Below are 57,671 nucleotides of genomic sequence, written 5' to 3'. Positions count from 1 at the left end.
GACCCAGCGCATGAGCATTTCCCCGTATGACCGCGACCTTTACCGTGCCTTCACCGAGCTTGCCTGTGAGCCAGGCGCCGTCGGCGACGGCTTCGCCCGCTGGCTGGGCGCCCTGCCCGAGCAACTGGCCAATGGCCTGGACCGCAAGCGTCATGCCGACCTCAAGGCCTGGCATGGCGCGCTGGAAAAGCTGCCCGCCCTGCCCGACGCGCGCGATGTACAGCTGGATGCCGACCGGGTCGGTGCACGCTTCCCGACTGGCCTGACTAGCGGCCAGCTGCGCCAGAGCGAGAACCTGCTGCGTGCGATGATGCCGTGGCGCAAGGGCCCCTATCAGCTCGACGAGATCCATATCGACACCGAATGGCGCTCCGACTGGAAGTGGCAGCGTCTCGCGCCGCACCTGTCGGATCTCACCCATCGCCGCGTGCTGGATGTCGGCGGCGGCAATGGCTACCACGGCTGGCGCATGGTCGGTGCAGGCGCGGCCTTCACGCTGGTGATCGACCCTTCACCGCGCTTCTACTGCCAGTTCCATGCCGTGCGCCACTTCATCGGCGCGGACCACCCCCGGGGCCGCAATCTGCACTTCCTGCCGGTGGGCATCGAGGATGTGCCAGCGAAGATGGGCGCCTTCGATAGCGTATTCTCGATGGGCGTGCTCTATCATCGCCCCTCGCCGATGGACCACCTCTTCCAGCTGCGTGACACCCTGCGTCCTGGCGGCGAGCTGGTGCTGGAAACCCTGGTGGTGGAAGGTGACGTGACGACGGTGCTGATGCCCGGCGAGCGCTACGCCGCGATGCCCAATGTCTACTTCCTGCCCTCCTCACAGGCGCTGGCCCACTGGTGCGAGCGCGCCGGCTTCAAGGACGTGCGCATCGTCGATGAAGCCGTGACCACCCTGGACGAGCAGCGTGCCACCGACTGGATGACCTACCACTCGCTGAGCGACTTCCTCGATCCCGCTGACCCGAGCCTGACCCGCGAAGGCCACCCGGCGCCGCGGCGTGCGGTGCTGATCGCCACTCGCGCCTGAGCTGGCGTCTGCACGCGCGTTCGAGACACGAACTTCTCGTCGCGCCAGGGCCGGCGGCGGCAGAGATACAACAACGGCGATGCTCCATGAGCATCGCCGTTTTCTTTTCTCTCCTCAGACAATTCCCAGACGCTGCGCCTGCCGGTACAGGTTGCCGCGATCGACCTTGAGTCTGCGCGCCGCCTCCGCCCAGTTGCGATCACTCGCCTGCCAGACCCGCGAGATGTGCTCACGCTGAAATGCCTCGGTGGCATCGCGTAGCCCCAGCGTCTCGTCGCCGTCCTGCCAGGCGGTGCGCGGTGCAGAGCTTCCTTCCCCTGTCTGACTCGCTCCTGCCATCTGACTCGCTCTTCCTGTCTGATCCACCCTCCCCACCTGCGCGCCCTGAACCTCCTGCGCCACGCTGGCGGCCCGTTCAAGCGACACCTCGGCGTTGACCTCCAACCCCAGCAGTTCCGGCGTGATCACCACCAGCTGGCGCCCATCGGCGCGCAGGCGAGTCGGGTGAGCACCATGCGCGAGCCGGGCATGCAGGGCCGCGCGGCTCAGGCAGTGCTCCAGCTCACGCACGTTGCCGGGCCAGGGGTAGTCGCACAGCAGGCGCTCCGCCGCTGGCGTCAGGCGCAGATTGCCCAGCCCGAGGCGCGTACGGTTGTGCTCAAGAAAGGTGCCGGCCAACGCCAGCAGGTCCGCACGCCCGCGTTCACGCAGCGGCGGCACCCTGAGCGGATAGACGCTCAGGCGGTGATAGAGGTCTTCACGGAAATGCCCGGCGGCGACCTCCGCCTCGAGATCGCGATTGGTGGCCGCGATGACGCGCACATCGACTTTGACCACGCGATCGCTGCCCAGCGGCTGCAGCTCGCCTTCCTGAAGTACCCGCAACAGCTTGGGCTGCAGCGCCAGCGGCAGCTCGCCGATCTCATCCAGCAGCAGGGTGCCGCCATCCGCCATCACGAAGTGGCCACGGTGATCATGGGTCGCGCCCGAGAAGGCGCCACGCCGATGCCCGAACAGCGCGCTTTCGACCAAGTCCGGCGACAAGGCGGCGCAGTTGATGCGTACCAGCGGCCGCGCAGCCCGCCGCGAAGCGTCGTGCAGACGCTGGACCACGCCCTCCTTGCCCACGCCGGTCTCGCCCTGCACCAGCACCGTCATCTCGGTATCGGCGACCGCCTCCAGCTGGGCCTCGAGCCTGGCCATCGCCGGGCCACGCTGCGGGCAGGCCATGGCACTCTGTGACGCCATGCCTGTCGGTGAGACCACCATCGGTGCCGAAAGCCCTGACCTGCCGACCGCGGCCCACTCCTGTCGTAGTGACAGCGACAGACAGTGTGCGGGGAGTGACAACCAGGCCTGCAACTCCTGAAGCGGAAGTGCCAGTTCGTCCGTACTCGCAGAGGCGCACAACGATTCCAGCGGGGCCAGCACTCCCGGTGTCAGCGCATCGAAGGTCATCACCCCCAGCAGTGTATCGCCCTCGCGCAGCGCGATACCGGCGCAGTCATGCACCAGCAGATCCGGCCCATGCACGTCCCCCAGCAGGCCATCGAAGGGGTCCGGCAGGTCGCTGTCCAGCGCGAAACGATGCACTCCCGTGTGCTCGGCGATCGCCTTGAGCCGCGGGTGCTCCGCCAGCGCGAAGCGTCGCCCACGCACCTCGGCAGGCAGGCCGTAGGTGGCCAGTGGCAACAGCTCGTCACGCTCGGGCAGGTAGCGCATCAGGGTCGCCGCCTCACCGGGCAGCTGCTGCATGATCGCGGCCAGCAGACGCGTCCATGGCAGCGCTCGCCGCTCGCCGCCCTCCTCGCGGGACAACCAGGCGGCGAGCCAGGCGTTCACGGCCGCGACCGGCGTATCGTTCAGGGGCAAGAGGGCATCGGGCATGCGGTCATCCTTGCGGATATCGGGAGTGAGAGGGCTGAAGATTGATGTCATCATGACACGCTTGATGTCATTAGAACACGCCACATGACCATGTCATTTTGACATCATAGACCTGCAGAGTGCATGACGACTGGCCTCGAGAGTTGGCACGCCCCTTGCCATAGAGGGAGGGACATCAATCAGAGGTATCGTCATGCTGACCAACGCCCAGGAAGACCTGATCGCCGCCACCGCTCCCGTCGTCGCCGAGCATCTCAATGCCATCACGGCGCGCTTCTATCCGCTGATGTTCGAGCGCTATCCCGAGGTGAAGCCGCTGTTCAACCAGACCCACCAGGCCAGCGGCGGCCAGGCCCGTGCGCTGGCCGGCGCCGTACTCGCCTATGTCGGCGCACGCCACTCGCGTGAGGCGGTGGACCGCCTGCTGGCGCCCGTGGTCAGCAAGCATGTCTCGCTCAATATCCTGCCGGAACACTATCCCATCGTCGGCGAGTGCCTGATGACCGCCATCGGCGAGGTGCTGGGGGACGCCGTCACGCCGGAGATCGCCGATGCCTGGGGCGCCCTCTACGGGGAACTGGCCGCTGTGCTGATCGCCGCCGAGCAGGGCCGCTACGACAGCTTCGCCGCTACCCGCGGCGGCTGGCAGGGGCTGCGCCGCTTCCGCATCGTGCGCACACAGGACGAGAGCCGCGAGATTCGCTCGCTGTACCTGGCGCCGGTGGAAGGCCCGATGTTCTCCTTCCTGCCGGGCCAGTACATCGGCATGCGCCTGACGACACCGCAGGGCGTGATCCATCGCCATTACAGCCTGTCCCACGCGCCGGACGAGCGCTTCTGCCGCATCTCGGTCAAGCGTGAGGCCCATGGCCAGTCCAGCCAGTACCTGCATGCGCTGAAGGCAGGTGACGAGATCGAACTGCTGCCGCCAGCCGGCGAGCTGACCTTCGAGCATGCTGCCCCGCAGAGCGCCGATGCCCCGGTGCTGTTGCTGTCGGCGGGTGTCGGCCAGACGCCTATGCTGCCGCTGCTGACGGCGGCGCTGGCAGCAGGCCGCCAGGTGATCTATCTGCATGCGGCGCGCAATCCCGAGGTGCATGCCTTCGACGCCACCCTCAAGGCGCTGGTCGCGCAGTATCCAAGGCAGCTGCATTATCAGGTCTGCTACGAACAGGCCGAGACGCTGCCGCCCCATGCGCAATTGGGCATCATCGAGCGCGACTGGCTGGCGCAGCAGATCGCCGCGACCGGTGCCAGCGCCGAGTCGCTGCAGGCCTTCGTGATCGGCCCGCATGGCTTCATGCAAAGCATGATCCAGCACCTCAGCCGTATCGGCGTACCGCTCACCCAGTGTCACCACGAGCATTTCGGCCCCTCCGCCCCACTCGCCATCGACACTGCTGTCGCCTGATGCGCCAGGTGTGAGCCGCACCATGCAAAAAGCCCCCATCGCCTTGCGGCCATGGGGGCTTTTGCGTTCTCCGGCTTCATTCCAGCAGGCCGTGTTGTTATTGCGTGTCCAGCGTTGTTGTTGGTATTTCGCTGACTTCCATTCTGCTGTCGCTACAGGACGGAATCAGTTGGTGCGGCCGAGCAGCTCGCGCACATCGCGGGCTTCCCAGTGCGGGAAGTGCTTGCGCACCAGCGCGTTGAGGTCGGCTTCAAACGCGGCCCAGTCGGTCTGCTGGGTGGTGGCCTGGGTGCCGGAGCGACCCACGCCGCGAATCATGCCCGCGCCGACGGTCACGTTGCTCAGACGATCGATGACGATGAAGCTGCCGGTCCCCGGGCTTGAGCGATAGTCGTCCACCGGCACCGCCTGGGTCAGCTCGAGCTGGACGCGGCCGATGGCGTTCAGCGCCAGACTGTCGCCCTCGTGATGCTCCAGCGTGTTGACGTCGTAGAGGTAGTCGATGGCGCTGACCTGGCCGGTCAGGTCACGGGTCGCCAGCTTGATATCGTACTGACGGCCCGGCTGCAGCGGCTTCTCGTGCATCCAGACGACATCCGCTTCCAGTGCATTGGAGAGCGGCAGTTCGGCATCCGCCGCCACCAGCCAGTCGCCACGCGAGATGTCGATCTCGTCGTCGAGCGTCAGGGTGATGGCCTGACCCGGGTAGGCGATCTCGAGATCACCATCGAAGGTGACGATGCGTTCGATGGTCGAGGTCTTGCCGGACGGCAGCACCTTGACGCTGTCTCCCGGACGCACGACACCGGCCGCCAGGGTGCCGCAGTAACCGCGGAAATCGAGGTTGGGACGATTGACGTACTGCACCGGGAAGCGCAGATCGCTGAGGTTCTGGTCGTGGGTCAGTTCGACGGTTTCCAGCACCTCCAGCAGTGACGGGCCCGCTTCGCCATCGACGGTGTACCAGTCCAGTGCCGGGCTGCGATTGACGACGTTGTCGCCCTTGAGCGCGGACATCGGCACGAAGCGGATGTCCGGCGCATTCAGCTTGTTGGCGAATTCCTGATACTCGGCGACGATCTCGTTGAAGCGCGTCTCGGAATAATCGACCAGGTCCATCTTGTTGACCGCGATCACCAGGTGCTGGATGCCCAGCAGGTCGGCGATGAAGCTGTGGCGACGGGTCTGGGTCTGCACGCCGTAGCGCGCGTCGATCAGGATGATCGCCAGGCTCGCGGACGAGGCGCCAGTGGCCATGTTGCGGGTGTACTGCTCGTGCCCCGGCGTGTCGGCGATGATGAACTTGCGCTTGTCGGTCGAGAAGAAGCGATAGGCGACATCGATGGTGATGCCCTGCTCACGCTCGGACTGCAGGCCATCGACCAGCAGGGCCAGATCGACCTCGTCACCGGTGGTGCCGCTGGTCTTGGAGGCCTGGGTGATGGAGGCCAGTTGATCTTCATAGATCAGCTTGGAATCGAACAGCAGACGACCGATCAGGGTCGACTTGCCATCATCGACGCTACCGCAGGTGATGAAGCGCAGCAGGTCCTTGCGCTCGTGTTCTTGCAGGTAAGCTTCGATATCCGCGGAAATCTTGTCTGACGCGTGGGACACACTCTTCTCCTTGCCGCTGTCATGGGCCTGATGAGGTGGCGAGCCAGTGTCGCGAACCAGTGTCTCGTGAGGCTGCGAGCCGTCTCATCAGGCGAATTGTTCGTTCGGGTCATCAAGCGCCGCGTGGCGGCGCCTGCAGGCAATGTGCTGGGGCGACCTTAGAAGTAACCTTCGCGCTTCTTCTTCTCCATCGAGCCTGCCTGGTCGTGATCGATGGCACGACCGGAGCGCTCACTGGTCCGCGTCAGCAGCATTTCCTGGATGATTTCCGGCAGGGTCGCGGCGGTGGATTCCACGGCGCCGGTCAGCGGGTAGCAACCCAGGGTACGGAAGCGCACGGACTTCATTTCCGGCACTTCGCCTTCCTTGAGCGGCAGACGGTCGTCGTCGACCATGATGTCGAGGCCGTCACGCTTCACCACCGGACGCACGGCGGAGTAGTACAGCGGCACGATCTTGATGGATTCGAGATAGATGTACTGCCAGATGTCCAGCTCGGTCCAGTTGGAGAGCGGGAAGACGCGGATGGACTCGCCCTTGTTGATCTTGGAGTTGTAGATGTTCCACAGCTCCGGACGCTGATTCTTGGGGTCCCAGCGATGGTACTGATCGCGGAAGGAGTAGACGCGCTCCTTGGCCCGCGAGGCTTCCTCATCACGACGTGCGCCACCGAAGGCGGCATCGAAGCCGTGCTTGTCGAGTGCCTGCTTGAGACCGGCGGTCTTCATGATGTCGGTGTACTTGGCGCTGCCGTGATCGAACGGGTTGATGCCCGCCTCGACGCCTTCCTGGTTGATGTGCTCGATCAACTCCATGCCGACTTCCGCGGCCATCTCGTCGCGGAACTTGATCATTTCCTGGAATTTCCAGGTGGTGTTGACGTGCATCAGCGGGAACGGCGGCACGCCCGGCGCAAAGGCCTTGCGCGCCAGGTGCAGCATGACGGCGGAATCCTTGCCGATGGAGTACAGCATGACCGGATTGGCAAATTCCGCTGCCACTTCACGGATGATGTGAATGGATTCGGCCTCAAGCTGCTTGAGGTGGGTCTGACGTTCGGGGGTAAGCATCGCGTGCGGCAACCTCGTGAGCGTTGGGACACGCCCCGAGAGGCGGCCCGTGAAGTCAGTGGCGCGCTCTGTCAGCGACAGATGGATGCCCCGAGGGAGCACGCCGAATGGTTACACGGTACTCGCCCCGCCTTGATAACGTCAAAGAATCAGAAACTATCTTTTAAGACCAAAAAGGCATACCTGATACCTGTGGGTCTTGCGCCACATTCAGGAAGACCGAGGACATTCACGCTGACACCCAGAACTTTCATGCTGACGCCCAGAACATTCATGCTGACGCCGAGGCAGCGCCAGCGCATGGGGCGAGCTTGCCCGCCCTTCCTTGCGAGACTGGCTAGAGCGTGACCCGCTCCACCCAGGTCTCGAGATGCTCGCCATCGAGATCCACCACGCGCAGCCCGGGGCGCGCCGCCTCATCCACGGCGAAATCATGGCTCAGCGGAGCGAACTGATCGGAGGTGGAGGGAACGCCATAGACGGCCACACTGCCCTGCCCACACGGCATGAGTTGCGTGAAGGCCTGATGGATATGCCCACACAGCACGGCCCGCACCTGCGGGTATGGACGCAACGTTTCCCACAGCGCATCGCGGTCGGCAAGGCCCAGCGCATCCATCCAGTCCGAACCGATCGGCAGCGGATGATGATGCATGGCCAGCAGGATCGGACGCGGGTCCAGCTCGACGGACAGCGCCAGTGACTGCGCAAGCTCGCTCAACTGCTCCTCGCCAAGTTCTCCCCCGGCCTGCCCGGTGACGCGCGAATCCAGACACAGCAGTCGCCAGTCGCCCAGATCCAGCTCGTGATGGAAGGGACGCAGCTCCTGCATGAATTCAGGGTGATCGTGGTTGCCCGCGAACCAGAACCAGGGGCAGCCAAGGCCATCGAACAGCTCTGCCGCCATGCGATAGGAGGCAGGGCTCTCATCCTGGCTGACATCACCGGTCACCAGCAGGATATCGGGGCGCAGGCGCGAGGCATGCGCCATCACCGCCTCCAGCTGACGCCAGGGGAAGCCCAGCCGTGAACGCGCGTCAGGGTCAGCGCGCAGATGGCAATCACTTATCTGAATCAGTCGCATCGGTCTCTCGAGCAGCAGGGAAATGAACAGAACCGCGACGGCCGGACCATCGCGGTTCTGTCAATCAAGACGGGAAATCCATCGGGTGTCAGCGCCTGTGCGCCATGCCAGCCTTGAGCGTCACGGCAACTCCGGCACATCCGCCTGGCCGAAGGCGCGGGCATGGGTCAGCCATTCGCCGAGAAAGCGATTGAGCTGAAGCTTTTCGTCCGGCTGGTGCATGCGCGGATTCGGGTAACGGTTGCGCCCTGAGAAGTGACGCTGACGCTGAAAGTCGGTGACCTCCGCCATGCGCACGTCGTGGTACAGATGCACGCTCATGCGCGGCGAATCGATGATGTGGTCCAGCACGCCGGTCTGGGCGACCGTGACCATGGTGGTATAGGGCGCGCATTCGACCACCTCGAGCAGCAGCGTGCCGAAGTGGCCCTGATTGCCCGCCAGCGGGAAGGCGAAGCTGTCACCGGCCTCGGCCTTGCCGAGGATGCGCGTGAGGCGCAGATAATTGGACCCGCACTCGGCATGGAGTGCTTTTAGGTCAGCCACATAGGCTTTCTTGACCTGCATGGGCGATCTCCTTGCGAATCTCAGAACATTGGCATGTTGTCTGTCAAAGCACGCCCGCTATCGTGCGTGGCAAGATGCGGGCGACGTGCGATAAATCAAGCGCTGCGCCAGCGCTCAGGCTGTCGGCGTTCGGCGTTCGGCGTTCGGCGTTCGGCGTTCGGCTATCAACTCTCGGCTACCGACTCTCGCTTCCAGCTCTCGGGACTGAAGCTGAGACGAAAACCGAGACTGATACGGACACTGGCGCAGACAGTGATCATTGCTGGCTGCCGGTTTTCAGCAAGCCTCTAGAATAGCAGCTCTGACGCGCAGGTTGAGGAACCCTGCGTGAGACGCGGGGGATTGCCAAGCTTCGCCTTCACTGCCTCAGGCATGCATGACGCGCAACGAGGCACGTTCACGCAGCAGCCATTGCATGGCCATGATGGCCATCGCATTACCCAACCGCCCTTGTTCCAGCAGCGTGAGGGCCGCCTGGAAATCGAGCACATGCACACGGATGTCTTCATTCTCCTCGGCCAGACCATGCACGCCGCCCAGCCCACTGCTGTCACACAGACCGATGAACAGCGTGACCTCCTCGGTACAGGCGCCGGGGCTCGGGTAGTAGCGGTACAGTTCGATCAGGTCGGTCAGCTCACATCCGGCCTCCTCGATCGCCTCACGGCGCGCGACCTCATAGGCCTGTTCGTCCTTGTCCACCAGCCCTGCAATCGGCTCAAGGCTCCAGGGCGTGCGTGCGTCTTCCAGCATGCCGGCACGAATCTGTTCGACGAAGACCACGCGGTCGTTGACCGGGTCATAAGGCAATACGCCTACCGCATCGTGACGGACATGCACCTCGCGATGGATCACATCGCTCCAGCCACCGTTGAAACGCTGGTGGCGGAATTCGCGCTGCTCGAGGCGAAAGAAGCCGTCCTGCAACACCCTGGCCTCGATCAGTTCGACATCATCATGTGCGAAGGCCTGTTGCCCTGCGACGTGCTCTTGTTGCTCGCTCATGCATCCTCCTTGGCTGAGCAGACATTATCCTGTCCTGCCGCGAGACTGGCCAGCCCGTCACCTGCAAACTTGCTTACCGCGCCGTACTGAGTCAGTCATCAGCGCCATTCAAGGCGCCATCTGAAGGCATCTGGGCGACTTCTCATCCACAGAGTGGCAAATGACACGGCCCGAGCGGGATCTCCGCTCGGGCCGTGGGGCTCAAGGACTCAGTAATTCAGGGAATCGGGAATTCATTCGAGGCGGTTAGAACAGCGCCTGACGCCAGCGCTGCCGTTCACTTGTATGGCTCACTGATGTCGCTCCAGCCAGTCTCAGCTTCTGGTAGCCATGCAAGCGATACGGGCGGCGGAGACTCACTGCAGGCGCTTGATCAGCGCGGTGATCTCTTTCTGCAATTCCTGATCGGCCAGCTCACGGTTGGGACGCGGCGGCCCGTCCTGGGCGAGACGCGCATGCTTGAGCGCTTCCTCATCACGGCCTTCGGAGGCCAGATAATCGGCGTAATAATAATTGGTATCCATGCCCGTCGGGTTGACCTCAAGCCCCTTGCGCAGCACTTCTCCCGCCTTCTCATCGTCCCCGAAGCCCACCGGCCAGCCGGGCGCCTTGTCATAGAGCGCGCCAAGCGTCACATAGGCTGAGGCATTGTCGCCCTCGGGGTCGAGCGTGATCGCCTTCTCGAGCGTGGCCTTGGCTTCCTTGGCCAGATCCAGTGCTCCCAGGCCACCGCGCGCCTTGGCCCATGAGGCCAGGATGATGCCTTCCCAGGTCAGCACATGGGCGTTGTCCGGATACTGATCCGCCAGCGCGCGTACCTCCTTGCCCAGGGCCTCCATGCCCTTTTCCTGAGCATCACCGGAGACCTGATAATTGATCTGCGCCCAGCGCTTGGAGAGCGGGAAGACGTCATCATCGCCCGGGGCAGCATGGACTCCGGTCATGCCGGCCAGCGTGATGCCCAGCGCCATGCCCCCGGAGAGCAATACGCGACAGCAACGGGATATGACACGGCAAGACGGGTGTGAAGATGGCAGCGTGGGCATGGACAGCTCCCTGATTTTCGTTATTGTTGGCAGATTCAGCATGGGTGACGCGCAAGTGCTCCGGCGAGCACACTCTGACTGTAACGAACGTTTGAATCGGCCGCCAATCACCCTTGGTCGCAGGTCTCAACGCTAGCGAACATCGCACACGACGCCTTGAGCCTTACCCACAGAACCAGCGGAGCAGACCATGCAAGGTCGCAACATGACACGCTGGCGCGACCCCAAGACGGACCCGCGCCAGGAAAAGAAGAGCAACGTGATTACCCCGCAGGGCCACGCGAAGATGAAGGGCTTGGCCGACCACCTGAGGCGCGTGAGGCGCCCGGAGCTTTCACGCAAGACGGGCGAGGCCGCCGCCATGGGGGATCGCAGCGAGAATGCGGATTACACCTACAACAAGAAGGCGCTCAATCAGACCATCGCCAAGATTGCCTATCTGGAGAAACGCCTGGATGAGCTGACGGTGGTCGATCGCCTGCCCGCAGATCTGGAGCGCGTCTATTTCGCGGCCTTCGTGACGCTGGAGGACGAGCAGGGAGAGGAGATGGAGATCCGCATCGTCGGCCCTGATGAGACCGACAATCCGCGCCGCTGGATCAGCGTCGATGCGCCCCTCGCTCAGGCATTGCTGGGCAAGGGGCTGGATGACGAAGTGAGCGTGGCCGCACCGGGTGGCGAGACGACCTACATCATCACGGCCATCCGCTATCAGTCGCCGGAGGCGTAAGCGGCGAGCTGGGCATCAGGCCGCGGGGAATCAGGCCGCAGGGGCTCAGGTCGCAGGGAATCAGCGCGCCTTGCGTGCACGATAGACCTTGAACTGGCGCGTTTCCGCGAGCACTTCAAACTCGCCGAAGGCCGCCTGCAGCAGATCGGGATACGGCAGGAAGGCGTTGGCGACCAGCGTCAGGGTGCCGCCGGGCATCAGGTGATCCGGTGCCTGGCTGATCAGGCGCGCCGCCGGTCCATAATCGATATCGCGCTCATGATGGAACGGCGGATTGGCCACGATGGCCTCGAACCGCTCCCCCTCGAACGCCGCGAAGACATCACTCAGGCGTACGTCCGCCTCAAGCCCGTTGAGCGCCAGACTGCGACGGGTCGCCTCCACCGCGAAGGCACTGACGTCGCCTGCCATCACGCGCGCACCGTGACGCGCCAGCCAGCAGCTGATGATGCCATCACCCGCCCCGATATCCAGCGCACGCTTGTAACCACGGGTCGGCAGGTTTTCCAGCAGCAGCGCGGTCCCCGGGTCCAGCTTGGCATTGCCATACAGTCCCGGATGGCTGGTCAGTCGCATCTCCAGCGCCTCGAATTCGCCCCAGCCTTCTGTCCATTGTCCAGCCACTGCCAGTGGCGATTCACTGCTGGCGGCCTGTTCGGCCGTCAACTCACGCGTGGCGGATGACCACAGCTGGCAACGGCGCGCGGTATCGTCCTTGCGCGCCGTCATTCCCAGTGCCTTGAGGATGCGCTCAGCGCGCTTGATGCCGCCATTGACCTCGCCCACCACCTTAATCGGCGTACCGGCCGGCAACACCTGGCACAGCGCCACCAGCCACCACTCGCCCAGCGCGTGCGCCTTGGGCCAGAACACGATGGCGCCCGCGGCTTGCGCGATGGTGTCGTCAGCTCGCGCATCGGCGAAGGACACCGCATGGCTGACCCGGTGCCCGGCTTCCCGCGCGGCATTCACGATGCCTGTGTCATGCCCCCAGACACGCCGCTGGCGGTCCGATGACAGCCACCAGTCATCACGCGGCGCAGCGACCCACAGCCAATCACGGAAATCACTGTCCTGACGCTCGAGCAGCTGACAGGCGGGGGTTTGAGCAGACATGAAGACTCCAACAGGGTAGGAAGATACGGACAACGGCGAGAGCGCCGGATATCGAAACAATGCGGTTGTGCAGGTGCCGCCTCAGGCCGGGCGCACCAGCTCATAGTGCAGATAGCGGCCCAGATAGACGAAGGGGGGCGTGCGCCAGTGCTGGCACTCGAGCGCCAGCAATTTCTGCATGTCAGCCTCGCTCAGCGGGTCGCGTGAGCGCAGGTAGTCATGGAAGACGCGCAGCCCGGTCAGCTCACGTACCTCAAGCCCCGCCTCCGCGGCCCACTGACGTATCTCGCCATCGCGTAGCGGTGAGATGGGCGTCAAGCGCTTGCCGGTACCCCAGCCTGCCAGGCGCCCTTCCAGCACCTTGTCGAAATTGCCCTTGCTGACATTGGAAAACGCCAGCGCATCACGATTGAAGACACTCAGCGACATGACGCCACCGGGCGCCAGCAACTCCGCGAGCAATGCAAAACCCTCCCGGGGATCGACCAGCCACTCCAGCACGGCGTGGCACACCACCACCGGCCACCGCTGATCAGTCGCGGCGGCGAAGCCCTGCAGATCACGCCCCTCCCAGACCAGTCGCCCAGCGAACGGCTCATCATTCGACAGCGCGTCGGTTTGACCTGGCACTTGCGGATCTGACGCCGCCTGAGCCGTCCGGGAGGGATCAGCAGTCGAACCAGCGGGCAGCCCCTGGCCTTGCGGCGCGGCAGTGCTCAGGAAGCGTTTCGCACGCTCACGCATCTCGCCAGAGGGTTCGACCAGCGTGAGGTGGTGCCCACGCGTGAGCCACCAATGAGCGGTCTGCCCGAGCCCTGCACCGATCTCCAATACCGGGGAAGGCGGCAAATGCGAGAAACGCTCATCCATCAGGCGCTGGGTGAGCGCAAGACGAACACGACCGCGCTCCGTGGTGTAGAAACCACGTTCGAACTTGTCGGCCAGACCGTCGAAATGACGATCAGCGGTGGCACGGCGAACGCGAGAAGCGCCAGCGCGGGACGAGGTTTTCGGCTCAGGCATGAAGAATATCTTGGCGAAGGAGAAAGAACTGACGAAGCAATGGTGCAGATAATGCCTCACTCACTCGCCAAAGGCACTTCTCGGTGCGGATGAACTGCGCACTGATGCCGCTGACGGCCCGCCGCCACGCATTTCCTCCGCCAAATGGATCGGCGTAGAATGGCGCCTGCATCGAGGGGCCAAGGAACGGCACATGGCGAGGAAAGAGGTCATGGGGCAGAGAAAGACCGACACTTGATCGACTTGAGCAGCCAAGGCTTCAACGTGACTGACTTGTGCACATCGACTCCACTTCCGACATAGACCTCAGCCATGAAACAACGCGTCCTGCTAATCGTCCGCAAGCTCAACATCGGCGGTATCCAACGCAATACCGTCAATCTCGCCAATGTCTTGCACCGCGAAGGCCATGAGGTCCATGTACTGGTACTGAAAGGCGAACTGGAACTCGTCCCGGATGCCGGCGTGCACCTTCATCAGGTCGACTTCGACAAGGCATTTCGCAAGACGGGCATCGGCCTGTTCTACGACCTGTTCACTCGCCTGCTGCTGGCTCCGTGGATCAAGGGCTCAGGATATGTCTGGCGGGGCTATTACGGCGGCCACTATCTGCGCCGTTTCGTCGCACGACTGGAAAAGGAACACGGCCCGATCGATCGGGTCATCACGCGCGGCCAGGGCGCCTTCGAGACCTTCTGGTCGTGGCGGGACCCTCGCCTGTGGCAGGTGGCGGTGTCATGGCCCGGCGACCTGAAAGAGGGCTGGCAACAACGCTTCCTGCTGAGTCGCCTGTATAGCGGCAAACAGGTCGTGTGCAACACCGACAATGTGCGCCAGCAACTGGAAAGCCTGCTGGACCATCACGGGATCAAGGCGGCGAGACTCGCGACCATCGGCAATGTCTGTGATCTGGATGCCATCGCCGCCATGGCAGAGGAAGTGGTGGAACTGCCCTCCCGCCCTTACGTGGTACAGGTATGTCGCCTCTCGGACGTCAAGCGTCAGGATGTGCTGATCAAGGCATACCTCGCCTCAGGCATCGAGGAAGACCTCGTCATCGTCGGCGATGGCCCCAAGCGGGAAGCCACCGAAGCGCTGATCCGCGAGCTGGGCGTCGGCGACAGGGTCCACCTGATCGGTAGCCGCCTGAACCCCTACCCGTGGATGAAGCACGCCCGTCTGTTCGTGCTCAGTTCACGTAGTGAGGCCTTCGGCATCGTGCTGGTGGAGAGCATGTGCTGTGGCACGCCGTGCGTGGCACCGGATGTCCCCGGCGGCATTCGCAATGTCTTGATCCATGATCAAGCGCGCCTGATCTCCGAAGACTCCATCGAGGCGCTGGCAGCCAAGATTCGTGAAGGCCTCGCCAACCCGCCGGCACTCGACTCGGATCCGGAGCTGATCGAACGCTTCCGCGATACCCGCATCATGCAGGAGTTTCTGACCCTGCCCACTGATGCCGTGACATCAGACTCCCGCTGACACCCAAAGCCCTGCATTTATCGAGAGACTCTCTTGCAGGGCTTGTTCTTGCGCCTTCCTACGACGCTGAACTGGCAGGACGATTGGCTGGCAAGACGATTGGCTGACAATCCGGTTGAGTGACAAAGCGATCGACAGACACGACGGTGCGATGTCCAGACCAAGAGTCAGGGCATTGTTGATCGAGTATCGGATAGGGTAATCAAGTGCGGAAGCCAAGCTCGGGAGTCGGGCCTGAAGCCAGGACAGACGCTGTTCACAGAGCAAGGTCCGAGCACACAACGAACGGTACTGAAAAGACGATGACGCAGAAGGCTGGACAGACGACGTCGTCCAGAAGGTGGGATTGCTGGCGCCCCCTGCAGGAGTCGAACCTGCGACCTGCCCCTTAGGAGGGGGCCGCTCTATCCAGCTGAGCTAAGGGGGCGTAGCGAGCGGAAGTATAAGCCATTGAAGTGGCGAGATAAACCCGACAATTGCTGCACCGCCAGCTTCGCGCCCCTTCGTCGGCATCCATATGCTGGAGGCGCTGGATCAATAACCTGAAGGCATGCTCCACGCCTGATTTCGGTGTCATGCCCCCAGGCTGGCTGAGACAGCCTCATGAACATGCCTCCTCTATCCTTTCGACAACCGGGCCTCCGCATCGCCAATCACCTCTGCCATCGGGCGCGGGCGCCCCAGCAGGTAGCCCTGGACTCGCGAGCAACCCATGCGCCGCAAGACTTCGAGTTGCTCCGTCTCTTCCACGCCTTCCGCCACGACATCAAGTGACAGGGCGCTCGCCATCATCAGCATGGCACGCACGATCTCATTGCCCGTGGTATGCGTGTCTGGCGCATCCTCAAGACACAGGTCATTGATGAAGCTGCGATCTATCTTCAGCTCCTTGAGCGGCATACGACGCAAACGCGACAGATTCGAGTAGCCGATGCCGAAATCATCAATCGAGAAGCTCAGGCCCAAGGCTGCCAACTGGTCAATCTTCTCGAGCATTGCCGCTTCATCATCCGTCGCCAGGCTCTCGGTGATTTCCATACGCAAGAGCTCAGGCGCGAAGTCATGTTGCGCCAACAGCCTGGTGACCTGCGGCACGAACTCGCTGCTACGGAACTGTACCTGACTGACATTGACCGCCATCGGTAGCGCATAGCCTCGGGCGGTCATGGCAGCAAGCTCGCGACAGACCTGCTCCAGCACCCAATGCCCCAGCTCGAGAATCAGTCCGGACTCCTCCGCGATGGGGATGAAGGTCGCTGGCGAGACCATCCCCAGCTGCGGGTCATGCCAACGCAGCAATGCCTCGGCGCCACACAATTGCGGCTCACCACTTTCGGGCAGGGAAAATTGCGGCTGGAGGTGGACACTCAACTGCTGGCGAGACACGGCCTCACGCAGCGCGTGTTCCATCCGGGCGGCATCGATGATGCGCTGGCGCATCTCGGGCGCGAAGAAACACAGCCGTGCACGCCCGGCCCCCTTGCTCTCATAGAGTGCGATATCCGCTTGATGCAGGAGGTGACTCCAGGCATCACCCTCTTCTCTATCGATCTCGGTGTGCTCCGCCTTGCCGGCCGGCAACACTTGCTGAGAGCAGGCGCCATAGCCTTCCTCGTGACGCGGATAGAGCGTGATGCCCAACGAGCCGGTCAACTGATGCGTTCGCCCTTCAAGCTCCAGCGGCTCCTGCAGTCGCTCCAGCATCTCCTCCGCTACCTGGCGCGCTCGGCTAGCCGCTTCGCGCGGCCCACCGGCTCTCGGCGCCAGCAGCACGATGAACTCGTCTCCCCCATGGCGCGCGAGGAAGTCCTGCGGGCCCAGCATCTCTGCCAGACGCGAGGCGACCTGCTTGAGCGCCAGGTCACCGGCATCGTGTCCGAGGATATCGTTGAGACGCTTGAAGTGATCGAGATCCAGGAACATCAGCGCGCCCATCTCGCCGGGCTGGGCCTGCTCCGCCAGCTCACAGAGATGACGACGCACGAGACGCCGATTGGGCAAGCCGGTCAACGAGTCGTGCAAGGCCTGATGCGTCAGTTGCTGGTCACGTCGATAGCGTTCGATCGCCAGTCTGGCCACCTTGACCGCCACTTCGAGCAAGCCATGGTGAGTCGCATCGAAGACCTCGCCTGTCTCGGCATAGAAGGCAAAGCTGCCCAGCGGATTATCCTCGCCATCGAGAATCGGCATCGACAGGCAGGCATCCAGCCCCAACGCATGCGGATGCTCACGGAAGCCCTCCCAGGCAGGTTCCTGCGCGATGGAAGGCGTCATGACCGGCTTGCGCCGCCACATCGCCGTCCCACAGGTGCCCACGCCTTCCCCGATCTTCAAGCCACGAGTGAACAGCATGAAGCTTGCCGGCAGACTGGGGCCCTGCCCTGCCACGATGGTGCGGCCCACATCATCCAGCAGCAGCAACGAGGAGCGCACCTGAACCGCGGCGCCTTCGATGGTCAGGCACAGGTCTCGCAATGTCTTGTCCAGAGACTGACCTGCCGCCACGGCTTCCAGCAGCTCAAGCTGGGAGTGGCTCAACATCAAGGCTCGGTGCATCTGGGTAATGTCCGTCTGCAACCCCAGATACCCTTCCACCCGCCCCCTGGAATCCTTGAGCGGAATGCAGCGCAGCCGCAATCGCAGTGGTTGGCCATTGCTGTCGTAATGCACCAGCTCCTCATCGCTGGGTTCGCCGCGGCGGCGTTGTTCACGCAATCGGGTGATGACCAGCAGATCGGATGCCGGCCCCATCAGGAATTCACTGGGCACCTTGCCGACCACCTGCTGCTCTCGATAGCCGAGAAGCTGCTCAAAGGCGGGGTTGACCCAGCGAATGCGCCCTTCGAGGTCGTAGCAACAGACGCCGTTGCTGGTGTGATCCAGCAGCTGATTCAGCAAGCCTTCGGCTTCCTGGCCATTGGCGGGCCGGGAAGTGCTCGGCATGGTGCCAAACGATGTGGTGTCACTCACTGGCGTATCCTCAGCAGACTCCTCTGCGATCTTGGCTGGATGACATGCCGAGCCTTGTGCAGGACTCGGAGAATTACCAGCACCAGCGTGCCGGATCCTCGGCACCAGTATGCGGCCTATGTATCAGTAATATTAACCCACTGCGATGCGTTGAATATGAGTCCAGCGTCATTCGATCGGCACTGGCGTCGATCATCATTCGACTCTCGAGCGCCGCTCAGGCTTTGAATCGAGCGCGTTCACTCCCACAACACTGACAGCGCTCACATTTCAGATGCCCTGACAGCATGATCCACTCGGCAGCGTCGGGCGTAGTACACACATCACGCCATTCGCCACGGAGAGCCACTCCTTGAACGCTCTGCTGCCCTTTGTGTCAGTCACACTCTGCATGCTGCTCTCGGGATGCGGGCCGCACTACCTTGCGGCCAATGACATCCACCGGGCCCCTTACCTTGATGAATCCTCCGCCTCACCCCATCTCGTGACCCGCGACGCCACGTCGCTGACATGGGAGTCCTGGCAACCTGCGCAGGCAACCCCTCAACGCGCCATGCTGCTTGGCCTGCACAGCTACGGCGACTTCCGCCTGGCATATGCCGATCTGGGCCCGTGGCTGGCCGGACAAGGCATCGTGACCTACGCCTATGACCAACGTGGTTTCGGGGAGTCCAGCCAGCAAGGGCGATGGCCGGAGACCCCGTTGCTGGTCGAGGACCTGGTGGACGCCATCACGGTACTGCGCCAGCGCCACCCGGACCTCCCCTTGATCGTGGCGGGCGAAAGCATGGGCGGCTCGGTGATACTCAATGCCCTCGCCCAGCACCCGGCGCTGTCGATCGATGGCAGCCTGCTCGCCGCCCCGGGCGTCCGCGGCGGTATCCGCTGGCGCTATCTGTACAACGCAGGGCTCTGGACGGCGGCGCACCTGATCCCCGCGACCAGCGTGGAGGTACCACGCAGGTACCCCGAAGGAGAACTCAAGCCCGCGGCCGCCAGACGATTGGCCGAGGATTCCCGCGTCGTGCATTCCGTGCGCCTTGATGCCTATTACGGCCTGATCCGCTTCACGGATCACGCCAGCGATGACATCGCAGCACTTTCTGCTGATACACGACTGCCGCCCACTCTGCTGTTGCACGGTGATCGCGATGAGACCGTGCCCAGGGTGGCCATTGAGCAACTGGTCAGCGACTGGCCGAGCGCCTCACGCGATACGCTCGAGATTCATTACCTGCCCGAGGCACCCCACCTGCTGCTGCAATGGCACGACAGTGAGCAGGTACGTGGGCGGATAGCACACTGGTTGGCCGAGATCCTGCCAGCGCGCGCTTCACAAGAATGAAAGCAAGAGCGAGAGCGAGAGTAAGAACGAGGCGATGGACGTGACACGCCGCGTCGTGCCGATAGCGCGCGCCCCACAAACAGCAACGCCCCGAACAAGGTTCGAGGCGTTGCTGTCTATCTATCTATCTAACTATCGCCCCTGCGAGGGGCATGCTGGCCGCTAGCCAATGATCACTGACGCGCGGTCTTCAGGGCATCAGCCAGTTCACGGGTCAGGGCGTGCACGGCCTGAGTACCCTGCTCCGGCGTCTCGGCATTGGCCTGCAGGTCGATCAAGGCAGAGCCGATCACCACACCGTCGGAGAAACGCCCGATCCGCGCCGCCTGTTCAGCGGTACGGATACCGAAGCCGACCGCGACCGGAATATCGGTATGTTCACGAATGCGACCGACCTCGGCCTCGACCTTCTCGGCAGTCGGTGCCGCGCCGCCGGTCACGCCATTGCTGGAGACGTAGTAGAGGAAGCCCGAGGTGTTGGCCAGCACACCCGGCAGACGCTCGCTGTCGGTGGTCGGCGTAGCGAGGCGAATGAAGCTGATGCCCGCTTCGCTGGCCGGGACGCACAGCTCGTCATCGTGCTCCGGCGGCAGATCGACGACGATCAGGCCGTCGACGCCGGCCTCGCTCGCCTGCTCGAGAAAACGGCTCACGCCACGACGATAGATCGGGTTGTAGTAGCCCATCAGCACGATGGGGGTGTCCTGATCGCGCTTGCGGAACTCGCTGACCATCGCCAGGGTGCGGTCCATGGTCTGGCCGGCCTTCAGGGCACGCTGGGTAGCATGCTGAATGGCCAGACCATCGGCCATCGGGTCCGTGAACGGCATGCCCAGCTCGATGACATCGGCGCCGGCGTGCGCCATGCCGAGGAAGGTCGCGAGGCTGGCATCGTAGCCGGGGTCGCCCGCAGTGATGTAGGTCACCAGCGCGGCACGATTCTCGGCGCGCACGGCAGCGAAGCGACGGTCAAGACGGCTGCTGGCAGTAGTGTCGATAGCGGAAGTGCTCATCAATAGACTCCGAATTTGCTGGCCTGCAGGCATCGATGACAGCTGCAGGTGAAGAAGGCATGGGGCGCTCAGATTCGATCAGCGACTGACGACTCTGACGCCGGGCAACACGTGACAGACCCGGGCTTACTCGCCGTCAGGGTTCAGGCCCAGTTCGTCGGCCAGGTGATGAGTCACGGTGGCCATGTCCTTGTCACCACGGCCGCTCAGGTTGACCACCATCAGGTGGTCCTTCGGCAGGCCCGGTGCACGCTTGATGACTTCCGCCAGCGCATGGGAGGACTCCAGCGCCGGAATGATGCCTTCCAGACGGCACAGCATCTTGAAGGCGTCCAGCGCTTCCTGGTCGGTCGCGGCGACATATTCGGCACGCTTGATGTCATGCAACCATGCGTGTTCCGGACCGATACCCGGATAGTCGAGACCGGCGGAGATGGAGTGCGCATCGCCGATCTGTCCCTCTTCATCCTGCAGCAGGAAGGTACGGTTGCCATGCAGAACGCCCGGCAGGCCGCCCTTGAGGCTGGCGGCATGACGCGGAGTTTCCAGGCCTTCACCAGCGGCTTCGACACCGATGATCTCGACGCTTTCCTCATCGAGGAACGGGTGGAACAGGCCCATGGCATTGGAACCGCCGCCGATGCAGGCGACCAGCGAATCTGGCAGACGCCCTTCCTTCTCCTGCAGCTGCACGCGGGTTTCCTGACCGATGATGGACTGGAAGTCACGCACCAGCTGCGGGTACGGGTGCGGCCCGGCCACGGTACCGATGATGTAGAAGGTGTCATCGACGTTGGTGACCCAGTCACGCAGCGCCTCGTTCATGGCGTCCTTCAGCGTGCCATCACCGGCGGTGACAGGCACGACCTTGGCGCCCAGCAGCTGCATGCGCTGCACATTGGGCTGCTGACGATGGATATCGGTGGAGCCCATGTAGATCACGCAGTCCAGCCCGAAACGCGCCGCCACGGTGGCAGTCGCCACACCGTGCATGCCGGCACCGGTCTCGGCGATGATGCGCTGCTTGCCCATGCGGCGAGCGAGCAGTACCTGGCCCAGCGCATTGTTGATCTTGTGAGCCCCGGTATGCATCAGGTCTTCACGCTTGAGATAGATCTTGGCGCCGCCCAGCTGCTCGGTCAGGCGCTCGGCGAAATACAGCGGGCTCTGGCGGCCGACATAGTCCGCGGACAGGCCAGCCAGCTCCTCGGCGAATGCCGGGTCCTGCTTGGCGGCTTCATACTCGCGCTGCAGGTGCAGGATCAACGGCATCAGCGTCTCGGCAACGAAGCGGCCGCCGAAATCACCGAAGAAACCCTTGGCATCAGGCCCTTGGCGCAGGCTGGGGGTAGCAGTCGTCTGGCTCATGCTGAACTCCTCGAATCGTGTCAGTGGCTGGTCTCACATACTGCGCAAGGCATCTGCGGGGCCAGCGATATGGTGATCATCCTAGCGCTGCAGGCACTGGAAGAAAAACGATAAATTCGCCAAGATGTGTGAGAAAATCTCACAGATGGTCGAGACGGTCATTTCCGCGCAGCCACCCTTTCCATGCCAATGACACGTCCAGCACTCGCCCAGCACTTGCTCAGGAGACACACCATGGAGCGCACCGAGCTACTGCCTCCCCTCAATGCCCTGCGCACCTTCGATGTGGCGGCTCGCCATGAGAGCGCCTCGCGCGCCGCAGAGGAGCTGCATGTGACCCACGGCGCCGTCAGCCGTCAGATCCGCCAGCTGGAAGACGCACTCGGCACACGCCTGTTCGATCGTGCCGGGCGTGGCCTGACGCTGACACAGGCCGGCCGTGAGCTGGCGACCGCGACCCGTCATCACCTTGGCGGCCTGGCACGCGTGTGCGGAGCACTGGCACGCAGTGATGCGCGGGCGCCCTTCGTGCTGAGCTGCCCGGGGTCGTTTCTGGCACGCTGGTTCATTCCGCGACTGGGAGCACTCAAGGACGCCCTGCCGGAACTCGAGCTGCACCTGACCGCCAGTGATGACAACGAAGGGCTGCGCAATGGCGTGGACGGTGTCCTGCGCTTCCAGACGCCGCCCTTTGATGACGCCGAGCATCAGGAGACGCGCGTGCTGGGCACCGAGCGCATCGGGCCCGTACTGCGGCCCGACAGTGAGTGGCTGAACGAGGCATCCAGCCCCCCTTCCCCCGAGGTTCTGCTGGGCCTGCCCCTGCTGCATACCCGATCACGCCCGCAAGCCTGGCCGGATTGGTGCTCACGCCAGGGGCTATCCAGTGAGGGGCTTGATTACGCGCAAGGTTTCGAGCACCTCAACTACCTGCTCGAGGCGACACTGGTCGGGCTGGGCGTCGGCATCGCGCCGGACTATCTGGTGGAGGAAGACCTGCGCAGCAAGCGTCTCGTGGCCCCCTGGGGGTTCGTCGAGACCGAGGCATGCCTGACGCTGACCTTGCCGCAGGTCGGCCGCGCTCGTGCTCGCCACCCACATGCCGAGGCGCTGGGCGAATGGCTCGCCCGGGAACTGGCGACGGCTCCGCCCCACTAGCCGCCACACTTTGTGACAGGCATAAAAAAAGCCAGTCACAAGGACTGGCTTGCCCGGACATGTATCCAGAGGATAGCGCCGGAAAGATCGTGAATCCGCTCAAGGAACCATCGCAACCTGCAACGCAGGCTGGAAGCGAGGATGGGCGAACAACCCTGCGCATTGAACGACGCAGCCACCCTCGGCAGAAATGATCGAGGAGCCATGGCTGGCTCGACTCGAAGACTTCACGTCAGGTGGTCAATCCTTATCCGAGATGGAGGACTCGAGATGAAGGGTGACGGCCTGACGCGTTTCAACTGTCAGCATCATATCTTTTAGTCCGCGAACAAAAAAGGGCCCAAACAGCAACAGACCTTTGCTGGAGGAGCACCATCATTCGCTCGCATGGCCGACCGGCATCAGTGACAGCCAGGGGCTGCAGCGCCCTTGTCCGAGGCGAGGGCCCCCGAGGCGCGATTCGGCGGATTGTTGCCACCGAGTAACAGGCGCTGAATATCCGTGGCCGCCATCGGCTTGTAGAAGTAATAGCCCTGGATCAGGTCACAACGCATCTCGCGCAGCAACTCCAGCTGCTGTTCGTTCTCCACCCCTTCCGCGACCACCTCCAGCCCGAGGCGATGCCCAAGGAAGACCGTGGCCTCCATGATGGCGCGATCCTTGGGTTCCTGGGCACACTCGATCACGAAGGAGCGATCTATCTTGAGCGCCGTCACGGGCAACAACTTGAGATAGCTCATCGAGGAATAGCCGGTGCCGAAGTCATCGATGGCGATCTTGTAGCCACGATCGTAGAGCGCCCGCAGGCTGTCGCGCACCTTGATATCGGCATCGATCAACACGTTCTCGGTCAGCTCGATACCGATGTCCCGCGGTGTCAGCCCGTATTCCTCGACATAGGCCTCAAGGCGGGTGAAGACATCCGAACTGATGGCCTGGCGCCCGGAGATGTTGATGTCGATCCGGTAGCCCTTCAGCCCCATGGCGCGCCATTCGGCCTGCTGACGACACGCCTGGCGGATGACCCAGTCTCCCAGACGCTCGATCAGGTTGGTGCGCTCGGCGACCTTCACGAAATCGGAGGGCGGAATATAGCCCTCGGGAGAATGCCAGCGCAGCAGCGCCTCGAAGGATTCGATGCGCTCACTGCGCGCCGCCACCTGCGGCTGATAATGCAGCGACAATTCCCCACCGCCATCCTGATTCAACAGCGCCTGCAGGCGTCCGGCCAGATGGTGCTGATGCAGCATCTCGTTGCGGACTTCCTGATTGAAGAACTGATAGCCATCGCGCCCGGCCAGCTTGGCACGATGCTTGGCGACATCGGCATTGCGCACCAGCTCGGCCGCCTCGCTCCCATTCTCGGGATACAGGCTGATGCCGATACTCAGACGCAGCAACAGCTGGCGCCCTTCGATCTCGAAGGGTCGCTGGAAGTCCTGACGAATGCGCTCGACCACCGACAGGGCATCACTCTCGTAATCCAGACGTGGCATCGCCAGCACGAATTCATCGCCACCAAAGCGCGAGAGCAGATCCTGATTGCGCTGGAAGCCCTGCAGACGCTTGGCCACGCTACGGATGACGCGGTCACCCATCTCGTAACCGAGGGTGTCATTGATCTCGGTGAAATGATCGATATCGAGAAACAGCACCATCAGGGTGTCGTCATGACGCTGGCATTCACTGAGCGCCTCGCCGAGTTCGCTCTCGAAGGTCTGGCGATTGGGCAGCTCCGTCAGGGGGTCGAAACGCGTCATGTAATCCAGATCACGCTGGACCTTGCGCTCACCCGCCAGATCGATGTCGATACAGAACATCAGCGGGTTGTCAGTGCGCTCTCCCAACATCACATGGTGGGAAAAGACAGGCACGGGAGCGCCTGACTTGTGCTTGAGCTCAAGTTCACTGGAGGGGATCTCGATACCCTGAGAGACCCAGGCATGGTGTGCGTCCACCACGACATCTGCCATCGTCTCCGGGATCACCAGAGTTTCCAGGCATCGCCCACGAGCTTCCTGCTCGCTATAGCCGTATAGCCGCTCGCTGGCCTCGTTCCAGTAGATGACGCGGCGCTGGCTGTCATAGCCCTGAACGGCGACGCGCGGCAGACTTTCCAACAGCTCTCGAAAGCGCTGATCACTGACGGGAAGTCCCTTGCTGGTCGAGAGGCCAACCATACTCGTCTGCATGACCGCCTCCTGCGTATGCTGATGATGTGACACCTGACGCTTGCGAGATAGCATGATGCCCGCAGTTGCGCCAAGAATCACCATCAGTAACGCGGTTGGCCATCGACCCAGCATGCTCTGGCCCCACATCACCACCGCCATCAACGTCAGTACCACGGCAATGATGACGGGACGAGAGCACAATATTCCGGCGGCCCTGCTGGCCTGGCGGAACCCTTTAGCCATGTTGAAGGATACCTCCGCTGCCGTCCTTCGCCTGTTCGCCGGACTTCGGCGGGGCAGATCAACTCGTGACGGAATGTCACTTCGAACGAGTTCTCTCACACGCAGAACGAGTTCTTGTCGTCATGAGAAAAGTCTAAGGGTCTGCTGCGCGTAAACCCAGCGTCTTGCAGCGCCTCTCGATAACTATCCTCAACGCTTCATGCAGTGCCAGGCGGCCTGAACCTGCGTTGCGCTGCTCGTCTGCAAAGGGCGAAGAATAGCGTCAATGACTTACATAATACCAGTCGATTAGATTACTCATACCTCGATATTGGCCATGTACCCATATTGATGATACTTGCGCGAGATTAGCGTGTTACCGCCATGGTACGGGTTTGACTATCTCGTGCGCACCTTCCCATTCTCCTCGACGTTGCCAACGCAACACCTTCCATTTGCGCCCAAGCGCACAAAACGTCGAGGAATTTCATATGAACATCGCAAATCGTGGCGTACGTCAACTGGCCGACTCTTCCCGCAAGATCACCCTGGAACAGGGCGGCCTGGTGGAGCACTACCCGACCCCCAAGACGGACACCACCCCCTTGCGCCTGCCGCTTGCCTCGCAGTACTGGCCGGAGGCAGTCCACGAGGAGCTGGCACGCCAGCATTGGAGCAAGGCATCCATCACCTCCCAGATCGACCTCGAGGCCTGGCAGGGCTTCCTGAAGGACCTGCCGCGTGACCCCTATGTCAACACCCGCTGGAAGCGCATGTCCTGGCTGCACCTGAACGACCAGCATGAAGTCGAGACGCTGGGCGAATGTCCGATGGCGCAGGGCGGCAAGTTCAATGACGCCGCCAGCATGGCTGACCGTCTGCGCTATTACGCACCGCTGGAAGAGAGCTTCACCGAGCGCGAGGATGTGCGCGCCTTCGTGAAGGCCTGGGCCGACATGTGGGGTATCGGCCCGCGTGAACCGATCCTGATGCAGATCACCGGCGTACGCGGTGATGGCACCATCGATCCTCTCCAGGGTCAGGGCATCCACGCCGATGGCTGCAAGTACCTGAGCATCCTGGTGCTCAACCGCGAGAATGTCAGCGGCGCCATCAACACCCTCTATCAGGACAAGGCAGGCAAAGAGCTGCTGACCACTACGGAGCTGGCACCGGGCGAGGTCCTGCATATCCATGATGACCAGCTGTTCCACAGTGTCAGCTCCATCACCCAGGAGAACGCCGGCGAGCACTTCGAGCGCTTCATCATCATCATCAACTGCTCGTTCATCGACGAGTTCCAGAACCGCATGCTGCGTCGTCATTTCCCGGACGCCGTCCTCAACGACTGCGAGTGAGCAACGGATTGCTCGCGAGCCATCGCAGCGAGACGCATCGCAACTTGCGGCGTCGTCTCATCTGAAGCCCCGCCGCGCAGAAGCCACGATGCCGATGCCCCCCGATACGTGAAACCCTGTTCTGAGCGCCTGAATCCCTGAGCGCCCAAGCGCCTGAACACCTGAGCACCTGAGTATCTAAGTACCCAAGTGCCTGAGTACCTGAGCGCCCGAGCCTCATGGCGTCAGATGCAGGAAAGAAGAAGGAGAACCTGCCATCAGGTGACGCACTGTCACAAGATGCGCGCCGACGAAAACGTGCATGTGCAGCACCCAGCGCCAGCCGGGCCACCGGCTGGCGCTTTTATATGCCACAGAGCGCCCGCTTCGTTCGCGCTTGCCTTGAATCATGCATCTGCCCTGTTACACGATTCTTCCTTCTTCTCTCTTCTCTCTTCTCTCTTCTCTCTTCTCCCTTCTCTCTTCTCTCTTCTTCATTCTGATCTCTTCAGCCTTTCCTTGTTCTCGCTTTTTCCTCCTTCACCCCCTCCTCTTGTTCTGCTCTCCCGCACCGCCGCGCTTTGCATTACTCTGGGGTCTTGCGCTTGGCACTCTCGCCTGTCGTCGAGACGCGCTTGATTGCATCGTCGCTTTGGCGGCGCTGCCCTCCCCTCTATGCATCAGGGACCTCTCATGACCTTTGAAAGCGGGCTGACCTTCTTCATTGCCATCTTCCTGTTTGGCATCACCCCCGGGCCTGGCATCCTGGCACTGCTGGCGCGCGGCATGAGCCAGGGAGGCAATGCCTGCGTGCCGATGGCCGTGGGCATGAGTCTCAGTGATGTCTGCTACATGCTGGCGGCGGTGTTCGGCCTGTCGGCACTGGCCACGCATTGGGGCGAAGTCTTCGTGGTCATCCGTATCCTGGGCGCCGCCTACCTGCTCTATCTCGGCTACAAGTTATGGACGAGCTCACCGACGCTGGAGGAAGCTGAGGTGCCCAGGCTACGCGGCAACTGGTGGAAAGGGTTTCTGCAGGGCTTTCTCATCTCGGCCTCTAACCCCAAGGTCATCCTGTTCTATATCGCCTTCCTGCCCACCTTCATGGATATCACCCGGCTGTCCGGCAGCGATATCGTGATCGCCGCCGGACTCAACCTGAGCGCATTGCTGCTGGGTGTGGTGCCGGTGGGCTATCTCGCCGGGCGTGTCCGCCGCTATCTACGCTCGGCGAAGGCAGTCAAACGCCTCAATCGCAGCGCCGGCGGCCTGATGATCGGGGCAGGCGGCTATCTGGCATTGCGCGGCTGACGCCTGAACGACGCCCCATGTGACGCGAGCGCCTTGCACAAACACAAACGCCCCTGCCGATTGGCAGGGGCGTTTGTGTCGAGAGGCATGGGGTGGGGTTGCAGAGCGCTTGCGCTCAATCCACGGCGTCAGTGCACGCTGTCGGTGCTGAAATCAGCACCAGTGCCCTGCGCTTGCCGTCCTTACTGGCGGATGCCTTCGATGACCAGATACAGATCGACGGTGGCCGCATTCGGGCCAAGCTTGGATGTATCGATGCCGTAATCGGCGAGCTTCAGCGTGGTGGTGCCTTCAAAGCCCTGACGGTAGCCGCCCCACGGGTCTTCACCGCCGCCGATATGATCCACATCCAGGGTCACGGGCTGCGTCTGGCCGTGTAGCGTCAGGTCGCCCTTCAGCTTGCCGGAACCATCGCCAGTGGACTCGAAGCCGGTCGAGGTGAAGGTCGCCGTCGGATATTGGGAGACATCCAGGAAGTCGGCCGACTTGATGTGCTTGTCGCGTTCGGCGTGGGCGCTGTCCAGGCTATCGACATTGACTTCTACCGACACCTTGGCATCTTCCGGCTTGCCCTGGTCATAGGAGAAATCACCACTGAACTCCTTGAACTGCCCCAGCACGTAGGAATAGCCCAGATGACTGATCTTGAACTGGATGAAGGCGTGCTGGCCATCGGTATCGATCGTGTAATCGGAGGCCTGTGCCCGACCCGCCATCAGCGGCAACGACGCCGCCATGAGACCTGCCACCAGTGACTTGCCGAGGAAGGATGTCTTGTTCATGTTGGTGCTCCTTGAGAGGTTTCGTCACATCTGGCGTTCGAGCGTACCCAACGCCTTCCTTTTCGTCAGCGTAGCGGCCGAATCATGCGCCGCAACGTATCCTGCCCATCCAGCAGGTGATGCTTGAATGCTGCCGCCGCATGCCCCAGCGACAGGATGATCAGCACACAGGCAGCATACCAATGCACCTCACCTGCCAGCGATGCCTGATCCTTCAGCCCCGAGATCACTGCCGGCACCTCGAAGAGATCGAATACCTTGATGCCACGCCCGTCAGCGGTGGAAATGAGGTAACCCGAGATCATCACCACCAGCATCAGCACGTAGAGCAGCACATGCCCGACCAGCGCCGCGCGCTGTTCATTGCGCGTGCCGTGCGCCTGCGGGGTCGTCTGGCTCCAGCGCCAGGCAAGCCGCACCAGCGTCAGCACCAGCAATATCACCCCGACCGAGCGATGCCACCACGGACCGAGCTGGTACCAGGCATCGTAATAGCCAAGCGACGTCATCCACCAGCCCAGCGCGAAGAGCCCGACGATGGCCAGCGCCGACAGCCAATGCATCACGATGACAGGCCAGCCCCAGCCCCGTCGAGAATTACGCCACATGAGATGCTCCTGATGACAGTCTCCACCTGACCATCGAGCTGGCAGGTTCTTTGAGCAAGAGCTTAACCAGTGCCCGAACGGACGCCAACCCTTGCGGGCAACACCAGCGAAATTGTCCAGAGACACCAACGCCCGGCAGAACCGGGCGTTGGTGTGCAAAGGCAGGCGTTACGGGACTCAGCTCGCGAGGCGATCAAGTCCGCGCGCCAGATCACGCTTGATGTCGTCGAGATCTTCCAGGCCGACGGCAATACGCAGCAGGCCCTCTTCGATGCCGGCGGCAGCTTTCTGGTCATCGCTTAAGCGACCGTGAGTCGTGGTGGCCGGGTGCGTGATGGTGGTCTTCACGTCGCCCAGGTTGCCGGTGATCGACAGGATGCGCGTCGCATCGACTACCGACCAAGCCGCCTCACGGCCGCCCTTGACCACCACCCCGAGCACCGCACCGAAGGCCTTCTGCTGGGCCTTGGCCAGTTCATGCTGCGGATGGCTCTCAAGTCCGGAGTAATGCACCCGCTCGATGGCCGGATGCGATTCCAGCCAATGTGCCAGCGTCAGCGCGCGTGCACAGTGGGCTTCCATGCGAATGTTCAGCGTCTCCAGGCCCTTGAGGAAGACCCAGGCGTTGAAGGGGCTCAGGCACGGCCCGCAGGTACGCACCACACCATAGACCTCCTCCATCAACGAGGAGCTTCCCACCACGGCACCACCCAGCGTCCGGCCCTGACCATCGAGATACTTGGTGGCGGAGTGGATGACGATATCGGCGCCCAGCGTCAGCGGGCGCTGCAGGGCTGGCGTACAGAAGCAGTTGTCGATGGCGAGCCAGGCGTCGTTCTCATGGGCCAGCGCCGCCAATGCCTTGATATCGCCAAGCTCGGACAGCGGATTGGACGGCGTCTCGGCGAACAACAGCTTGGTGGCCGGCGTGATCGCGTCGCGCCAGGCATCCAGATCCTTCAGTTCGACGAAGCGCGTGGTGATGCCCAGCTTGCCGAAGTACTTGGTGAACAGGCTGACACTCGAACCGAAGATGGAACGCGACGCGACGATTTCATCGCCGGATCCCAGCAACGCCAGCACGGTGGACATGATCGCGGCCATGCCGGAACTGGTTGCCACGCAACGCTCACCGCCTTCCATCGCCGCCAGGCGCTCCTCGAAGAAGCGCACCGTCGGATTGGTGAAGCGCGAGTAGATGTTGCCGGCTTCATCGCCCCCGAACTTGGCTGCGGCCTCAGCGGCGCTGCCGTAGACGAAGCTTGAGGTGGTGTAGATGGGCTCGCCGTGTTCCTGCTCGGCACCGCGCAGGTGACCGGCACGGATGGCGAGCGTCTCGAGGCCCAGCTCATCGCGAGAAAGACCGGCGCGGGAAAGATTGTCGTCGTGCATGGTGTCCAGTACCTCTACTGATGGAATCTACTGCCCTGTGAATCACGATCCAGCGTCACGCGCCGCTGTGACATGTCGCGTCTTCAGCATTTCGGTCGCGTAGACAGCAAGAAGAAGGAAAAGCGATGCGCCAATGTTACCGGTTTTGAACGCGCAACGGGCCCCGGATTTCTCCGGAGCCCGTTGCGGTTCGCTCATCGCGTGATTGCCTGCCGAGGATGACAGGCAGCCGGATCAGTCGAGATCTTCCGAATCGTTGTGCAGATCCACCACCGCGTGGGTCTCGCCGGCGCTCTTGGCGCCATCGTTGCGCGAGGCACGCAGGTCGTTCAGATAGGCTTCGTCGATATCGCCGGTCACGTAGACGCCGTCGAACACGGAGCAATCGAACTCATCCAGCGCCGGATTGACTTCACGACAGGCGTCCTTCAGGTCGTCGAGGTCCTGATAGAACAGACGGTCAGCGCCGATCAGGTCCGCGATTTCCTTCTCGGTACGGTCATGGGCGATCAGCTCTTCCGCCGCCGGCATGTCGATGCCGTAGACGTTGGGATAGCGAACCGCCGGTGCTGCCGACGCGAAATAGACGTTCTTGGCGCCCGCTTCGCGCGCCATCTGGATGATCTCGTTGCAGGTGGTACCGCGCACGATGGAATCATCCACCAGCAGCACGTTCTTGCCGGCAAACTCGATATCGATGGCGTTGAGCTTCTGACGCACGGACTTCTTGCGCAGTGTCTGCCCCGGCATGATGAAGGTACGGCCGATATAGCGGTTCTTCATGAAGCCTTCGCGGTAAGTCACTCCCAGATGCTGGGCCAGCTCGAGGGCGGAGGTACGCGAGGTATCGGGGATCGGAATCACGACATCGATGTCCTGCTCCGGCCATTCCCGCACGATCTTGTCGGCCAGCTTCTCGCCCATGCGCATGCGGGTGCCGTAGACGTAGGCGCCGTCGAGCAGGGAATCCGGACGCGCCAGGTAGACGTGTTCGAAGATACACGGCTTGAGAACCGGGTCATCCGCGCACTGCAGGGTGTGCAGCTCACGCTCCATGTCGATGAATACCGCTTCACCCGGGGCCAGGTCACGGATCAGCTCGAAGCCGGCGACGTCGAGCGCTACGGATTCGGAGGCGATCATGTACTCGACGCCTTCGGCGGAGTCACGCTTGCCGAAACACGCCGGACGGATGCCGTGCGGATCACGGAAAGCGACCAGGCCAGTGCCGTTGATGATCGAGACGGCCGCGTAGCCGCCCTTGCAGCGACGATGCACACGACGCACGGCATCGAACACATCACCGGCGCCCAGACGCATGCCCTGCTTGCCCAGCTCGTGAGCGAAGACGTTGAGCAGCACCTCGGAATCGGAGCTGGTGTTGATGTGACGCAGATCAGAGGAGAACAACTCCTGCTTGAGCTGGTCGGAGTTGGTCAGGTTGCCGTTGTGCGCCAGCGTGATGCCGTAAGGCGAGTTGACATAGAACGGCTGTGATTCCGCCTCGCTGGAGGAACCGGCGGTCGGGTAGCGAACATGGCCGATCCCCATGTTGCCCTTGAGACGCTGCATGTGACGAGTGCGGAAGACATCACGCACCAGACCATTGCTCTTGCGCAGCAGGAAACGACCTTCGTGCCAGGTCATCATGCCCGCGGCATCCTGCCCGCGGTGCTGCAATACGGTCAGCGCGTCATACAGCGCCTGGTTGACCGAGGCGTTGGCCATCAAACCTACAATCCCGCACATCCCGTCATTACCTCACTAATACACACTTGGATAGGGAAGCGCACGCTGGCGACTGCCGGCGCCCGTCCATATGGCAATATGAGTGCTCACACGGCGCAATTGTCAGGCCTGCCCCCCATGCAGGCAACACCTGACCGATGGGTCAACCCCTTCGACTGCCCCGCATGAGGCTTCAGCAACGCGTGCCGAATGCCGAAAACGACAACGCCGGGCCACGATGCCCGGCGCTGAAAATCTTGCCTGTCACTGCTCACCACCCGCATTGCGGCTTGCGGCCTCGCCAGCGGTGCTGCCCCTGAGCAACGCCTCCAGCGAGGGCTGGTCCTGCGTGGCATCCTGGCGCGTGAACGACTGCAGCGCCTGCTGGCTGAGGCTGTCGCTCAACGCACGCCCTTCTCGCTGGGCGCTGTCGATCAGACCGCTGGCCTGCTGCTTGAGCCGGGAGCCACTGGTGGAATCCGGCAGCGACACGCTCTGCCCCCAGTCACCGCCCGTATCCCATTCACGATAGCGAGCCAACGACCAGTCGCGCAGCTGCTCAAGCGTCGGCCGCAACTGGGCGGCCTGCCAGTCGGCGCTGTCACGCAGGGGCGTCAGCCCCACCACGGCGGTGATCAGCACCAGTATGACCGCCGCGCGCAAGGCGCCGAACACACCGCCGAGCAGACGATTGAAGCCGCCCATGCCGACCGCATGAATCAAGCGTTCCAGCAGGCGCAACATCAGCCCCCAGATCAGCACGCTCGCGATCACCACCAGCACGAAGCCGACCGCGGTACGGATGCCCGGCGAGACGATCATCTCTTCGAGCAGGCCTCCCACCTCGGCGCCGAACTGGCGTGCCGCGACCAGTGCCACCAGCCAGCCCGCCAGGCCCAGGGCCTCGCTGAGCAGGCCCCGCATCAGCCCCAGCAGTACCGAGATACCGATCAGGCCCAGACATAGCCAATCGATCCAGACCAGCTCGTTCACTCACCCTCCTTGCGTCGTACCAGCAGGCCCTTGATATTGACCTGCTGCTGCAGGCGCGAGCGTGCGGACTCACCGATCTCGGAGGACTTGTACGGGCCGACGAAGACAACGGTCAACTTGCTGCCACGCGGGATCCGGTATGCCGCGAAACCCTTGCCCTGCAGCTCCTTCTGGAGACGCTCGGCGTTGGCCGGGTCACCGAAGCTGCCGACCTGCACGGCCCAGCCACCGGCGGAAGACGACGGCGCATTCGAGGCAACCGCAGGCTTCGGCTCAGGCTTCGGCGCAGGCTTGGGCGCGGGCTTGGGTTCAGCCTTGGGAGCAGGCTTGGGCTCCGGCTTGGCAGCGGGCTCCGGTTCCGGTTCCGGTTCCGGCTTTGACTGCGGCTCGCTGCTGGCCACAGAGCGGGGCGGCGACAATTGCTCGGCCTCGGCGACACGGCCTTGGGACTCGGAACCGCTGTCACTGCCAGCACCCGGGTCACTGTCACGCACCTTGCCGTTGCTGTCGACGAAGGTGATCGGCACATCCGTGCCGATCTTCAGCTCACTGGGCGGCTGCGGCTCATCGACGTTGGAGCGATCGATATCCACCGGCTTGCCAAGCGTCATCACCGGACTCGGGCGCTCATCACGGGCCGGCGGCTCATCGAAGAGCATCGGGATGAAGATCACCCCCAACGCCAGCAGGATGACCGCACCGCTGATTCGCTCGCGTTTGCCATATTTCATTGTGACATCTCCCTTGCACCCGAAATCCCGGACCCGCCGCCGGCCTGCATCAGGCCTGGGCGTCGAGCCACATCAATGCTTCACCGACCGTGAAGAAGGAACCACAGACCAATACTTCTCCAGCGCTCGTCTCGCGTGCCAACCATTCGGCTGCAGCGGTGACCGTCTCGCACTCCGCCAGCACCTCACCACCACAGTGGCGGACCACGGCGGCAAGCTCACTGGCCTGGCGGCTACGCTCGCCATCCAGGGTGGCGACGACGAAGCCGTCCACCACCGGGGCCAGCGCCTGAATCACGCCAGCGGCATCCTTGTCGCCCAGCATGGCGAGCAACGCCCGCCGCGGCTGAGTGGCAGGGTCCCGCGAGCAACGCAGGTCATGAGCGGCAAGACGACTGGCCAGATAACTCGCGGCATGCGGGTTATGGCCGACATCCAGACACCAGTCACGCCCGTGACGAGTCAGCCACTGCATGCGCCCCTTGAGCTTGACGCTCGCCATGGCCTGCTGCACGCATTCGGCGTTGAGCTCGATACCGGCCTCGACCAGAGCATTCATCGCACTGGCCGCATTGTCACGCGGCAAGCCCGGGTCTGGCAGCGCATCGAATGTCAGCGCCGGTGCCGACAGGCGCTGCCATTGCCATTGCGAGGCAGCCGAATGGTCCGTGCTGCCATCCACACTGCCCTTCACACTGCCATTCACATTGCCATTTACAAATTCAGCCGCGGCCTGCCAGCGAAAGTCCTGCCATAGCACCTGCGGCGTGACACCCAGCGTGCGAGCATGCGCCGCGCAACTGGACGGCAGCACATCCGAGCCGAACACGGCCGGCTTGCCGGCGCGCAGAATACCGGCCTTCTCGAAGCCGATGTTCTCGAGGTCGGTACCAAGAAACGCGGCATGGTCCTGTGCGACCGTGATGATCATCGCGACATCACAGTCGATGATGTTGACGGCATCCAGACGCCCGCCCAGGCCGACTTCCAGAATCGCGAGCTGCGGTTGCTGCTGAGCGATCAGCCACAGCCCGGCCAGCGTGCCGGCCTCGAAGTAGGTCAGGCTGATCACGCCCTCGTCATCCACCGGCTCACCACTGGCCGACAGCCCGGAGTGGCGCGCGGAATCGACCTGCTCGAAGGCCGTGACCAATGCCGCATCACTGACATCGTGGCCATTGAAGCTCAGACGCTCGTTGTAATGCAGCAGGTGCGGAGAGGTATAGGTGGCGGTGCTCAGCCCGTGGGCACGCCCCAGCGCCTCGAGCATGGCAACCGTCGAGCCCTTGCCGTTGGTGCCCGCCACGGTAATGATGCGGCCACCGAGCCGACGCGCACCCGCCCCGACTAGACCGAGACGCCTGGCCACGCACAGCACTCGGGCAAGGCCCATATCGATACTGACGGGGTGCTGATGCTCGAGGCGCGTCAGCCACTCATCCAGCGAGAGGCCACGCGGCACGGCATCATGCAGGGGGGAAAGCTGCCACGAAGCGGCATCCAGCGGAGGGAATGAGGAAGACTGCAGCACCTCATCGGTGCTGCAGCTTGCCGGGGCGGAGCCCTGCTCAGCCATCGCGACGTTCGCCTTGCGGCTTCTCGCTGGTGAAGGTCTCGTCGAGCACGCTGTCCACGGCGGAGCGCGGCTCGGCCGGTGCTTCGACAGTCGCATCCGCCTCGACGGATTCTTCTTCGACGACCGCATCCGCGACCGGCAGGTTGGCGGCGTTGACCGGCATGCCCTGCAGCTTGAGCAGGATGCTGGACAGGCGCTCACGCATCTCGCGGCGGTGGATGATCATGTCGACGGCGCCATGCTCGAGCAGGAACTCGGAGCGCTGGAAGCCTTCCGGCAGCTTCTCGCGCACGGTCTGCTCGATGACACGCGGACCGGCAAAGCCGATCAGGGCGTTCGGCTCGGCGACATTCAGGTCGCCCAGCATCGCCAGCGACGCAGACACGCCACCGAAGACCGGATCGGTCAGCACGCTGATGTACGGCACGCCAGCCTGCTTGAGCTTTTCAAGCGCCGCGGAGGTCTTGGCCATCTGCATCAGGGAGAACAAGGCTTCCTGCATACGAGCACCACCGGAGGCGGCGAAGCAGACCAGCGGGATGTTCTCGGCCAGCGCAAGCTCTGCTGCACGCACGAACTTCTCGCCGACGATGGCACCCATGGAGCCACCCATGAAGCTGAACTCGAAGGCCACGGCCACGACCGGCTGACCGGCGAGAGCACCGCGCATGGCGACCAGCGCATCCTTCTCGGAAGTCTGCTTCTGGGCAGCGCTCAGGCGATCCTTGTACTTCTTGGAGTCGCGGAACTTGAGGCGATCGACCGGCTCGAGATCCGCCGCGATTTCCTCGCGGCCTTCGCTGTCGAGGAACCAGGACAGACGCGCACGCGCAGTGAGACGCAGGTGGTGGTCACACTTCGGGCAGACGTTGTCGTGCTTGGTCAGCTCCGGAAGGTACAGGACTGCTTCGCACTTGGGGCATTTACGCCACAGGCCGTCAGGAATGGAGGTACGCCGATCCTTGCGTTGGATACGGCTCATTGACGGCACAATCTTGTCAAGCCAGCTCATGGTGGGGAGGCTTCCGTTTTGCTGCTGTTCTGGGCACCGCTCGACGACTGTCGGCGGCCATGCGAGTTGGCACATATTCCAGGGCGTTCACGCCCCGGCAATATGGCGGGCAGCTACCATCACAGGGCAGTGCCAATGGAAAAGACCGTGCAACCCATTGGTCGTACGGCCACTTTTCCGAATTCTGGGGGTCATTGTAGCGGCTTCGCCCCCCTTGCGGGTAGTGCGAGATGCCAATTGAGCGTTGCGGCCCTCGCCGCTTGGGACGAAAGCAACGCAAGGGCCACAACGCTTGCCGGCAAATCAGCGCTGCTGGCGGACTGCCTGACAGAATGCCTGCATGCGCTCGTCACTCTTCTCGCCGGGCGCGGCTTCCACACCACCGGAGACATCGACCGCGTAAGGGGCGACCTGCGCCACCGCCGAGGCGACATTGCCTGACTCGAGACCACCGGCCAGGATGACCGGCAGCGGCAGATCGGCCGGGATACGCGACCAGTCGAAGGTCTCGCCGGTGCCACCGGGCACGCCGGGACGATAGGCATCCAGCAAAAGGCCACGCGCGTCATGGTAGCGCACCGCCTGCGCGGCGAGATCGATCCCGTCACGCATGCGCAACGCCTTGATATAGGGCCGCCCAGCCGCCCGGCACTGCTCCGGCGTCTCATTGCCATGCAACTGGAGCAGATCGAGATGCGGTGCCGCTGCGGCAATCTCTTCGCCGCTGGCATCCACGAACAGGCCGACCCGCGTCACGAAGGCCGGCACGCACGCGGCAAGCTCGGCCAGACGCGCCACATCGACCGCACGCTTGCTGCCCGGCCACAGCACGAAGCCCAGCGCATCGGCCCCTGCTGCCACGGCGTCGCGGATATCCTGCTCTCGCGTCAAGCCACAGATCTTGATCCGGGTACGCTGGCTCGCTCGAGCGCTCATCTCGGTCATGGGATCACTCCGTTCAACGTGAGGATTCATTCTGGGTGGCAGCCGTCAGCGTGTCATCCTCGGCGCCTGCCGCAGGGTCGCCTGGCGCAGGATCGCCTGCCGCAGGGTCGCCTGCCGCAGGATCGCCTGGCGCAGGAATCGCTTGTTCATGCTCGCGACTGAGGCGCTCGGCTTCACGGGCCACGTTGGCCAGCCGGATGGCCTCCTGCTCACTGAGCTTGCCTGCCGCACGCGCCTCTTCGGCACCCTCGGCCTCGGCGCGCGCCATGCGTGAGCGCACCATCGGGCAGTCCGGCAACGGGCGCTCGCCCGTCCACTCGCCAAGATGTGCGACCAGACCAGGCCCCAGGGGTTCCTTGGGCAGCGCATAGCGCGGCGGATAGATGACATCGACGAAGTGAAGCCCTGTCGCCGCTGCCGTCGCGCTCGAGCGCGTGCGATCTCCTCCGCGCATCAGCTCGACGATCCACTCGACAGGCTTCTCGCCACGCCCGATGGCCATCAAGGTGCCCGCGATATTGCGCACCATGTGATGCAGGAAGGCATTGGCCTGGATATCGATCATGACGATATGGCCATGGCGACTGACTTCAATGAAGTGCACGTGACGGCGCGGCGAACGCGACTGACAGCCTGCGGCGCGGAACGCCGAGAAATCCAGCTCGCCCACCAGATGCGCCGCCGCGGCCTGCATGTCGGCGACATTGAGCGGCTCGCGACACCAGGTGACATTGTTGCGCTCCATCACCGGCCGAAACGGCTGGTTGATGATTATGTAGCGATAGCGACGGGCGATGGCGCTGAAACGCGCATGGAAATCATCGGGCACCGGCACGGCCCAATGAATCCCGATATCGGGGGGAAGGTTGACGTTACCGCCCATGCGCCAGGCCTTGCGACTGCGGCCCACGGGGGTATCGAAATGCACGACCTGACGCACGGCATGCACACCGGAATCGGTGCGGCCACTGCAATGCACGGTAATCGGCGTGGAGGCGACCTTGGACAAGGCCTTCTCAAGCGCTTCCTGCACGGAGGGGGCGTGGCTCAGACGCTGCCAGCCACAATAGCGGGTGCCATCATATTCAACGCCCAGAGCAATGCGCCCCGGGCGTTTCTCGTTATCATCCAACGGTGTAAAAAAGGGCATCAGGTCAGACCAAAGCGCTCCATCAACGCCAGCGCCTCTTCACGGACCATGTCATCACTGGCAGTAGCGAGCGGCTCAAGCAGCGCAGCCGCCTGATCATCATCGCCATCCACCAACAACTGACGGGCTTCCTCGAGCTGTTGGAATGCCACGGTATCCTGGGCGCCAGCCCCAAACCCTGCCGACTCGACAGAGGGATAGGCATTATCCTGATCCCCAGACTCGAACGCCACTTCCTCGACCTCGAATTCCGAGATATCACGCCGCGGCACGTCCACCTCTTCCAGCGTCATGCTATCCAGTGACGGCAACTCGTCCATGCCATCGACTGCGGCTGAAGGCTTGCTGGACACCTCATACGGCTTCTGGCTCGCAGCGCTGCCTTCACTTGCGCCACTGCTCTCACTTGCAGCACCGTTCTTCTCGCTCGCGGCACCGCTCTCGAGCGCGGAGTGGTCATCCAGCTCTTCACGCAGTGAGGTAAACTCGACGGACTCGCCCTTGAGCGCGCTATCCGCCGCCTTGGATGCCGCGGCATCAGTGCCCTTCTCGCCATCAGCGTGACCAGCATCCCCCAGCGTCAATTCCGGCGCCTGGTAATCGATCACGTTGTCGCTGTTGAAGTGGCTCTCACGCACGGGCGCCTTCTCGAGATCCTCGCCCTTGAGGCCCGGCTCGAACGCGACGCCTTGATCGGCAGCGTGCTCGACCAGCGGTTCGCTCACGCCCTCACTGGCATGCGATTCGCTGTCAGGCAGCGCGCTAGCATCGTCCTGGTCATCAAGGGGGGCGTCAGAGCCCGTGGCGGATGCATCTGCCGGGCCGCGAGCCGCATCATCGGCCTTGTCACGCCCTTCAAGCGGCGCGCGAGGCGCTGCCGCCTGCTGGCTTGCCACCCCCGACAGATAGGAGACCTTGCGCCCCACCTGACTCGCGCCGCCGCCTGCGACAGCACGCAGCGCACTGCTTGAGACACTGTAGCGATCCAGCAGCGCCTGAGCCTCGAAGCGCTCTTCTTCATTGCCGGCCGCCAGCACCTGCTCACCTTCATGATGCAGGGCTTCGGCGTTGCCAAGCTCGCCATGGACTCCCATCAGCTTGAGGCGCAGGTCCTGGCGTGCGGGATCTTCCACCAGACCAGCTTCCAGCAGGGCCTGGGCCTGATCGAAGCGGCCGTAGGCGATGAAGATGTCCGCCTCGCTGATCGCCGCCGCTTCCGGCTGGGAGAGCGGCTCGAGACTACCGGAACCCCGGCGCGCCGCCACGTTGGCATCTTCAGACGCGGATGACTTGTGACCCGCGGCAGCAGCGGCAGTCGAGGCCGCAAAGGTATCCGGGAAGACGCGTGGCTTGTCCTGGTCGGGCTCTTCATTGCCGCGGACCGCATCGGCAAAGCTCATGTTCTCATCGCCCCCGGAACCGGAGCGGCGACGCAACAACAGCAGCAACAGAAGCAGCAATGCCCCGGCCGCCCCGCCAACGATGGCCAGGTTGTCCTGCACCCACTGCCAGGTCGCCTGAGGCCACGGCTGCTTGGGCAACACCAGGTTGCCCTCGCCGTCGCGCGGCTGACCGAGGTCCACCCCGGCGGCGATCAGGCTTTCCGGCAACGCCAACGGCGAGATACCGCTGTTGACGAGCAGACGATTCTGTTTGGCGAGCAGCACCTTGGCCGTCTCGAGCTGCTCGGTACGCTCTGCCAGCGACGCTCGCAGCTCACCGACTTCGTTGCGCAGGGAGGCCACTTCGCTGCGCAGGTCATCACGCTCCTGCTCCAGCTGATCGAGGCGCTGCTGATTGGTCAGCAGCTGATCTTCCAGCGACTCGAGGCGATCGGACAGTTCATCGATTGCCTGCTGACTACCCGCCGAGATCTGACCACTGGCTGCCGCCGCCTTGGGCTTGCTGCCGTCTTCATCCAGCAGCGTCAGACGCGGCTTGCCGTCGGCACCCGCGCTGGCGGGCCCGCTCGGTGCGGCCGTGGCCGCAGGCGCAGCACTGGCGGAGGGCTCGTTCGATGTGCTGGCCGCAGCGGTTTTCTTGCTGGCCGGAGCCGGCACGGTCTTGCCCTGCGCGCCCGCGACCCACTGCTGATACTGCTGACGCACTTCCTTGTCGGCCTCGGTACGCGAACGTCCCAACATGGTGCTGCGGTCCGGCACGCTCAGCACCACTCCCGCACGCAGCTTGTTGATGTTGCCGCCCGGGAAGGCCCTGGGGTTGGCTTCCTGAATCGCCAGCATGGCCTGACGGATGCTGACACTGGCATCCGGACGCACGCGACGCGCGATCGTCCACAGCGAATCACCGTTGCGCACCTTGATGCTGGAGGGTGGCGTGCTGGATGACGCACTGCGCGAGGCAGCCTGGCTAGGCTGGGCATTGTCGCGGAACACCACGGAACGCGTCGGCGAGGGATCGTTGGTGGCCAGCGGTCGCGAGCGCGCGCCGGCAGGTGTCACCAATGACGGCTGACTCGAATAGCCCGCCGGATCGAACAACAGGGTCACCTGACGCTGCAGCTTGCCATTGGGCCATTCGACATCCAGCAGCAGGTCCACATAGGGCTCACGTACCGCGCCATTGGTGGATAGCTGGAGGTAGTAGCGCCCACCCTGCTGCTTGACGGCAACCTTGATGTCATCGCTGACATAGCTGCGATCGACGCCCGCTCGCGTAAAGGCGGTAGAATCGGCAACGCCGGCCTTGATGAGGCTGGCATCGAGGCCCGAGGTATCCGTGAGGCCGATGCGCGCGTCCAGTGGCTGATTCAGATTCGAGCGCAACCGCGGCGATTCCATGCCGACTGCCAAGGCCTGAGCACTGTAGACGGCGAACGACACCGCCAGTGCGAGAGGAAGCTTGCGTCCCATTGAGTGTCCCTTCGTATGCGGCCGAATCATTGCCCGGCCTGCGCATTATGTTACGTATACTTACACAAGATACCAGAGAGTCCGTCCCAAGAGTGCGGGAAGCCATTGGCAAAGTGGAAAAAGTTTCAACGATAGAGTGACGGCCCACGATCGATAAAGGCCGCAGAGGCGTCATATCGCGAGTGACCAGCTCGACGATATCCCCTTTACGATACCCGTAAAAAACACCTCCCTGCCATCATGCATCAAAAGCGCCAGTCAAAATCGCAAAAAATGCGCAGGAAAGACTGAGATATCTGGTACTCGCCGCGACATCAGTGACCTATCTCTTACCTGAAATCACCGACCTTCCAAGACGTAACGTGCAAAAGAGAAACGCCCTCGACTCCAGAGAGCCGAGGGCGTTTTCAGGTCAGGCTCGCAACGAACCCGACGATATGCTGCTACACAGTGCGATCAGGCCGCGCGATGTTCACGCAGGATGGTCAGCATGCGCTTGAGCGGCTCCGCGGCCCCCCACAGCAGCTGGTCACCGACACTGAAGGCGGACAGGTATTCGCCACCCATCGCCAGCTTGCGCAGACGGCCGACCGGGACGGTCAGGGTGCCGGTCGCAGCGGCCGGCGTCAGGTGCTTGAGGCTGTCTTCCTTGGTATTGGCGACGACCTTGACCCAGTCGTTGTGCTTGGCAAGGCGGTCTTCGATCTCGTCCAGCGGCACGTCCTGCTTGAGCTTGACGGTGAAGGCCTGGGAGTGGGAACGCATCGCACCGATACGCACGCACAGCCCATCGATCATGATCGGGTTGCCCTGGCTGTCGAGAATCTTGTTGGCCTCGACACCGGCCTTCCACTCCTCGCGGGTCTGACCGGATTCCATCGCGGAATCGATCCACGGCAGCAGCGAGCCGGCCAGCGGCGCACCGAACTGCTGGGTCGCGAAGTCATCGCCGCGCATGGTGGCGGTCACCTTGCGGTCGATGTCGAGGATGGCGCTGGCCGGGTCCGCAAGCTCTGATGCCACGCTGCCATTGAGCTGGCCCATCTGGGTCAGCAGCTCACGCATGTGGCGCGCACCGCTGCCGGACGCCGCCTGGTAACTCATGGAGGTCATCCACTCGACCATGCCGGCCTCGAACAGGCCGCCCAGGCCCATCAGCATCAGGCTGACGGTGCAGTTGCCGCCGACGAAGGTGTTGGCACCGGCGCCGATCTTCTGGTCGATCACATGACGGTTGACCGGGTCCAGCACCAGCACGGCGTCCTTGTCCATGCGCAGGGTGGAGGCCGCATCGATCCAGTCGCCCTTCCAGCCGGCTTCGCGCAGCGGGCCGAACACCTGCTTGGTGTAGTCGCCGCCCTGACAGGTGACGATGACATCCAGCGCCTTCAGCTCATTGATGTCATTGGCATCCTTGAGCGCCGGCACCGGCGTGCCCACGTCAGGACCGGCCTGACCGACCTGGGAGGTGGAGAAGAATACCGGCTCGATACCGGCGAAATCGTTGTCATCACGCATGCGTTGCATCAGCACGGAACCGACCATGCCACGCCAACCGACAAATCCGACTTTCAACATGCTTGTTCTCCTTGTTCATGCACGGCCGGGAGCATGGAAGACACCACCGCTCCCGACACAGGAATGACCCGCAGCGAGCACAGGCAACTCACACGAGGCGAGCCTTGCCCAACGCTCCAGCCGCAGGTCCTGACATGAGAACCCGGCGACGCACGCCGAGCTCCCCCATGATCATCGCGTGAACGCCGCTGGCTTGCGGCGTTCACGCGGGCCTTGCCTTACGCCTGGGCCTTGAAGGCGGCCAGCACGGCATCGCCCATCTCGGAGGTGGAGACCTTGCGCGTCCCGGCGTAGGCGATGTCGGCAGTGCGCAGACCTTCATCCAGCACCACGCCGACCGCCTTCTCGATGCGCTCGGCCCAGGCGGCTTCATTGAGCGAGTAGCGCAGCATCATGGCCACCGACAGAATGGTCGCCAGCGGGTTGGCGATGCCCTGGCCCGCGATGTCCGGCGCGCTGCCGTGGCACGGCTCGTACATGCCCTGACCACCCGCATTCAGCGAGGCGGACGGCAGCATGCCGATGGAGCCGGTCAACATGGCGGCCTCATCCGACAGGATGTCACCGAACATGTTGCCGGTGACCACCACGTCGAACTGCTTGGGGGCACGTACCAGCTGCATGGCGGCGTTGTCGACGTACATGTGCGACAGCTCGACATCCGGGTAGTCGGCGGAGATGCGTTCCATCACCTCACGCCACAGCATGGTGACTTCCAGCACGTTGGCCTTGTCGACGCTGCACAGCTTCTTGTTGCGCTTCTGCGCCATCTCGAAGGCGGTGCGACCGATGCGCTCGATCTCGGATTCGGAGTAGACGTAGGTGTTGTAACCGACCTGCTGGCCATCACGCGTCTCGATGCCACGCGGCTGACCGAAGTAGATGCCGCCGGTCAGCTCACGCACGATCATGATGTCCAGACCGGACACCACTTCCGGCTTGAGGCTGGAGGCCTCGGCCAGCTGCGGGTAGAGAATCGCCGGACGCAGATTGGCGAACAGCTCGAGCTCCTTGCGCAGCCCCAGCAGGCCGCGTTCCGGACGCAGCGAGATGTCCTCGAGCTTGTCCCACTGCGGGCCACCGACTGCGCCGAGCAGGATGGCGTCCGCCGCCTTGGCCGCCTCCAGCGTTTCCGCCGGCAGCGGGTGGCCGGCCGCGTCATACCCTGCACCACCGACCTTGCCTTCGCTCAGCGTGATGTCCAGACCTTCGCTGCGGGCGGCTTCAAGGATCTTCACGGCTTCGGCAGTGATTTCCGGGCCAATGCCATCACCGGGCAGAATCAGGATATTGCGGCTCATCTGGAACTCTCCTTGGGCCGGAAGTCTTCCGGCGAGACCGACGGTTCACCGTCGGTGCTGAGACTGGGCTCGCCGCCATTCTGGACGGCGAGCCATGACGAATATGTTGCGATGTCAGGCGCTGACTGACGCGACGCTGGCCAGGTCAGGCCGTCTTGCCGTCGCGGAACAGCCACGGACGCTCGGTGCGATGGCGCTTCTCGAAGCTGTCGATGGCGTCCTGGTCCTTGAGGGTCAGACCGATATCGTCCAGGCCTTCCATCAGGCAATGCTTGCGGAAGCTGTCGACCTCGAAGGGAATCGACTCACCGGACGGCGTGATGACCGCCTGTGCCTCGAGATCGATATCCAGACGATATCCTTCCACCGCCTCGGCTTCCTTGAACAGACGGTCCACCGTGTCCTCGTCGAGGGTAATCAACAACAGGCCGTTCTTGAACGAGTTGTTGTAGAAGATATCGGCGAAGCTCGGCGCGATGACCACGCGGAAGCCGAAGTCGGTCAGTGCCCAGGGCGCGTGTTCCCGCGAGGAACCGCAACCGAAGTTGCGACGCGCCAGCAATACGCTGGCACCCGCGTAACGCGGCTGGTTGAGCACGAAGTCCGGATTCAGCGGACGCTTGCTGATGTCCTGACCGATATAGCCCTCGTCGAGATAACGCAGCTCATCGAAGAGGTTCGGCCCGAAGCCGGTGCGCTTGATCGACTTCAGGAACTGCTTCGGGATGATCAGGTCAGTATCGACGTTGGCGCGATCAAGCGGTGCCACGAGGCCCTGCTGGCGAATGAACTTTTCCATGTCGGGCCTCCTCAGGCGACTTGAGTGTTGTTGGTAGGGATGGGGGCAAAGTCACGAACATCAACGAAGTGACCCGCAATCGCGGCAGCGGCGGCCATGGCCGGGCTGACGAGGTGCGTACGCCCACCGAAGCCCTGACGGCCTTCGAAGTTACGGTTGGAGGTGGAAGCGCAATGCTCACCGGCGCCCAGCTTGTCGGCGTTCATCGCCAGACACATGGAGCAGCCCGGCTCACGCCATTCAAAGCCCGCCGCGAGGAAGATCTCGTGCAGCCCTTCCGCTTCCGCCTGCGCCTTCACCAGGCCAGAGCCCGGCACCACCATCGCCTGCTTGAGGCTCTTGGCGACCGTGCGGCCTTCGGCCACGCGCGCCGCTTCACGCAAATCCTCGATACGCGAGTTGGTGCAGGAACCGATGAACACGCGGTCCAGCTTGATGTCGGTGATCTTCTGCTGAGCGCTGAGGCCCATGTACTCGAGCGCACGGGTGATGCCACGCGCTTCGGTGTCATCGCTGGCCGCGGCCGGATCCGGCACCACGCCATTGACGCTGGTGACCTGCTCCGGGCTGGTGCCCCAGGTGACCTGCGGCGCGATATCCTCGGCCTTGAGCACCACGACCTTGTCGAATTCGGCGTCCGCATCGGAGACCAGATTGCGCCAGTCGGCGACGGCCGCTTCCCACTGCTGGGCGTTCGGCGCATAGGGGCGCTGGTAGAGATAGTCGATGGTGATGTCATCGACACCGACCAGACCGACCCGCGCACCGGCTTCGATCGCCATGTTGCAGATGGTCATGCGGCCTTCCATGGAGATGTCCTGGATGGCAGAGCCGCCGAATTCGATGGCGTAGCCGGTACCGCCGGCAGTGCCGATCTCGCCGATGATGGCGAGCACGACATCCTTGGCGGTGACGCCAGTGCCGAGACGACCATCGACGCGCACCAGCATGTTCTTCATCTTGCGCTGGATCAGGCACTGGGTGGCGAGCACGTGCTCGACCTCGGAAGTGCCGATCCCGTGGGCCAGTGCCGCGAAGGCACCGTGGGTCGCGGTGTGGGAATCGCCACACACCACGGTCATGCCCGGCAGAGTCGCGCCCTGCTCCGGCCCGACCACGTGCACGATGCCCTGACGCGCATCATTGATGGTGAACTGCTCGATGTTGAAGCTGTTGCAGTTGTCGTCGAGGGTCTGCACCTGGATGCGTGAGGTCTCGTCCTCGATGCCCGCGATGCCGGCAGCACGCTCCTTGAGAGACGTCGGCACGTTGTGGTCCGGCGTTGCCAGGTTGGCATCCAGACGCCACGGCTTGCGACCGGCCAGACGCAGCCCTTCGAATGCCTGCGGCGACGTGACTTCGTGCAGCAGGTGACGGTCGATGTAGATGAGTGCAGTACCGTCTTCGCGTTGCTTGACCAGGTGCTGATCCCACAACTTGTCATAAAGGGTCTGGCTAGCCATGTCGTGTCTCCTCGTGGCGCCTTACGGTAAGAGCGCGCTTGCTGCCTCGGGGCTCGTAACGGCCCCTTGATGAGGGTGTGTCGTCCAGTGTTGATGGCGGGGCGGTCGTGCGAGCCCGTGGATAGTGACCACTTGCTTGCAGGCTCCAGCATCGCCGCCGCGTCCTGTGCCATCAAGAGTACTCGGCGACAATGAATAAAAGCAATTCATGTTTTTCATGCTTTGAATTCCCAAAAGGAATACCATGACTCATCAGGTCGTGATCAGGAGTACATCCGCCTGCGCCGGTATCGATCGCCCCGCTTGACGCTCCCCTGAATGCCCCTATGAACGCCCTCATGACAGGATAGCTGCCCCACATGGACACACCCTCTCTGCAGGCCTTCGTCGCCGTCGCCGAAACCGCCTCCTTCTCGCTTGCCGCCGAGCAGCTGCACCTCACCCAGCCGGCCGTTTCCAAGCGCATCGCCCAGCTGGAGCAACTGCATGGCGCGCGGCTGTTCGATCGCATCGGACGGCGTGTCTCGCTGACCGAGGCCGGCAATATCCTGCTGCCCCGCGCCCGCGCCATCCTGGTGATGCACGATGACACCCGGCGTGCGCTGCGCAATCTGTCCGGCGAGGTAAAAGGCAGCCTGACGATGGCCACCAGCCACCATGTGGGCCTGCACCGGCTGCCACCGCTGCTCAAGGCCTTCACCATGGCCCATCCCGAGGTGCGCATGGACATGCGCTTCCTGGATTCGGAACAGGCCTATCAGGGCGTACTGGATGGGGAGCTGGAACTGGCCGTCGTCACCCTGGCACCGCATCGCGATCCCAATCTGACGGTGGTGCCGGTGTGGCTGGATGAGATGCGCTTCGTATGCGGACGTGATCACCCGCTGGCAGGTCACAAAGCGTTGCCGCTGGCCGCCCTCTCACAGCACGACGCCGTGCTGCCGGGCCACCTGACCTTCACGCGTGGCATCGTCATCGATACCTTCGCGCGTGACGGCCTCTCGGTGGAAGTCTCGATGTCCACCAACTACCTCGAGACCCTCAAGATGATGGTCGCCATCGGCCTGGGCTGGAGCGTCCTGCCGGAAAGCATGATCGACGACGAGATCGAGATCCTGCCCATCGACCACCGCCCCATCGAACGCCAGCTCGGCTACCTCTATCACAACAACCGCACCCTCTCGAACGCCGCCAGCGCCATGATCGAACTGTTGGAAGGGGCAAGGGATGCGGCGTCGAGAAACCTCTAGCGCAGCTTGAGCTTGAAAGCCCGACCTGAAAGCACAGCCTGAACGCACAACGCCAGCCCCGAAGGGCTGGCGTTGCGGTTCTGACTCACAGCTTGTGGCGCCGCGGATCAACTCTTGTCGTCATCTTTGGCATTGCCAGACGCGCCATCCGTCTTGCTTGCCGCAGGCTTGGCATCGTCCTTCTTCGCCTCTTCCGCTGCCTTGGCGGCGGCGGCCTTGCTGGCATTGGAGGGACGGCCACGGCGCGGCTTGGGCGCTTCGCTGCCGGTGTCGCTCTTGGCGGTGGTAGTGGAAGCACCAGAACTTGAAGTGCTCGAGCGGGAAGCCCCCTGATTGGAAGCCCCGGTGCTGCTACCCGTCTTGGCAGTGCTCGCGCTTCCCGTCGAGCTGGCGGTGCTCTTGCTCGCCGTGCTCTTGCTCGCCGTAGTCTTGCTGGCAGTGCTCTTGCTCGCCGTAGTCTTGCTGGCAGTGCTCTTGCGCGTCGTCGCGGGCTTCGTAGCGCTGGAGCCTGCCGCGCTGGAGCCCGAAGCCGTGGAAGAAGTGCTGCTGCTCGAGGTGCCGGATGCAGACGGCTTGCTGTCAGAGGCTGACGTGCTCGCAGTCGTCTTGCTTGCAGGCGTCTTGGTCGCCGTTGACTTGTTGGCAGTGGTCGTCTTGCTGGCAGTGGTCGTCTTGCTGGCTGCCGTCTTGCGTGGCGTGGAGGTCTTTCTCGCCGTGGTGGTCTTGGTCGCTGAGCTACCGGTGTTGCTGGCAACCGTGCTCGCAGTGCTCTGTTTTGCGGTGCTGTCGCTGGCCGTGCTGCTGGTGGTCGTTGCGCTCTTGGCAGCTGTGCTCTTGGCAGCTGTGCTCTTGGCAGCAGTGCTCCTGGAGGCTGTGCTTTTGGGTGCAGCACGCTTGCGCGCGGCGGGCTTGCTTACCGGCGCTGACGGCCCAGCGGCTGGCGACCCAGCGGCTGGCGCCCCAGCAGCTGAAGCGGCCTTGGAAGCAGCAGGCCTGGCACTCGATCCCTGAGCCCTGGAGGCACTGGATGAGCTATTGCCCGCCGTGTCACCGGCATCATTGGCGGCCTTGCCGGTGACGGCTTCGGTCATCGCGGTCATGGCCTCTTCCAGCGGCAGCGTCACCTGCTTGAGCGCTTCATTCACGCTTTTCTCGACCGTCTGCTGCACATCACGCACGGCCTTGAGCTGCGCATCCGCCACGCTGGTGATCTCTTCCGGCACGCTCTGCCCCAGCACTTCCGGAATGGTCTGGCGCGCATAACGCCCCGGCGCCGCTTCGATCACGTCGAGTTTGCCCTCACCCGGTGTGCGCGCAGAGACCTCCGGTTCCGGCTCCACGAAGCCATTGCCGGTCATCCACGCCTGCCAGTCATTCCACCAGGAACCTTCGTGCTGCTCGGTGCCCTCGAGCCACTCATCCGGCATTGCCGGGAGGCTGTCGTTGGTAGCGTAGCCGTACTTGTTCTTGTGCGGCGGATTGACGATACCCGCGATATGACCGGAGCCACCGAGCACGAAGCGCTTGATGGAGGCCTTGGGCAGCTGGGTGCCGTTGTAGGTGGTCTGCCACTTGGCGATGTGGTCCTCGCGCGCGGAGACCCAGTAACTCGGCGTCTCGATCTGCGAGAGATCGATCGGCACGCCATCCAGCTCGATGCCGCCGGGCTGCACCAGGCGGTTCTCCAGATACATGTGGCGCAAGTACCAGGCATGGGTACCGGCAGGCAGGTTGGTGCCGTCGGTGTTCCAGTACAGCAGGTCGAACGCGGTCGGCGCTTCGCCCTTGAGATAGTTGGAGACGTAGAACGACCAGAACAGGTCATTCTCGCGCAGCAGATTGAAGGAGAACGCCATCACGCGGCCATCCAGATAGCCGTCCTGCGCCATCTGCTTCTCAAGGCCCTGCAGCACCGGCTCGTTGAGGAAGACACCGATCTCACCGGGATCGGAGAAGTCCTGCAGCGTTGCCATGTAGCTGACCGAGCGCACGCGGTCGGACTGCTTCTCGGCCGCCAGATAGGCCATGGTGCTGGCCGTCAGCGTGCCGCCGATGCAGTAGGACAGGATGTTGACCTGCTTCTCGCCGGTGGCCTGCTCGATGGCATCCATCGCGGCCAGCGGGCCCATCTGCATGTAATCGGCCCAGGTGAGATCACTCTGCTCGGGCCCCGGATTGCGCCAGGAGATCAGGAACACGGTGTGCCCCTGCTCCACCAGCCAGCGCATCATCGAATTGTCCTGACGCAGATCGAGAATGTAGTACTTGTTGATCCACGGCGGCACGACCAGCAACGGCGTGCTGAAGGCCTTCTCGGTGGCCGGACGATACTGGATCAGCTGGATCAGCTCGTTCTCGAAGACCACGTCACCCGGCGTGACGGCGATGTTGTCGCCGAGACGGAAGGCTTCGGTGTCGGTCATCGCGACATTGATGCCTTCGGCGGAGTTGGCCAGGTCATCGCGCAGACGCTTCAGGCCGTCGAGCAGGTTCTGGCCGCCGGTCTCGCGGGTCACGCGCTGCACTTCCGGGTTGGTGGAGGCGAAGTTGGAGGGCGAGAAGGCGCTGACGTACTGGCGTGCGTAGAACTCGAGATTGCGCTTCTGGCTCTCCGGCAGGCCTTGAATGCCGGCCAGCATGTCGTCCACGGCGCGCGAGAACAGCAGGTATTGCTGCACGAGGAAGTGGTAATAGGGCTCGCTCTGCCAGGCCTCATCGCGGAAGCGACGGTCAGAGCGCGCGGGCGTGATCACCGGCTCGACGCTCTCGCCATTCAGCTCGCGCAACGTGCCCTGCAACAGGGCCATCTGGTCCTGGAAGAGGCGAGTCTGGGTCGACATCAACAGTTGCGGGTCACGTGCCAGGGCCTCGGCCCCCGCCTGGAAGCAACGACCCATCTCGTCATAGATGGTGGAAGCGGCAGCGCTGGGCCATAGGCGCTCCAGCATGTCACTCATCAAGGCTTGATACTGGGCACTGGCCTGCTGCATCACGCTGGCCCACTCCGTGCCTTCAGCACCGTCGGGGAACAGACTGGTAAAGGCCTGAGAGAATGTCTGCGAGAACGCCTGCTGCTGGGCTGAGTCCATATCGCCCTTCCTCCTTGTCATTGACCATCACGTCATTGGCTATCGAAGCTTGGCTGCCGAGCATCTGCCGGCGGCACGATTTCATCGAATCGAATCCTTCCTGACCACTGAGCAGTGCCATGCCGCCTCTCGTGAGACGGGCGCCTTCACTGGCGACGGACACTGCTTTTCAGACTGTTTTTGAAGACCGTTTCACAAGATGGGTTGAAGCCCGTTTCATGGCTGCATTCAAGCCCGTTCACGGCTGATTTCAAGCTCGCTCACGGCTGTTTTCAAGCCCGTTCATGACTGATTTCAGGGCGCTGCATGCGAGCATGCCAAGGCAAGCAAAGTGCGCTGTCAGCGGTAATGCCCTGTCAGCTGCAACATCCTGCCTCCTGCAGGTCTGCTTTCCGTCGGATTCGCGCGCGGCAAATACGAGAGCAAAACAGCCTGTGTGCCAGCGTGCTCATCTCCAGCATGCGCCTTCCAGCACGGCAGGGGCAATGCCTGAAAACGGCAAAAAAAAGGCTGGCGCAAGCGCCAGCCTTTTCAGGGTATACCTTAGTTCTGCTTGGCGCGGCTTGTCGCGGCAGCCGGCTTGCTGCTGGCAGCGGAGGATGCCTTGTCCTCTGCTGCTGAAGCGGCTTTCTCTGTGGCAGCGGACGCCTTGTCGGTGGCTTCCTTGCCAGCGTCAGAGTAGGCCTGTTCGAGCTGGGCGCGCATTTCGTTGCCCATCTCGGCCAGCTTCAGGGAATCATCCATCATCTGCTGAGACAGCTCGGTCGCCACTTCCAGCTGGCGGTTGCTGAACTCGCTGAACTCTTCCATACCCTTGATTTCAGTGGCAGCACGCGCACGCTCGAGACCAGTCTCGGTATAGCGCTTGGCAGCGTCCATCTGATAATCGGCAATCTTGCCCATATGGTCGAGCATCAGAGTGTTGAGCTTGCGCATCGGCTGGTAGAAGCTGCGGGCTTGCTCGGCAAAGGCGTTGAACATCTGATCCTGCTGCATGACGGTTCCTCCCATGGATTCCGTACCGGGACAGCGCGCAGAAGTCTCTGCGCCACCTGTGGAGCACAGCAATATGCTGCACTGCACAAAGACTAGTCTGCTCCTCAGGTGGTTGCAATCCCATGACAGAAAACTGTCAAAGGACATTTTCTGTCATGGGATTGGCCGGGCATGCCTCACGCCCCTGTCAGCCAAGAGCGTTCTTCGCGCCTGCCGGTCATCAACTGCGCTTGGCGCGTGAGCGCGCACTGGCCGCAGAGGCCGGTTTCGCATCGTCTGCCCGGCTGGCGCTTTGCTCTGCCTTCTGATCCGCGCCGTGATCACCACTGCGGCCCGAACTCCTGCGTGCGGCAGACTCCGGCTTGTCAGCGTCCTTGCCTTCCGCGCCGCCCTGACCGAACTGCTGCAGGGTATCCAGCATCATCTTCTGATACTGATTGAAGGCGGCCATGCCCTGGGCCATGCTCTCGCCCATGTCGCCGGGCATGCCGCCCACTGCGCCCTGCCCGGCATTGCCAGCGCCAGACGCGCCGCCCATCATCCCCTCGGCCATGCCCGGCGGCATGAACTTGGCAAACGGCGTGCCCGCGCCCGGTGCCATCAGCGGCTTGAGCAGACTCATGGGGTCGTAGCCTTCAACACCCGCCTCCATCTGGCGACGAAAGCGCTCCATCAATTCCTGCTGGAAGGCTTCCACGTCCGGCAGGCCCATCGCCTGGCGAAATTCCTGCGGCGTGAGGTCGAATTCGACATTGATCTTCATGGCAGATTCCTTGTGTTGTCTGCCCGCGCACGGCGTGGTGCGCGAGTCCGCTGGCATGCATGCCATTCGAGTCTAGCAGCGAGAATGACACGGGGGCAGCCTGCTACTTACGTCTTTTCTTATTTACTTTCCGCAAGCCAGCCCACAACGCAAGACGCCCCAGCCACGAAGGATGCAGGGCATCTCTCCACGGCTGGGGCGTGTCTTTCTACAAGCTCAGCAACGCCGCAAGCGGCTTACACCTCGCGCAGCACCGGCGTGTCGACCTTGACGTCGGCGTTCTGACCACGATGGCGCAGCAGGTGGTCCATCAGCGTCAGCGCGACCATCGCCTCGGCGATCGGCGTGGCGCGGATGCCGACACACGGATCATGACGGCCGGTGGTGATCACTTCGACCGCCTCGCCGTTGACGTCGATGCTGCGACCCGGCAGTCGCAGGCTGGAGGTCGGCTTGAGGGCGATGCTGGCACGGATGGTCTGGCCGCTGGTGATACCGCCCAGAATGCCGCCGGCATGGTTGGAGAGGAAGCCTTCCGGCGTCATCTCGTCACGGTGCTCAGTGCCCTTCTGGCTGACTACGGCGAAACCGTCACCGATCTCGACACCCTTGACGGCATTGATGCTCATCAGGCCATGCGCGAGTTCGGCATCGATGCGATCGAAGATCGGCTCACCCAAACCGACCGGCACGCCAGTCGCCTCGACGGTGACCTTGGCACCCACGGAATCGCCTTCCTTGCGCAGGGCGTCCATGTACTGCTCCAGCTCCTCGAGGCGATCGGCATCGCCACAGAAGAACGGGTTGGTGTCGACCAGCGACCAGTCCTTGACCTCAAGCTCGATGGGACCGAGCTGAGACAGGTAGCCACGCACCTGCACGCCCAGGCCCGCCAGATACTTCTTGGCGATGGCCCCGGCGGCGACACGCATCGCGGTCTCGCGGGCCGAGCTGCGACCGCCGCCACGGTAGTCACGCTCACCGTACTTGTGGTGATAGGTGTAGTCGGCGTGGGCCGGACGGAACTGGTCCTTGATCTTGCCGTAGTCCTTGGAGCGCTGATCGGTGTTCTCGATCATCAGGCCGATGGCCGTGCCGGTGGTGCGACCCTCGAACACGCCCGAGAGAATGCGCACCTGGTCCGGCTCGCGACGCTGGGTGGTGTGGCGCGAGGTGCCGGGACGGCGGCGGTCCAGATCGATCTGCAGATCCGCTTCGCTGATCTCGATGCCCGGCGGGCAACCATCGATGATGGCGCCCAGTGCCGGGCCATGGCTTTCGCCGAAGGTGGTGACGGTGAACAGCTTGCCGAAGGTATTTCCGGACATTCAGGGGGTCCTCAGGCGATGCCGCCGGTCATGGCCGACGGCGTTCTGATAATAGTTGTCGTAAGCGTTGCAGAGCCTGGCGGCCTGCGCCCGTGCTTCTGGCGAATCCCGCCAGCTCAGGCACCCGCCAGCTCAAGCGAAATCCGCCGGGTCAGGCGCCCGCCAGCTCAAGCGAATTCGGGCGCGCAGACTTCCAGCGTCTGGGCATCGATGGCGAAGACGCCGTTGCCGCCGCGCTCGAACTCCAGCCACATGAAGGGCACTTCCGGGAAGGTTTCCATCAGGTGGCGCTCGGAGTTGCCGACCTCGACGATCAAGACGCCGTCGTCGGTCAGGTAGTCACGCGCCTCGCGCAGGATACGGCGCACGATATCCAGGCCGTCATCACCGGCGCCCAGCGCCAGCGCCGGCTCATGGCCGAATTCCTGCGGCATGTTGGAGAGATCGAAGGTATCCACGTAGGGCGGATTGGAGACGATCAGGTCATAGCGCTTGCCCGCCACGCCCGCGAAGAGGTCCGACTGCACCGCGATGACACGCCCTGCCACGTCGTGGCGTTCGATGTTGCGACGCGCGACTTCCAGCGCCTCGCTACTGATATCGACCAGGTCGACCTCGGCGGTCGGCATCACCAGCGCGGTGGCGATACCGATGCAGCCGGAACCGGTACACATGTCCAGCACGCGAGTCGGCGGCAGTTCCGGGAACCAGGCCGAGAAGCCGCTCTCGATCAGCTCGGCGATCGGCGAGCGCGGAATCAGCACACGCTCATCGACATCGAAGGGCACGCCGGTGAAGAAGGCCTCGCCGAGCAGATACGGCAGCGGCTTGCGGGTGGTGATGCGCTCACGCACCAGCGCCACGATGCGCGCTCGCTCCATGGTCAGAAGGCGCGCGTCGATCACGGCGGGGTCCGTGTCCCACGGCAGATGCAGCGCACCCAGCACCAACGCCACCGCTTCGTCCCAGGCAGAATCGGTGCCATGGGCGAAGTGCAGGCGATGCGCGTGGAACTCACTGGTCGCCCAGCGGATCAGGTCGCGCAGGGTCACCAGCTCCTCGACGAGACGGGAGTCCGGCTCACTGAGGCTGGAAGGATGGCGCAGGTCGGACGCGGAAGATGTGGACACGGTGATTCCTGTAAGCGGACAGATGGACAACGAGCGCCGCCAGTCGTGAGGGGCCGGTGGCGTCTCGCGCAGGCATTGTAGCGTTCACGAGGCGTGGCGGCGACCCTTGGCATGCCTTGATGGCGCGCCTGCCGCTTTTGTCTTCGCAAGCGACAACCGTTTGTCTTCGACAGTGGCAACCGCCTGTCTTCGACAGCGACAACAGCCGCGCTATACTGCGCGACTTGCCATTTTATTGCCCGCGGAGCCCGGCCATGCCACCCAACCACGACGACAGCTCGGATACCGGCGACGACTTCAACGCCTTCCGTGCCGCCCTCAAGCAGGCCGGCGTACGCAAGATCACCACCAACCGCGCCGACCCCGGCCGCAAGCCCGTCGACAAGGAAGAGCAGGCGCGTCTGGCGGCGCGGCGCGCAGCCGCCAGCGAAGCCTCGACCGACACGCTCGGCGCGCCATCGCGCACCACCGATGGTCAGGTCGAGCCGGTCACGCCCAGTCAGCTGCTCGACTTCGCGGTGCCCGATCTCCCCTACCGCCAGCGTCAGCGCCTCAAGCGCGGCGAGATCGCCTGGGAGGCGGGCCTCGACCTGCACGGCTATACGCTGGAGCAGGCCCGCATCGAGCTCGAGTCCTTCATCGACGATGCCATCGCCCGTCGCTCACGCTGCGTGCTGGTGGTGCATGGCAAGGCATGGACCGGCATGGCCGATCACCCCATCATCAAGAGCCACGTCAATGCCTGGCTGCGCCAATGGCCTGACGTGCTGGCCTTTACCTCGTCACTGGAGCTGGATGGCGGCAGCGGCGCAGTCTATGTCCTGCTGCGCAGCAAGGGCCGTGACCCGCTGCTCGACTGAGCGAATCCCGCGCTCGCCACACCGCCGAGACATTGACGATCAGAGCATCTGAATAGCTGAGCACTTGAATAGCGAACATCTGAATAACTGAGTGCTTGAATAGCCGAGCACTCGAGTAGCAGAGGCAGGCCTCACGCCGAGCCTGCCACCATAACGACAAGGGAACACCCTGATGACACCCAACGCTGAACAGCCAATGCGCAGATCTTCACGCCGCGCCTTTTCCGCTGCCATTCTCGGCGGCGCGACCGCCGCTGGCCTGTCGCTGGCCTTCGCCATGCCGGCCGCCGCCAGCGATGCGCTGTCCGACAGCACTCTTTCACGCGTGCAACAAGGCCAGGTGCTGAAGGTCTGCACCACCGGTGACTATGCGCCCTTCAGCCACCGTGAAGACAATGGCGACTTCGAAGGCATCGACATCGACATGGCCGCCTCACTGGCCAAGAGCCTGGGCGCCACGGTACAGACCGTGCCGACCAGCTGGCCAACGCTGATGGAAGACTTCACCTCCGGCAAGTGCGACATCGCCATGTCCGGCATCTCGGTCAAGCTGGACCGTCAGGCTCAGGCCTACTTCAGCCAGCCGTACCAGACCGGCGGCAAGACGCCCATCGTGCGCTGCGAGGACGTCGACAAGTACCAGACCGTCGCGCAGATCAATCAGCCCGGCGTGCGCATCACCGTCAACCCGGGCGGCACCAACGAGCGCTTCGCCAATGAATTCCTGAGCGATGCCACGCGCGTCGCGCACAACGACAACCGCACCATCTTCAACAACATCATCGAAGACCGTGCCGATGTGATGGTCACCGACGCCATCGAGACCCAGCTGCAGGCCAGCCGTCATCCGGAGCTGTGCAGCGTGCATCCTGATGCGCCGTTCACCTTCTCCCAGAAGGGCTATCTGCTGCCGCTGGGTGACAATATCTGGAAGGCCTACGTCGATCAGTGGCTGACCCAGATGCAGGGCACCGGTGAGCAGGCCGCCATCTTCGACAAGTGGATCAACGGCTGAGGCGACGCTTCGCTCAGGCTCCGGTCACACGCTCTGCAATGAAGCGCTCTGTATTGAAGAGCACTGTATTGAAGAGCACCGTAACGAAAAGCCCCCGCCGATTGGCGGTAATGCCAGTCAGTTAACACTGACTGGCATTTTTCTTGGCCGGATACTTCTGCGGCCGGCGCCTGACCGATCGAGGATAAGACCGTTCGCGTCGTTCCGGTAAAACGAACGACGGTGCCATGTCCAGCATCGACTGAATCACGCCGGGCACACGTCCCGGCGAGACCCAGGGTAAAACCGTCAACTCCTTGATGATCCAGTGAGCGGCCTGATGGAAACTAAGCTG

General features: G+C 63.2%; 44 protein-coding genes, 1 tRNA gene and 2 pseudogenes. 11 read left to right on the top strand and 36 right to left on the bottom strand.

The genetic code is table 11. The annotated features are described in order from the left end of the window. Positions 1-10: 10 nt before the first annotated feature. Positions 11-1,039: a tRNA 5-methoxyuridine(34)/uridine 5-oxyacetic acid(34) synthase CmoB gene (gene cmoB / locus IZU87_RS05060; protein WP_213113886.1), complete on the top strand. Its 1,029-nt coding sequence runs from the start codon at positions 11-13 to the stop codon at positions 1,037-1,039. Positions 1,040-1,153: 114 nt separating this feature from the next. On the opposite strand, the gene norR is transcribed toward cmoB, so the two are convergent. Then, positions 1,154-2,926, bottom strand: coding sequence for a nitric oxide reductase transcriptional regulator NorR (gene norR, locus IZU87_RS05055; protein WP_213113885.1), 1,773 nt, complete (start codon positions 2,924-2,926; stop codon positions 1,154-1,156). Positions 2,927-3,119: 193 nt separating this feature from the next. Between norR and IZU87_RS05050 the strand changes: the two genes are divergently transcribed. Next, entirely contained in the window at positions 3,120-4,337 is a 1,218-nt protein-coding gene (locus tag IZU87_RS05050; RefSeq protein WP_213113884.1) for a globin domain-containing protein, read from the top strand. Between the two features lie 165 nt (positions 4,338-4,502). Here the strand turns inward: IZU87_RS05050 and cysN are convergent, their stop codons facing one another. From cysN to IZU87_RS05020, 6 genes are all read right to left on the bottom strand, one after another. Then, positions 4,503-5,954 carry a sulfate adenylyltransferase subunit CysN gene (cysN, locus tag IZU87_RS05045; protein ID WP_213113883.1) on the bottom strand — a complete coding sequence of 484 codons (1,452 nt, stop codon included), beginning with the start codon at positions 5,952-5,954 and terminating at the stop codon, positions 4,503-4,505. Between the two features lie 158 nt (positions 5,955-6,112). After that, positions 6,113-7,024: a sulfate adenylyltransferase subunit CysD gene (cysD, locus tag IZU87_RS05040; RefSeq protein WP_054557074.1), complete on the bottom strand. Its 912-nt coding sequence runs from the start codon at positions 7,022-7,024 to the stop codon at positions 6,113-6,115. Between the two features lie 337 nt (positions 7,025-7,361). Continuing rightward, entirely contained in the window at positions 7,362-8,108 is a 747-nt protein-coding gene (locus IZU87_RS05035) for a metallophosphoesterase (RefSeq protein WP_192838500.1), read from the bottom strand. Positions 8,109-8,228: 120 nt separating this feature from the next. Then, complete coding sequence (locus tag IZU87_RS05030; protein WP_043337025.1) at positions 8,229-8,675, bottom strand: DUF1249 domain-containing protein; 447 nt, start codon at positions 8,673-8,675, stop codon at positions 8,229-8,231. A gap of 366 nt (positions 8,676-9,041) precedes the next feature. Further along, positions 9,042-9,680 carry an NUDIX domain-containing protein gene (locus IZU87_RS05025; protein ID WP_213113882.1) on the bottom strand — a complete coding sequence of 213 codons (639 nt, stop codon included), beginning with the start codon at positions 9,678-9,680 and terminating at the stop codon, positions 9,042-9,044. A gap of 356 nt (positions 9,681-10,036) precedes the next feature. Further along, positions 10,037-10,726, bottom strand: coding sequence for a tetratricopeptide repeat protein (locus IZU87_RS05020; protein ID WP_213113881.1), 690 nt, complete (start codon positions 10,724-10,726; stop codon positions 10,037-10,039). A gap of 190 nt (positions 10,727-10,916) precedes the next feature. Between IZU87_RS05020 and IZU87_RS05015 the strand changes: the two genes are divergently transcribed. Beyond that, positions 10,917-11,456: a GreA/GreB family elongation factor gene (locus IZU87_RS05015; protein ID WP_084589654.1), complete on the top strand. Its 540-nt coding sequence runs from the start codon at positions 10,917-10,919 to the stop codon at positions 11,454-11,456. Between the two features lie 60 nt (positions 11,457-11,516). Here IZU87_RS05015 and IZU87_RS05010 read toward each other — a convergent pair whose 3' ends face one another. Together IZU87_RS05010 and IZU87_RS05005 are read right to left on the bottom strand one after the other, a co-directional pair. Next, positions 11,517-12,572 carry a methyltransferase gene (locus tag IZU87_RS05010; RefSeq protein WP_213113880.1) on the bottom strand — a complete coding sequence of 352 codons (1,056 nt, stop codon included), beginning with the start codon at positions 12,570-12,572 and terminating at the stop codon, positions 11,517-11,519. 81 nt (positions 12,573-12,653) lie between these two features. Beyond that, the gene (locus IZU87_RS05005; RefSeq protein WP_213113879.1) at positions 12,654-13,595 is read right to left on the bottom strand and encodes a methyltransferase domain-containing protein; all 942 of its coding nucleotides are present in this window, start codon (positions 13,593-13,595) and stop codon (positions 12,654-12,656) included. Positions 13,596-13,907: 312 nt separating this feature from the next. On the opposite strand from IZU87_RS05005, the gene IZU87_RS05000 reads away from it, so the two are divergent. Beyond that, on the top strand, positions 13,908-15,077 hold the full coding sequence (locus IZU87_RS05000; protein ID WP_213113878.1) for a glycosyltransferase: 1,170 nt from the start codon (positions 13,908-13,910) through the stop codon (positions 15,075-15,077). Positions 15,078-15,427: 350 nt separating this feature from the next. Here IZU87_RS05000 and IZU87_RS04995 read toward each other — a convergent pair. Further along, a tRNA-Arg gene (locus tag IZU87_RS04995) sits at positions 15,428-15,504 on the bottom strand. Between the two features lie 191 nt (positions 15,505-15,695). Continuing rightward, positions 15,696-18,047, bottom strand: coding sequence for a sensor domain-containing protein (locus tag IZU87_RS04990; protein ID WP_213113877.1), 2,352 nt, complete (start codon positions 18,045-18,047; stop codon positions 15,696-15,698). 553 nt (positions 18,048-18,600) lie between these two features. On the opposite strand from IZU87_RS04990, the gene IZU87_RS04985 reads away from it, so the two are divergent. After that, positions 18,601-19,392 carry an alpha/beta fold hydrolase gene (locus tag IZU87_RS04985; protein WP_213113876.1) on the top strand — a complete coding sequence of 264 codons (792 nt, stop codon included), beginning with the start codon at positions 18,601-18,603 and terminating at the stop codon, positions 19,390-19,392. 173 nt (positions 19,393-19,565) lie between these two features. Here IZU87_RS04985 and trpA read toward each other — a convergent pair whose 3' ends face one another. Continuing rightward, a complete protein-coding gene (trpA, locus tag IZU87_RS04980) occupies positions 19,566-20,405 on the bottom strand; it encodes a tryptophan synthase subunit alpha (protein ID WP_213113875.1) in 840 nt (279 codons plus the stop codon). Between the two features lie 126 nt (positions 20,406-20,531). Continuing rightward, positions 20,532-21,773, bottom strand: a complete 1,242-nt coding sequence (trpB, locus tag IZU87_RS04975; protein WP_054554923.1) for a tryptophan synthase subunit beta — start codon at positions 21,771-21,773, stop codon at positions 20,532-20,534. A gap of 234 nt (positions 21,774-22,007) precedes the next feature. Here trpB and IZU87_RS04970 point away from each other — a divergent pair, with 234 nt between their 5' ends. Then, the gene (locus IZU87_RS04970; RefSeq protein WP_213113874.1) at positions 22,008-22,931 is read left to right on the top strand and encodes a LysR family transcriptional regulator; all 924 of its coding nucleotides are present in this window, start codon (positions 22,008-22,010) and stop codon (positions 22,929-22,931) included. A 401-nt stretch (positions 22,932-23,332) separates the two neighbouring features. On the opposite strand, the gene IZU87_RS04965 is transcribed toward IZU87_RS04970, so the two are convergent. Then, entirely contained in the window at positions 23,333-25,123 is a 1,791-nt protein-coding gene (locus IZU87_RS04965) for a putative bifunctional diguanylate cyclase/phosphodiesterase (protein WP_225347763.1), read from the bottom strand. 695 nt (positions 25,124-25,818) lie between these two features. On the opposite strand from IZU87_RS04965, the gene IZU87_RS04960 reads away from it, so the two are divergent. Continuing rightward, positions 25,819-26,685 carry a 2OG-Fe dioxygenase family protein gene (locus IZU87_RS04960; protein ID WP_084589647.1) on the top strand — a complete coding sequence of 289 codons (867 nt, stop codon included), beginning with the start codon at positions 25,819-25,821 and terminating at the stop codon, positions 26,683-26,685. Positions 26,686-26,901: 216 nt separating this feature from the next. Here the strand turns inward: IZU87_RS04960 and IZU87_RS04955 are convergent, their stop codons facing one another. Further along, complete coding sequence (locus tag IZU87_RS04955; RefSeq protein WP_213113873.1) at positions 26,902-27,075, bottom strand: hypothetical protein; 174 nt, start codon at positions 27,073-27,075, stop codon at positions 26,902-26,904. A 282-nt stretch (positions 27,076-27,357) separates the two neighbouring features. Between IZU87_RS04955 and IZU87_RS04950 the strand changes: the two genes are divergently transcribed. After that, entirely contained in the window at positions 27,358-27,975 is a 618-nt protein-coding gene (locus IZU87_RS04950) for a LysE family translocator (protein WP_213113872.1), read from the top strand. A gap of 182 nt (positions 27,976-28,157) precedes the next feature. On the opposite strand, the gene IZU87_RS04945 is transcribed toward IZU87_RS04950, so the two are convergent. From IZU87_RS04945 to leuC, 15 genes are all read right to left on the bottom strand, one after another. Then, positions 28,158-28,757 (bottom strand): YceI family protein, encoded by a 600-nt coding sequence (locus IZU87_RS04945; RefSeq protein WP_213113871.1) that lies wholly within the window; start codon positions 28,755-28,757, stop codon positions 28,158-28,160. A gap of 65 nt (positions 28,758-28,822) precedes the next feature. Then, the gene (locus tag IZU87_RS04940) at positions 28,823-29,365 is read right to left on the bottom strand and encodes a cytochrome b (protein ID WP_153635333.1); all 543 of its coding nucleotides are present in this window, start codon (positions 29,363-29,365) and stop codon (positions 28,823-28,825) included. 177 nt (positions 29,366-29,542) lie between these two features. Next, entirely contained in the window at positions 29,543-30,757 is a 1,215-nt protein-coding gene (locus IZU87_RS04935; protein ID WP_213113870.1) for an O-succinylhomoserine sulfhydrylase, read from the bottom strand. Between the two features lie 234 nt (positions 30,758-30,991). Then, positions 30,992-32,506, bottom strand: a complete 1,515-nt coding sequence (purF, locus tag IZU87_RS04930) for an amidophosphoribosyltransferase (protein WP_043336916.1) — start codon at positions 32,504-32,506, stop codon at positions 30,992-30,994. A gap of 243 nt (positions 32,507-32,749) precedes the next feature. Then, the gene (locus IZU87_RS04925; protein ID WP_052384892.1) at positions 32,750-33,478 is read right to left on the bottom strand and encodes a CvpA family protein; all 729 of its coding nucleotides are present in this window, start codon (positions 33,476-33,478) and stop codon (positions 32,750-32,752) included. Continuing rightward, entirely contained in the window at positions 33,475-34,209 is a 735-nt protein-coding gene (locus IZU87_RS04920) for an SPOR domain-containing protein (RefSeq protein ID WP_213113869.1), read from the bottom strand. Before IZU87_RS04920 ends, IZU87_RS04925 begins: the two co-directional genes overlap by 4 nt. 49 nt (positions 34,210-34,258) lie before the next feature. Continuing rightward, complete coding sequence (locus IZU87_RS04915) at positions 34,259-35,785, bottom strand: bifunctional folylpolyglutamate synthase/dihydrofolate synthase (protein WP_213113868.1); 1,527 nt, start codon at positions 35,783-35,785, stop codon at positions 34,259-34,261. Then, positions 35,778-36,797: an acetyl-CoA carboxylase, carboxyltransferase subunit beta gene (gene accD, locus IZU87_RS04910; RefSeq protein ID WP_213113867.1), complete on the bottom strand. Its 1,020-nt coding sequence runs from the start codon at positions 36,795-36,797 to the stop codon at positions 35,778-35,780. Before accD ends, IZU87_RS04915 begins: the two co-directional genes overlap by 8 nt. 303 nt (positions 36,798-37,100) lie before the next feature. After that, positions 37,101-37,733 carry a phosphoribosylanthranilate isomerase gene (locus tag IZU87_RS04905; RefSeq protein WP_213113930.1) on the bottom strand — a complete coding sequence of 211 codons (633 nt, stop codon included), beginning with the start codon at positions 37,731-37,733 and terminating at the stop codon, positions 37,101-37,103. A gap of 22 nt (positions 37,734-37,755) precedes the next feature. Further along, complete coding sequence (gene truA, locus IZU87_RS04900; protein WP_213113866.1) at positions 37,756-38,892, bottom strand: tRNA pseudouridine(38-40) synthase TruA; 1,137 nt, start codon at positions 38,890-38,892, stop codon at positions 37,756-37,758. Then, positions 38,892-41,765 (bottom strand): type IV pilus assembly protein FimV, encoded by a 2,874-nt coding sequence (locus IZU87_RS04895; protein ID WP_213113865.1) that lies wholly within the window; start codon positions 41,763-41,765, stop codon positions 38,892-38,894. Before IZU87_RS04895 ends, truA begins: the two co-directional genes overlap by 1 nt. 456 nt (positions 41,766-42,221) lie before the next feature. Beyond that, the gene (gene asd / locus IZU87_RS04890; RefSeq protein ID WP_192838485.1) at positions 42,222-43,343 is read right to left on the bottom strand and encodes an aspartate-semialdehyde dehydrogenase; all 1,122 of its coding nucleotides are present in this window, start codon (positions 43,341-43,343) and stop codon (positions 42,222-42,224) included. Between the two features lie 218 nt (positions 43,344-43,561). Further along, positions 43,562-44,644, bottom strand: coding sequence for a 3-isopropylmalate dehydrogenase (leuB, locus tag IZU87_RS04885; protein ID WP_213113864.1), 1,083 nt, complete (start codon positions 44,642-44,644; stop codon positions 43,562-43,564). 145 nt (positions 44,645-44,789) lie between these two features. Next, positions 44,790-45,443 carry a 3-isopropylmalate dehydratase small subunit gene (leuD, locus tag IZU87_RS04880; protein WP_107335256.1) on the bottom strand — a complete coding sequence of 218 codons (654 nt, stop codon included), beginning with the start codon at positions 45,441-45,443 and terminating at the stop codon, positions 44,790-44,792. Positions 45,444-45,454: 11 nt separating this feature from the next. Then, the gene (leuC, locus tag IZU87_RS04875) at positions 45,455-46,906 is read right to left on the bottom strand and encodes a 3-isopropylmalate dehydratase large subunit (RefSeq protein ID WP_054554934.1); all 1,452 of its coding nucleotides are present in this window, start codon (positions 46,904-46,906) and stop codon (positions 45,455-45,457) included. Positions 46,907-47,265: 359 nt separating this feature from the next. Here leuC and IZU87_RS04870 point away from each other — a divergent pair, with 359 nt between their 5' ends. Beyond that, positions 47,266-48,156, top strand: coding sequence for a LysR family transcriptional regulator (locus IZU87_RS04870; protein WP_054554935.1), 891 nt, complete (start codon positions 47,266-47,268; stop codon positions 48,154-48,156). 1,226 nt (positions 48,157-49,382) lie between these two features. Here IZU87_RS04870 and phaC read toward each other — a convergent pair. From phaC to prmB, 5 genes and pseudogenes are all read right to left on the bottom strand, one after another. Continuing rightward, positions 49,383-51,146: pseudogene (phaC, locus tag IZU87_RS17620) on the bottom strand (class I poly(R)-hydroxyalkanoic acid synthase); the annotation flags it as partial. 642 nt (positions 51,147-51,788) lie between these two features. Continuing rightward, positions 51,789-52,241 carry a phasin family protein gene (locus IZU87_RS04860; protein ID WP_213113862.1) on the bottom strand — a complete coding sequence of 151 codons (453 nt, stop codon included), beginning with the start codon at positions 52,239-52,241 and terminating at the stop codon, positions 51,789-51,791. A 220-nt stretch (positions 52,242-52,461) separates the two neighbouring features. Further along, a complete protein-coding gene (locus IZU87_RS04855; RefSeq protein ID WP_213113861.1) occupies positions 52,462-53,004 on the bottom strand; it encodes a DUF6489 family protein in 543 nt (180 codons plus the stop codon). Between the two features lie 236 nt (positions 53,005-53,240). Next, positions 53,241-54,332: a chorismate synthase gene (aroC, locus tag IZU87_RS04850; protein ID WP_043335551.1), complete on the bottom strand. Its 1,092-nt coding sequence runs from the start codon at positions 54,330-54,332 to the stop codon at positions 53,241-53,243. 167 nt (positions 54,333-54,499) lie between these two features. Then, entirely contained in the window at positions 54,500-55,462 is a 963-nt protein-coding gene (gene prmB / locus IZU87_RS04845; RefSeq protein ID WP_213113860.1) for a 50S ribosomal protein L3 N(5)-glutamine methyltransferase, read from the bottom strand. A gap of 254 nt (positions 55,463-55,716) precedes the next feature. Between prmB and IZU87_RS04840 the strand changes: the two genes are divergently transcribed. Further along, on the top strand, positions 55,717-56,322 hold the full coding sequence (locus IZU87_RS04840) for a Smr/MutS family protein (RefSeq protein ID WP_213113859.1): 606 nt from the start codon (positions 55,717-55,719) through the stop codon (positions 56,320-56,322). Between the two features lie 172 nt (positions 56,323-56,494). Beyond that, the gene (locus IZU87_RS04835) at positions 56,495-57,337 is read left to right on the top strand and encodes a transporter substrate-binding domain-containing protein (RefSeq protein WP_213113858.1); all 843 of its coding nucleotides are present in this window, start codon (positions 56,495-56,497) and stop codon (positions 57,335-57,337) included. 121 nt (positions 57,338-57,458) lie between these two features. Here IZU87_RS04835 and IZU87_RS04830 read toward each other — a convergent pair. After that, positions 57,459-57,671 (bottom strand): annotated as a pseudogene (locus tag IZU87_RS04830) (IS4 family transposase); the annotation flags it as partial.

This window comes from Cobetia sp. MC34 (assembly GCF_018340035.1).
GTDB lineage: Bacteria > Pseudomonadota > Gammaproteobacteria > Pseudomonadales > Halomonadaceae > Cobetia > Cobetia amphilecti.
This window is presented reverse-complemented; position numbering and strand designations above follow the sequence as displayed.

Bases quoted from the DNA above. Each gene is read 5' to 3' on its own strand.
- cmoB (WP_213113886.1), top strand. From the start codon at position 11: ATGAGCATTTCCCCGTATGACCGCGACCTTTACCGTGCCTTCACCGAG.
- norR (WP_213113885.1), bottom strand. From the start codon at position 2,926: ATGCCCGATGCCCTCTTGCCCCTGAACGATACGCCGGTCGCGGCCGTG.
- IZU87_RS05050 (WP_213113884.1), top strand. From the start codon at position 3,120: ATGCTGACCAACGCCCAGGAAGACCTGATCGCCGCCACCGCTCCCGTC.
- cysD (WP_054557074.1), bottom strand. From the start codon at position 7,024: ATGCTTACCCCCGAACGTCAGACCCACCTCAAGCAGCTTGAGGCCGAA.
- IZU87_RS05035 (WP_192838500.1), bottom strand. From the start codon at position 8,108: ATGCGACTGATTCAGATAAGTGATTGCCATCTGCGCGCTGACCCTGAC.
- IZU87_RS05030 (WP_043337025.1), bottom strand. From the start codon at position 8,675: ATGCAGGTCAAGAAAGCCTATGTGGCTGACCTAAAAGCACTCCATGCC.
- IZU87_RS05025 (WP_213113882.1), bottom strand. From the start codon at position 9,680: ATGAGCGAGCAACAAGAGCACGTCGCAGGGCAACAGGCCTTCGCACAT.
- IZU87_RS05020 (WP_213113881.1), bottom strand. From the start codon at position 10,726: ATGCCCACGCTGCCATCTTCACACCCGTCTTGCCGTGTCATATCCCGT.
- IZU87_RS05015 (WP_084589654.1), top strand. From the start codon at position 10,917: ATGCAAGGTCGCAACATGACACGCTGGCGCGACCCCAAGACGGACCCG.
- IZU87_RS05010 (WP_213113880.1), bottom strand. From the start codon at position 12,572: ATGTCTGCTCAAACCCCCGCCTGTCAGCTGCTCGAGCGTCAGGACAGT.
- IZU87_RS05005 (WP_213113879.1), bottom strand. From the start codon at position 13,595: ATGCCTGAGCCGAAAACCTCGTCCCGCGCTGGCGCTTCTCGCGTTCGC.
- IZU87_RS05000 (WP_213113878.1), top strand. From the start codon at position 13,908: ATGAAACAACGCGTCCTGCTAATCGTCCGCAAGCTCAACATCGGCGGT.
- IZU87_RS04985 (WP_213113876.1), top strand. From the start codon at position 18,601: ATGCTGCTTGGCCTGCACAGCTACGGCGACTTCCGCCTGGCATATGCC.
- trpA (WP_213113875.1), bottom strand. From the start codon at position 20,405: ATGAGCACTTCCGCTATCGACACTACTGCCAGCAGCCGTCTTGACCGT.
- trpB (WP_054554923.1), bottom strand. From the start codon at position 21,773: ATGAGCCAGACGACTGCTACCCCCAGCCTGCGCCAAGGGCCTGATGCC.
- IZU87_RS04970 (WP_213113874.1), top strand. From the start codon at position 22,008: ATGGAGCGCACCGAGCTACTGCCTCCCCTCAATGCCCTGCGCACCTTC.
- IZU87_RS04965 (WP_225347763.1), bottom strand. From the start codon at position 25,123: ATGCAGACGAGTATGGTTGGCCTCTCGACCAGCAAGGGACTTCCCGTC.
- IZU87_RS04960 (WP_084589647.1), top strand. From the start codon at position 25,819: ATGAACATCGCAAATCGTGGCGTACGTCAACTGGCCGACTCTTCCCGC.
- IZU87_RS04955 (WP_213113873.1), bottom strand. From the start codon at position 27,075: ATGATTCAAGGCAAGCGCGAACGAAGCGGGCGCTCTGTGGCATATAAA.
- IZU87_RS04950 (WP_213113872.1), top strand. From the start codon at position 27,358: ATGACCTTTGAAAGCGGGCTGACCTTCTTCATTGCCATCTTCCTGTTT.
- IZU87_RS04945 (WP_213113871.1), bottom strand. From the start codon at position 28,757: ATGAACAAGACATCCTTCCTCGGCAAGTCACTGGTGGCAGGTCTCATG.
- IZU87_RS04940 (WP_153635333.1), bottom strand. From the start codon at position 29,365: ATGTGGCGTAATTCTCGACGGGGCTGGGGCTGGCCTGTCATCGTGATG.
- IZU87_RS04935 (WP_213113870.1), bottom strand. From the start codon at position 30,757: ATGCACGACGACAATCTTTCCCGCGCCGGTCTTTCTCGCGATGAGCTG.
- purF (WP_043336916.1), bottom strand. From the start codon at position 32,506: ATGTGCGGGATTGTAGGTTTGATGGCCAACGCCTCGGTCAACCAGGCG.
- IZU87_RS04920 (WP_213113869.1), bottom strand. From the start codon at position 34,209: ATGAAATATGGCAAACGCGAGCGAATCAGCGGTGCGGTCATCCTGCTG.
- IZU87_RS04915 (WP_213113868.1), bottom strand. From the start codon at position 35,785: ATGGCTGAGCAGGGCTCCGCCCCGGCAAGCTGCAGCACCGATGAGGTG.
- accD (WP_213113867.1), bottom strand. From the start codon at position 36,797: ATGAGCTGGCTTGACAAGATTGTGCCGTCAATGAGCCGTATCCAACGC.
- IZU87_RS04905 (WP_213113930.1), bottom strand. From the start codon at position 37,733: ATGAGCGCTCGAGCGAGCCAGCGTACCCGGATCAAGATCTGTGGCTTG.
- truA (WP_213113866.1), bottom strand. From the start codon at position 38,892: ATGCCCTTTTTTACACCGTTGGATGATAACGAGAAACGCCCGGGGCGC.
- IZU87_RS04895 (WP_213113865.1), bottom strand. From the start codon at position 41,765: ATGGGACGCAAGCTTCCTCTCGCACTGGCGGTGTCGTTCGCCGTCTAC.
- asd (WP_192838485.1), bottom strand. From the start codon at position 43,343: ATGTTGAAAGTCGGATTTGTCGGTTGGCGTGGCATGGTCGGTTCCGTG.
- leuB (WP_213113864.1), bottom strand. From the start codon at position 44,644: ATGAGCCGCAATATCCTGATTCTGCCCGGTGATGGCATTGGCCCGGAA.
- leuD (WP_107335256.1), bottom strand. From the start codon at position 45,443: ATGGAAAAGTTCATTCGCCAGCAGGGCCTCGTGGCACCGCTTGATCGC.
- leuC (WP_054554934.1), bottom strand. From the start codon at position 46,906: ATGGCTAGCCAGACCCTTTATGACAAGTTGTGGGATCAGCACCTGGTC.
- IZU87_RS04870 (WP_054554935.1), top strand. From the start codon at position 47,266: ATGGACACACCCTCTCTGCAGGCCTTCGTCGCCGTCGCCGAAACCGCC.
- IZU87_RS04860 (WP_213113862.1), bottom strand. From the start codon at position 52,241: ATGCAGCAGGATCAGATGTTCAACGCCTTTGCCGAGCAAGCCCGCAGC.
- IZU87_RS04855 (WP_213113861.1), bottom strand. From the start codon at position 53,004: ATGAAGATCAATGTCGAATTCGACCTCACGCCGCAGGAATTTCGCCAG.
- aroC (WP_043335551.1), bottom strand. From the start codon at position 54,332: ATGTCCGGAAATACCTTCGGCAAGCTGTTCACCGTCACCACCTTCGGC.
- IZU87_RS04840 (WP_213113859.1), top strand. From the start codon at position 55,717: ATGCCACCCAACCACGACGACAGCTCGGATACCGGCGACGACTTCAAC.
- IZU87_RS04835 (WP_213113858.1), top strand. From the start codon at position 56,495: ATGACACCCAACGCTGAACAGCCAATGCGCAGATCTTCACGCCGCGCC.